General features: G+C 63.2%; 55 protein-coding genes, 1 tRNA gene and 2 pseudogenes (1 of these 58 only partly in view). 29 read left to right on the top strand and 29 right to left on the bottom strand.

Annotated features, from left to right (window positions below; all coding sequences use genetic code 11):
• Both mscL and dapA read right to left on the bottom strand, forming a co-directional pair.
• Positions 1–414 carry a large conductance mechanosensitive channel protein MscL gene (mscL, locus tag V1277_RS29065; protein WP_334419239.1) on the bottom strand — a complete coding sequence of 138 codons (414 nt, stop codon included), beginning with the start codon at positions 412–414 and terminating at the stop codon, positions 1–3.
• Positions 415–456: 42 nt separating this feature from the next.
• Positions 457–1347 (bottom strand): 4-hydroxy-tetrahydrodipicolinate synthase, encoded by an 891-nt coding sequence (dapA, locus tag V1277_RS29060; RefSeq protein WP_334419238.1) that lies wholly within the window; start codon positions 1345–1347, stop codon positions 457–459.
• A gap of 286 nt (positions 1348–1633) precedes the next feature.
• Between dapA and V1277_RS29055 the strand changes: the two genes are divergently transcribed.
• A complete protein-coding gene (locus V1277_RS29055; RefSeq protein ID WP_442894534.1) occupies positions 1634–3862 on the top strand; it encodes a lytic transglycosylase domain-containing protein in 2229 nt (742 codons plus the stop codon).
• 158 nt (positions 3863–4020) lie between these two features.
• Here the strand turns inward: V1277_RS29055 and V1277_RS29050 are convergent, their stop codons facing one another.
• Positions 4021–5559, bottom strand: coding sequence for a porin (locus V1277_RS29050; RefSeq protein WP_334419237.1), 1539 nt, complete (start codon positions 5557–5559; stop codon positions 4021–4023).
• An 867-nt stretch (positions 5560–6426) separates the two neighbouring features.
• Here V1277_RS29050 and V1277_RS29045 point away from each other — a divergent pair.
• The 3 genes from V1277_RS29045 to V1277_RS29035 all read left to right on the top strand — a co-directional run bounded on the left by V1277_RS29045 (position 6427) and on the right by V1277_RS29035 (position 7845).
• Positions 6427–6520 (top strand) — tRNA-Ser (locus V1277_RS29045).
• Between the two features lie 67 nt (positions 6521–6587).
• Positions 6588–6716: a GIY-YIG nuclease family protein gene (locus tag V1277_RS29040; protein ID WP_334419236.1), complete on the top strand. Its 129-nt coding sequence runs from the start codon at positions 6588–6590 to the stop codon at positions 6714–6716.
• Between the two features lie 166 nt (positions 6717–6882).
• On the top strand, positions 6883–7845 hold the full coding sequence (locus tag V1277_RS29035) for a DUF1186 domain-containing protein (protein WP_334419235.1): 963 nt from the start codon (positions 6883–6885) through the stop codon (positions 7843–7845).
• A 12-nt stretch (positions 7846–7857) separates the two neighbouring features.
• Here the strand turns inward: V1277_RS29035 and V1277_RS29030 are convergent, their stop codons facing one another.
• The 6 genes from V1277_RS29030 to gatC all read right to left on the bottom strand — a co-directional run bounded on the left by V1277_RS29030 (position 7858) and on the right by gatC (position 13405).
• Positions 7858–8124, bottom strand: coding sequence for a hypothetical protein (locus V1277_RS29030; protein ID WP_065747015.1), 267 nt, complete (start codon positions 8122–8124; stop codon positions 7858–7860).
• A 1498-nt stretch (positions 8125–9622) separates the two neighbouring features.
• The gene (gene gatB, locus V1277_RS29025) at positions 9623–11107 is read right to left on the bottom strand and encodes an Asp-tRNA(Asn)/Glu-tRNA(Gln) amidotransferase subunit GatB (RefSeq protein WP_334419234.1); all 1485 of its coding nucleotides are present in this window, start codon (positions 11105–11107) and stop codon (positions 9623–9625) included.
• On the bottom strand, positions 11104–11397 hold the full coding sequence (locus tag V1277_RS29020; RefSeq protein ID WP_334374932.1) for a hypothetical protein: 294 nt from the start codon (positions 11395–11397) through the stop codon (positions 11104–11106). The genes gatB and V1277_RS29020 overlap by 4 nt, the downstream gene beginning before the upstream one ends.
• Positions 11398–11399: 2 nt before the next feature.
• The gene (gene gatA / locus V1277_RS29015; protein WP_334419233.1) at positions 11400–12875 is read right to left on the bottom strand and encodes an Asp-tRNA(Asn)/Glu-tRNA(Gln) amidotransferase subunit GatA; all 1476 of its coding nucleotides are present in this window, start codon (positions 12873–12875) and stop codon (positions 11400–11402) included.
• Positions 12872–13087: a hypothetical protein gene (locus V1277_RS29010; protein WP_334419232.1), complete on the bottom strand. Its 216-nt coding sequence runs from the start codon at positions 13085–13087 to the stop codon at positions 12872–12874. Before V1277_RS29010 ends, gatA begins: the two co-directional genes overlap by 4 nt.
• A 30-nt stretch (positions 13088–13117) precedes the next feature.
• The gene (gene gatC, locus V1277_RS29005) at positions 13118–13405 is read right to left on the bottom strand and encodes an Asp-tRNA(Asn)/Glu-tRNA(Gln) amidotransferase subunit GatC (protein WP_334419231.1); all 288 of its coding nucleotides are present in this window, start codon (positions 13403–13405) and stop codon (positions 13118–13120) included.
• Positions 13406–13782: 377 nt separating this feature from the next.
• On the opposite strand from gatC, the gene V1277_RS29000 reads away from it, so the two are divergent.
• A complete protein-coding gene (locus tag V1277_RS29000) occupies positions 13783–13947 on the top strand; it encodes a hypothetical protein (protein ID WP_334374928.1) in 165 nt (54 codons plus the stop codon).
• 14 nt (positions 13948–13961) lie between these two features.
• Here V1277_RS29000 and V1277_RS28995 read toward each other — a convergent pair whose 3' ends face one another.
• Both V1277_RS28995 and V1277_RS28990 read right to left on the bottom strand, forming a co-directional pair.
• Positions 13962–15038 (bottom strand): NAD(P)H-dependent flavin oxidoreductase, encoded by a 1077-nt coding sequence (locus V1277_RS28995; protein ID WP_334419230.1) that lies wholly within the window; start codon positions 15036–15038, stop codon positions 13962–13964.
• Positions 15039–15160: 122 nt separating this feature from the next.
• Complete coding sequence (locus V1277_RS28990; protein ID WP_334419229.1) at positions 15161–16192, bottom strand: NAD(P)H-dependent flavin oxidoreductase; 1032 nt, start codon at positions 16190–16192, stop codon at positions 15161–15163.
• Positions 16193–16295: 103 nt separating this feature from the next.
• Here V1277_RS28990 and V1277_RS28985 point away from each other — a divergent pair, with 103 nt between their 5' ends.
• Complete coding sequence (locus tag V1277_RS28985) at positions 16296–17177, top strand: LysR family transcriptional regulator (protein WP_334419228.1); 882 nt, start codon at positions 16296–16298, stop codon at positions 17175–17177.
• Here V1277_RS28985 and V1277_RS28980 read toward each other — a convergent pair.
• Positions 17164–17379, bottom strand: coding sequence for a hypothetical protein (locus V1277_RS28980; protein ID WP_334419227.1), 216 nt, complete (start codon positions 17377–17379; stop codon positions 17164–17166). The two genes, V1277_RS28985 and V1277_RS28980, sit on opposite strands and share 14 nt — an antisense overlap.
• A 199-nt stretch (positions 17380–17578) precedes the next feature.
• Here V1277_RS28980 and V1277_RS28975 point away from each other — a divergent pair, with 199 nt between their 5' ends.
• The 3 genes from V1277_RS28975 (at position 17579) to V1277_RS28965 (ending at position 20021) form a co-directional block, all read left to right on the top strand.
• On the top strand, positions 17579–18514 hold the full coding sequence (locus tag V1277_RS28975) for a cyclase family protein (protein ID WP_334419226.1): 936 nt from the start codon (positions 17579–17581) through the stop codon (positions 18512–18514).
• 92 nt (positions 18515–18606) lie between these two features.
• Positions 18607–19089, top strand: coding sequence for a Holliday junction resolvase RuvX (gene ruvX, locus V1277_RS28970; protein WP_334374922.1), 483 nt, complete (start codon positions 18607–18609; stop codon positions 19087–19089).
• Positions 19090–19091: 2 nt separating this feature from the next.
• Complete coding sequence (locus V1277_RS28965; RefSeq protein ID WP_334419225.1) at positions 19092–20021, top strand: AEC family transporter; 930 nt, start codon at positions 19092–19094, stop codon at positions 20019–20021.
• Here the strand turns inward: V1277_RS28965 and V1277_RS28960 are convergent.
• Genes V1277_RS28960 through V1277_RS28950 form a run of 3 tightly spaced genes read right to left on the bottom strand, consistent with a single transcriptional unit; the run spans position 20018 to position 23269 of the window.
• On the bottom strand, positions 20018–20800 hold the full coding sequence (locus V1277_RS28960) for a CPBP family intramembrane glutamic endopeptidase (protein WP_334419224.1): 783 nt from the start codon (positions 20798–20800) through the stop codon (positions 20018–20020). The genes V1277_RS28965 and V1277_RS28960 overlap by 4 nt on opposite strands.
• Positions 20801–20856: 56 nt before the next feature.
• Entirely contained in the window at positions 20857–22500 is a 1644-nt protein-coding gene (locus V1277_RS28955; protein ID WP_334419223.1) for an acyl-CoA dehydrogenase family protein, read from the bottom strand.
• 22 nt (positions 22501–22522) lie between these two features.
• Entirely contained in the window at positions 22523–23269 is a 747-nt protein-coding gene (locus V1277_RS28950; protein WP_442894533.1) for a M15 family metallopeptidase, read from the bottom strand.
• 240 nt (positions 23270–23509) lie between these two features.
• Between V1277_RS28950 and V1277_RS28945 the strand changes: the two genes are divergently transcribed.
• The 3 genes from V1277_RS28945 to plsY are packed head-to-tail and all read left to right on the top strand — an operon-like array spanning position 23510 to position 26395.
• Positions 23510–24463, top strand: a complete 954-nt coding sequence (locus V1277_RS28945; RefSeq protein ID WP_334374918.1) for an aspartate carbamoyltransferase catalytic subunit — start codon at positions 23510–23512, stop codon at positions 24461–24463.
• A 3-nt stretch (positions 24464–24466) separates the two neighbouring features.
• Positions 24467–25768 (top strand): dihydroorotase, encoded by a 1302-nt coding sequence (locus V1277_RS28940; protein WP_334419222.1) that lies wholly within the window; start codon positions 24467–24469, stop codon positions 25766–25768.
• Positions 25769–25801: 33 nt separating this feature from the next.
• The gene (gene plsY / locus V1277_RS28935) at positions 25802–26395 is read left to right on the top strand and encodes a glycerol-3-phosphate 1-O-acyltransferase PlsY (RefSeq protein ID WP_334419221.1); all 594 of its coding nucleotides are present in this window, start codon (positions 25802–25804) and stop codon (positions 26393–26395) included.
• Between the two features lie 10 nt (positions 26396–26405).
• On the opposite strand, the pseudogene V1277_RS35105 reads toward plsY, so the two are convergent.
• Both V1277_RS35105 and V1277_RS28930 read right to left on the bottom strand, forming a co-directional pair.
• Positions 26406–26495 (bottom strand): annotated as a pseudogene (locus tag V1277_RS35105) (transcriptional regulator); the annotation flags it as partial.
• Positions 26496–27737 carry an amidase gene (locus V1277_RS28930; protein ID WP_334419220.1) on the bottom strand — a complete coding sequence of 414 codons (1242 nt, stop codon included), beginning with the start codon at positions 27735–27737 and terminating at the stop codon, positions 26496–26498. It lies immediately after the preceding pseudogene.
• 84 nt (positions 27738–27821) lie between these two features.
• Between V1277_RS28930 and V1277_RS28925 the strand changes: the two genes are divergently transcribed.
• Both V1277_RS28925 and dprA read left to right on the top strand, forming a co-directional pair.
• Positions 27822–28001: a GDCCVxC domain-containing (seleno)protein gene (locus V1277_RS28925; RefSeq protein ID WP_334419219.1), complete on the top strand. Its 180-nt coding sequence runs from the start codon at positions 27822–27824 to the stop codon at positions 27999–28001.
• A gap of 97 nt (positions 28002–28098) precedes the next feature.
• On the top strand, positions 28099–29223 hold the full coding sequence (gene dprA, locus V1277_RS28920; RefSeq protein ID WP_334419218.1) for a DNA-processing protein DprA: 1125 nt from the start codon (positions 28099–28101) through the stop codon (positions 29221–29223).
• Between the two features lie 132 nt (positions 29224–29355).
• Here dprA and V1277_RS28915 read toward each other — a convergent pair whose 3' ends face one another.
• Positions 29356–29757 (bottom strand): winged helix-turn-helix transcriptional regulator, encoded by a 402-nt coding sequence (locus V1277_RS28915; protein ID WP_334419217.1) that lies wholly within the window; start codon positions 29755–29757, stop codon positions 29356–29358.
• A gap of 101 nt (positions 29758–29858) precedes the next feature.
• Between V1277_RS28915 and V1277_RS28910 the strand changes: the two genes are divergently transcribed.
• Positions 29859–30464: an FMN-dependent NADH-azoreductase gene (locus tag V1277_RS28910; RefSeq protein ID WP_334419216.1), complete on the top strand. Its 606-nt coding sequence runs from the start codon at positions 29859–29861 to the stop codon at positions 30462–30464.
• 64 nt (positions 30465–30528) lie between these two features.
• Here the strand turns inward: V1277_RS28910 and V1277_RS28905 are convergent, their stop codons facing one another.
• Together V1277_RS28905 and V1277_RS28900 are read right to left on the bottom strand one after the other, a co-directional pair.
• The gene (locus V1277_RS28905; protein ID WP_176721964.1) at positions 30529–30669 is read right to left on the bottom strand and encodes a hypothetical protein; all 141 of its coding nucleotides are present in this window, start codon (positions 30667–30669) and stop codon (positions 30529–30531) included.
• Positions 30670–30831: 162 nt separating this feature from the next.
• Positions 30832–31074: a hypothetical protein gene (locus V1277_RS28900; protein ID WP_057845678.1), complete on the bottom strand. Its 243-nt coding sequence runs from the start codon at positions 31072–31074 to the stop codon at positions 30832–30834.
• A 230-nt stretch (positions 31075–31304) separates the two neighbouring features.
• On the opposite strand from V1277_RS28900, the gene topA reads away from it, so the two are divergent.
• The 6 genes and pseudogenes from topA (at position 31305) to rpmG (ending at position 39541) form a co-directional block, all read left to right on the top strand.
• Positions 31305–34067, top strand: a complete 2763-nt coding sequence (topA, locus tag V1277_RS28895; protein ID WP_334419215.1) for a type I DNA topoisomerase — start codon at positions 31305–31307, stop codon at positions 34065–34067.
• A pseudogene (rnr, locus tag V1277_RS28890) lies at positions 34068–36423 on the top strand (ribonuclease R).
• Positions 36411–36848 (top strand): DUF983 domain-containing protein, encoded by a 438-nt coding sequence (locus V1277_RS28885; RefSeq protein ID WP_334419214.1) that lies wholly within the window; start codon positions 36411–36413, stop codon positions 36846–36848. The pseudogene rnr and the gene V1277_RS28885 overlap by 13 nt, the downstream one beginning before the upstream one ends.
• A 40-nt stretch (positions 36849–36888) precedes the next feature.
• On the top strand, positions 36889–37626 hold the full coding sequence (locus tag V1277_RS28880) for an NUDIX hydrolase (protein WP_334419213.1): 738 nt from the start codon (positions 36889–36891) through the stop codon (positions 37624–37626).
• Positions 37627–37860: 234 nt separating this feature from the next.
• Positions 37861–39186: an LLM class flavin-dependent oxidoreductase gene (locus tag V1277_RS28875; protein ID WP_334419212.1), complete on the top strand. Its 1326-nt coding sequence runs from the start codon at positions 37861–37863 to the stop codon at positions 39184–39186.
• 187 nt (positions 39187–39373) lie between these two features.
• The gene (rpmG, locus tag V1277_RS28870; RefSeq protein WP_007603295.1) at positions 39374–39541 is read left to right on the top strand and encodes a 50S ribosomal protein L33; all 168 of its coding nucleotides are present in this window, start codon (positions 39374–39376) and stop codon (positions 39539–39541) included.
• Positions 39542–39744: 203 nt separating this feature from the next.
• On the opposite strand, the gene V1277_RS28865 is transcribed toward rpmG, so the two are convergent.
• The gene (locus tag V1277_RS28865) at positions 39745–40977 is read right to left on the bottom strand and encodes an MFS transporter (RefSeq protein ID WP_334374903.1); all 1233 of its coding nucleotides are present in this window, start codon (positions 40975–40977) and stop codon (positions 39745–39747) included.
• 133 nt (positions 40978–41110) lie between these two features.
• Here V1277_RS28865 and V1277_RS28860 point away from each other — a divergent pair, with 133 nt between their 5' ends.
• From V1277_RS28860 to V1277_RS28850, 3 genes are all read left to right on the top strand, one after another.
• Positions 41111–41719, top strand: a complete 609-nt coding sequence (locus tag V1277_RS28860; protein ID WP_442894532.1) for a TetR/AcrR family transcriptional regulator — start codon at positions 41111–41113, stop codon at positions 41717–41719.
• Positions 41720–41953: 234 nt separating this feature from the next.
• Entirely contained in the window at positions 41954–43237 is a 1284-nt protein-coding gene (locus V1277_RS28855) for an IS4 family transposase (RefSeq protein ID WP_334414870.1), read from the top strand.
• 148 nt (positions 43238–43385) lie between these two features.
• Positions 43386–44612 (top strand): serine hydrolase domain-containing protein, encoded by a 1227-nt coding sequence (locus tag V1277_RS28850; RefSeq protein WP_334419211.1) that lies wholly within the window; start codon positions 43386–43388, stop codon positions 44610–44612.
• Positions 44613–44758: 146 nt separating this feature from the next.
• On the opposite strand, the gene V1277_RS28845 is transcribed toward V1277_RS28850, so the two are convergent.
• Together V1277_RS28845 and V1277_RS28840 are read right to left on the bottom strand one after the other, a co-directional pair.
• Positions 44759–46132, bottom strand: coding sequence for a PleD family two-component system response regulator (locus V1277_RS28845; protein WP_334374901.1), 1374 nt, complete (start codon positions 46130–46132; stop codon positions 44759–44761).
• A 12-nt stretch (positions 46133–46144) separates the two neighbouring features.
• Positions 46145–46510, bottom strand: coding sequence for a response regulator (locus V1277_RS28840; protein WP_027538546.1), 366 nt, complete (start codon positions 46508–46510; stop codon positions 46145–46147).
• 228 nt (positions 46511–46738) lie between these two features.
• Between V1277_RS28840 and V1277_RS28835 the strand changes: the two genes are divergently transcribed.
• Complete coding sequence (locus tag V1277_RS28835) at positions 46739–47038, top strand: DUF3572 domain-containing protein (protein ID WP_334363175.1); 300 nt, start codon at positions 46739–46741, stop codon at positions 47036–47038.
• The gene (locus V1277_RS28830) at positions 47017–48342 is read left to right on the top strand and encodes a DNA polymerase IV (protein WP_442894531.1); all 1326 of its coding nucleotides are present in this window, start codon (positions 47017–47019) and stop codon (positions 48340–48342) included. The genes V1277_RS28835 and V1277_RS28830 overlap by 22 nt, the downstream gene beginning before the upstream one ends.
• A 136-nt stretch (positions 48343–48478) precedes the next feature.
• Here V1277_RS28830 and V1277_RS28825 read toward each other — a convergent pair whose 3' ends face one another.
• On the bottom strand, positions 48479–48880 hold the full coding sequence (locus V1277_RS28825; protein ID WP_334419209.1) for a RidA family protein: 402 nt from the start codon (positions 48878–48880) through the stop codon (positions 48479–48481).
• Between the two features lie 299 nt (positions 48881–49179).
• On the opposite strand from V1277_RS28825, the gene V1277_RS28820 reads away from it, so the two are divergent.
• A complete protein-coding gene (locus tag V1277_RS28820) occupies positions 49180–49527 on the top strand; it encodes a hypothetical protein (RefSeq protein WP_334374897.1) in 348 nt (115 codons plus the stop codon).
• 134 nt (positions 49528–49661) lie between these two features.
• On the opposite strand, the gene V1277_RS28815 is transcribed toward V1277_RS28820, so the two are convergent.
• The 5 genes from V1277_RS28815 to V1277_RS28795 all read right to left on the bottom strand — a co-directional run bounded on the left by V1277_RS28815 (position 49662) and on the right by V1277_RS28795 (position 54643).
• Positions 49662–49955 carry a GYD domain-containing protein gene (locus V1277_RS28815; protein ID WP_334419208.1) on the bottom strand — a complete coding sequence of 98 codons (294 nt, stop codon included), beginning with the start codon at positions 49953–49955 and terminating at the stop codon, positions 49662–49664.
• Between the two features lie 99 nt (positions 49956–50054).
• The gene (locus V1277_RS28810) at positions 50055–51167 is read right to left on the bottom strand and encodes a dihydrolipoamide acetyltransferase family protein (protein ID WP_334419207.1); all 1113 of its coding nucleotides are present in this window, start codon (positions 51165–51167) and stop codon (positions 50055–50057) included.
• 19 nt (positions 51168–51186) lie between these two features.
• Positions 51187–52167: an alpha-ketoacid dehydrogenase subunit beta gene (locus V1277_RS28805; protein WP_334419206.1), complete on the bottom strand. Its 981-nt coding sequence runs from the start codon at positions 52165–52167 to the stop codon at positions 51187–51189.
• A complete protein-coding gene (gene pdhA / locus V1277_RS28800) occupies positions 52160–53245 on the bottom strand; it encodes a pyruvate dehydrogenase (acetyl-transferring) E1 component subunit alpha (protein ID WP_442894606.1) in 1086 nt (361 codons plus the stop codon). The genes V1277_RS28805 and pdhA overlap by 8 nt, the downstream gene beginning before the upstream one ends.
• A gap of 531 nt (positions 53246–53776) precedes the next feature.
• A complete protein-coding gene (locus V1277_RS28795; protein WP_334419204.1) occupies positions 53777–54643 on the bottom strand; it encodes a cell envelope integrity EipB family protein in 867 nt (288 codons plus the stop codon).
• 253 nt (positions 54644–54896) lie between these two features.
• Between V1277_RS28795 and V1277_RS28790 the strand changes: the two genes are divergently transcribed.
• Entirely contained in the window at positions 54897–55364 is a 468-nt protein-coding gene (locus tag V1277_RS28790) for a RidA family protein (RefSeq protein WP_334419203.1), read from the top strand.
• A gap of 15 nt (positions 55365–55379) precedes the next feature.
• A protein-coding gene (locus tag V1277_RS28785) for a glycerophosphodiester phosphodiesterase (RefSeq protein WP_334419202.1) crosses the window boundary here: on the top strand, positions 55380–56060 show its 5' portion. 72 nt of this gene lie beyond the right edge of the window; the window shows 681 of its 753 coding nt (coding positions 1–681); it begins with the start codon at positions 55380–55382; the stop codon falls past the right edge of the window.

Below are 56060 nucleotides of genomic sequence, written 5' to 3'. Positions count from 1 at the left end.
TTAGCCCTTCTTGAGGAGATCGCGGATCTCGATCAGCAGTTCTTCCTGTCGGGTCAGCTTCGGCGGCGCGGGCGCAGCTTCGTCCTTGCGCTTCAGCTTGTTCATCGCGCGAATGACGACGAACAGCACAAAGGCGACGATGAGGAAGTTCAGCGTCAGAGTAAGGAAATTGCCCCAAGCCAGTACGGCGCCTTGCTTTTTGGCGTCCGCCAGGTTGCTGGCGTTTACCGCCTGCGACAATGGCGTGAAATAGTTGGAGAAATCGAGACCACCGGTGATCGCGCCGATCACGGGCATGATGACGTCACCGACCAGCGAGGTCACGATGGCGCCGAAGGCCGCACCGATGATCACGCCAACCGCTAGGTCGACGACGTTACCCTTCATCGCGAATTCGCGGAATTCCTTCAGCACGTTGAATTCCCCTCTTCGTTCTTCAGGCGAAGCGGAACCGACCTAGTTGATCAGGCCGGCATGGACCATTGCGCTGCGCACGGCGATGCGCGTCGGCTCGGTGACCGGCACCATCGGCAGCCGCAGCTTCTCGTCGATCTTGCCGAGCAGCGAGAGCGCGTATTTCACCGGCGCCGGATTGCTTTCGATGAAGAGGTTGTTGTGCAGCGGCATCAGCTTGTCGTGCAGCTTGAGCGCGGTGGCGTGATCGCCCTTCTGCCATGCCGCGTGGAATTCCGAGCACAGCCGCGGCGCGACGTTGGACGTGACCGAGATGCAGCCATGGCCGCCATGCGCCATGTAGCCGAGGATGGTGGCGTCCTCGCCCGACAATTGGTTGAAGTCCTCGCCCATCGCCGCGCGCTGCTGCGATACCCGCACCATGCTTGCGGTCGCATCCTTGACGCCGGCGATGTTCTTCAGCGCGAACAGCCGCGTCATGGTCTCGACCGACATGTCGATCACGGAACGGCCGGGAATGTTGTAGATGATGATCGGAATGCCGATGGCATCGTTGATCGCCTTGAAGTGCTGGTACATGCCTTCCTGGGTGGGCTTGTTGTAGTACGGCGTCACCACCAGCACCGCATCTGCTCCCGCCTTTTCCGCATGCTCGGCAAGCTCGACCGCTTCCTTGGTCGAGTTGGAACCCGCGCCGGCAATCACCGGCACCTTGCCCTTGGCCTCGTCGATACACCATTCGACCACGCGCTTGTGCTCGTCATGGCTCAGCGTCGGGCTTTCACCGGTCGTGCCCACCGGGACCAGGCCGTGGGTGCCTTCGGCGATCTGCCAGTTCACCAAGCCGCGGAAAGCGGCCTCGTCGACCGAGCCGTTCTTGAATGGCGTGACCAAGGCGGTAAACGACCCCCGGAATTTTGTCTTGGCTGCCATGGACTTCCTCCAAACGCTTAAGAAACGGCCCGACCGAAACTGGATTTCAATTCATATCGGGTCTGGCGACCAGGCGAAAGGGCCGTGCATAAGGCGCTAGCGCCTTGTTCCGACGCTCTTTCCTGCCGCGGGCCAATATCTGCCTTCCTCGAACGCCGATAGCCGCGATTTTGCCGCGGTGATGGCGCAAACAGGTCCAGCGCGACGTTTTTAGCATTTTGTCCACATATTCAATCAAAACCTAAGGCTGGAGCGATTGAATGATTCGCCGCCGCAGAGGAAAGCCGTGATCCCTTCCGCCCGCGCCGCCGCATTGCGATCGACCGCACTGGCCACAAGCCTGGCGCTGGCGGTCGGACTGACCTCCTTCCCTCTGGAAAGCTGGGCCAAGTCAAAAGTTCCCCTGCCGAAGCCGCGACCGATTGCCCGCAACGTCGTTCCCAAGTCCGCACCGACAGCGAATACCGGCACCCCGGCTGCACCGACTGAGCCGGCGCATGCAGCGCCGGCCCCGCCGCCGCCTGTTCTGGCGCCTGCGACCCGCCAGCATGCTGTCGCGCCGCCTCCGCGCAGACACGCCCCAGCCGCAGTGGCCGCGACCTCCTCGACGTCTCAGGCCGACAAGGACGCGCTGGAGAACATCATCGAATTGGTGCGCAAGCAGAAGCCCGGCGATGCAACGCAGGTGCAAGCCGCGATCTCGGACCCTGTCGCCCGCAAGCTCGCGGAATGGCTGATCCTGCGCAGCGATAACAACAACGCCTCGGTCGAGCGCTACCGTGCGTTTGTTTCAGCCAATCCGAGTTGGCCGTCGCAGACTTTCATGCGCCGGCGCATCGAGGCCGCGCTGTGGGACGACCGCCGCGACGATTCGACCGTCTGGTCGTGGTTCGAAAACGGATCGCCGATCTCGGGCAAGGGCAAGTTCGCGTTGGCGAAGGCGATGCTCGCACGCGGCGATCGCACCAATGCTGAACGGCTGGTCCGCGAGGCTTGGCGTCACGACGGCATGTCGGAAGACACCGAGAACGCCGCGCTCGACATGTTCGGCGCGCTGCTGACGGCGGGCGACCACAAGGCACGGATGGAGTCGCTGCTTTACGGTACTGAGCAGGAAGCCGGCGGCATGCGCGCCGCGAAACGGCTCGGCTCAGGCCATGTGGCGCTCGCGAAAGCGCGGATCGCGGCCAACAAAAAGTCTTCCAACCTCAGGGCGCTGCTTGAGGCGGTGCCGCGCGAATTGCACGGCGAAACCGGCTACATCTTCGCGAAAATCCAGCTACTTCGCCGCGAAGAGAAGTTCAATGAGGCCGCACAGCTCATGCTGAGCGCGCCGAAAGACCCAAACCGCCTGCACAATCTCAACGAATGGTGGATCGAGCGGCGCTTGTTGGCGCGCAAGATGCTTGATGTCGGCGAGCATCGCACCGCGTATCTCATCGCTCGGGATGCGGCGCTGCCGACGCGTGACATCTACAAGACCGAGCAGGAATTCACCGCTGGCTGGATTGCGCTGCGGTTCCTGAAAGATCCTGCGGTCGCAGCCCAGCACTTCGCGCGCATCGGCGTCGGCAGCGCGAATCCGACTGCTTTGGCGCGCGCCGGCTATTGGCAAGGCCGCGCCGCGGAAGCGGCGGGCCGCGCGCAAGAGGCCCGCGCGGCCTATGGGCGCGCGGCCGAACAATCAACCAGCTATTATGGTCAGCTCGCCCGCGCCAAGCTTGGCCTGCCGCAGCTTCAGTTGAATGGCGTCCCGAGCTCCCGCGGTCGTGGCGTCGAGCGATTCGAGATCGTTCGCGCGGTGCAGTTGCTGTATGAACTCGAAGAGCGCGAACTCGCGATCCCGATTTTCGCCGACATGGGCGAGAACGGCGATCCCGAAGCCCTGGTGGGTCTTGGCGAGCTCACCTCGCGCTACCGCGACGCCCGTGGCATGCTGCTGCTCGGCAAGGCCGCGCTCAATCGCGGCCTGCCGTTCGACGTCTACGCCTATCCCGTCACCGGCATCCCGTCGTTCAAGCAGATCGGCCCCGAGGTCGAGCCCAGCGTCGTCTATTCGATCGCGCGGCAGGAAAGCGCCTTCAATCCGGCCGTGGTCTCACCGGCCCAGGCCTACGGGTTGATGCAGGTGACGCCGGACGCCGGTCGCTATGTCTGCAAGCGGGCCGGCGTCAGCTTCGACCTTCAGCGGATGAAGACGGACTCCGTCTACAACGCCATGCTCGGCGCGGCCGAGCTCGGCGGGCTGCTCGAGGACTATCGCGGCTCCTACATTCTGACTTTCGCGGGCTACAATGCGGGTCGCGGCAGTGTGAAGAAATGGATCGAGCGATACGGTGATCCTCGCGATCCCAAGGTCGACGCGGTCGATTGGGTCGAGCAGATCCCCTTCTCCGAGACGCGGAACTACGTGCAGCGGATTATGGAGAACTTGCAGGTCTATCGCGCGCGGTTCGGCGGCGGGACCAAGCTTCAAATTGAAGCCGACCTGCATCGCGGCGCCAGCGTCGAATAGCAGCCTTCGAGCGAGTGGCGAATAGCGAATGGCGAGTTGACCTCACTCTGCCAATCTTCCCTATTCGCCACTCCCTATTCGCCATTCGCCAACACACAATGAAAAACCCCCGGCAGTTGCCTGCCGGGGGTTCTCCTAGTGTTTCAAGTCTTTCGGGATCAGAAGTTGCGCTGAACGCGAACGTTCAGGAACACAGTGCTCTGGTCCTTGAACTCGTAGACGGTGGTCGGCTTGGGAGCCGTGGCGGCCAAGGTAGCAGCACCGGTCATCTTCTGGTCGAGGAAGAACGCGCCGACTTCAGCCGAGAACGTCAGGTTCTTGACGGGAGTCCAGCGGGTGATCACACCAACCTGGGCAAAGTTGAAGTCCGGGTTGCAGGAGAAGTCTCCAGACACGGCCTTGCCAGTGACATAGACGGCGCACCAGGCGCCCTTCGCCGAGGTGATGTCCAAGGCGTTGCCGCCGTAACGGACCGAACCGTAGCTGCCCCAGAGGCTGGTCGACCAGTAGGGATCCCAGTTGTGGTTGAACGCACCACGGATACCCCAGGCGTCCACCAACTTGATGCCGTCGGTGAAGCCAGGCAGGTACACACCGTCAGTCGTCTGACCGAAGCCGACGCTCTGGTAGGCGCCCGCACGGCTGGTATCGCTGAACATCACGAAGCTCGGCGAGGTGCCGCTGGTGGAGACCACGGCCTTGGTGGCGCCATGGGAGTACGTCGCGTCGATCTTGATGTCGTCGCCGGCACCGGTCGGCAGGTTCTTGATCTGCAACGCTGCCGTCACAGCACCGCCCCACTTGCTCTCCGGGTGACCGGAGATTTCCGACAGAGCGTTCGGAACGCCGCCGGGGCCGAGGATGTTGTAGGAAGCGTTCACATAGTGCGCCATACCTGCAATCTGGAACAGACCCCAGGCTTGGTCGACACGGATGTTGCCGACGATGTCGGGAACCCATGTTCCGCCGTAGGCGTTGGAGCCGGCCGTGGCGAAGCCCGGGCCGGTGCTGAGGTTCAGCACCGAGGTGCGGCTGAACACGGTCGGATCATCGAGGCCGATGCTGGCCGACACGCCGTTGCCGAACTGAGCCTGGTACTGGATGTTATTGACGCCGGTGACGTAGTCCGGACCGCCCATCAAGAACGAGTTGTTGTTGCCCGGATAGCCGTTCCAGGGCGTCGCGTAGGCCGAAGCCGACTTACCGAAGGTGAAACCAGCGAACTGGATGAACACCATTTCAACCGCGACATAGCCGCCGCCAGGGGCAGAAAGCTGGGTCGAGTTGAACGGGAGCCCCGGTTGACGGGAACCGTTGTTGAAGTTGTCGAACTGGAAGTCGCCCTGACCGAAGGTGCGGACAACGCCATATTCGGTGGCGGTGCGGGTATCAACCGTCAGCGCCATACGCGAGCGGGAGACGAAGTAATCGCGGTAGCGATTGCCTTGGCCCAGATCACCCGACCAGGCCGGTCCACCGTAGGTGGTGCCGTTGAACGTGGTGTCGACGCGCAGATAACCACCCAGCTTGATGCAGGTGTCGGTGCCCGGGATATACCAGAAACCCGCGCCATACAGGGAGCAGATCCTCACGTACTCGACCGCTTTGGCCTTGACGGGAAGATCGGCCGCCTGAGCTCCGCTCATGGCGATCAGACCCGCCGCTGAGCCGAGAATAAGGCTCTTAACCATCTTCATGTGTAAACCTCCAAGTTGCTCTGTAGGGAAGGTTCCGGATCCGCTGGGTGAAACACCCTAAGGTTGGTTCCCTTGTCCCCTGAAACCCGCTTAGTCGCTTCGCGCCTTCGGACACTCCCGCATGAACGCGAGGGACTTAAGCGAACCACCTAAAACGGGACGACCTCGGGATGCCCCCCTCCGTCGCCCGATCACAATTACCGAGGACTTCTGCACACGCAACAAAGGAACCGCTTCGAATGGCCCGACTTCGCCCCTTTTCCGAAGGGTGTTGCACAAATAACACGCGTTTGTGATCGAGGTTTCTCTGCAAGCCATTGTTTCTAATAGATATTTTTGATTAGTTCTATTTGACACGTGAATTGTTGCGTGGGCGGCGCAGCAAGCCGCTCTCCCCTTCGAGCGATCTCATCGCGTCGAATCGAATGATGGGATTCGCCGAATCCGCATCGAACAAACACACAGGAAAAGGCGACGCCGGCAGCCGGTTTGGGCGCGAGTCACGACAAGTAATATAAGACTAGAGTCGGCGGCCCCCGCCGTCAGGCCAGTTTCGGCCGCCGGTTCCCAGGGAACCCACTCGCAGGAACCGCCAAAAAGCACCGGGACCGAAATGCATTTCGCTTCGAGCGAAGGTGACGCCTTTATATCTGGATTTGAAGCGCCTGCTTCCCGAGCCACCTAGTCGGCCGCATCCCGACGCCGAACCGAATGCGAAGCCTTGAAAAGAAGCGGTGTGGCCTGCCCCGCGAGATACGGGATCGACACGGCAGGAACGCCTGCGGCGGCACCGCCACCAAATAGCCCCGGCGTAACCTGAATCTGCCGCTTGCGGCTCGCCCTCGCGTCGGGCATATCCGCCCTCATGGAGCTGTGGCCGAGTGGCTGAAGGCGGCGGTTTGCTAAACCGTTATAGGGTTGTAAAGCCCTATCGAGGGTTCGAATCCCTCCGGCTCCGCCACCCTACGCCTGGCGGGCTTCGGGGTGTCTCCCGAAGCTCCGTAGGAGCGCAGGGAGACTGTTGCCACATGTGGTACGTCTACTTCCTTGAACTGAGCAACGGCGACATCTACGTCGGCTCGACGGACGATCTTCGACGTAGAGTAGCATCCATCAGCAAGGGCATGTCATTTCGACCAGTAGTTATTTGCCGTTGATTCTTCGCTCCTATGTCGCGGTGGGCGATGAAGCAACGGCTCGCAGCCTTGAACGGTATTTCAAATCGGGTTCTGGAAAGGCCTTTGCAAGGAAGCGCTTCTTGGCGACTTCCAACTAGCGGCTCTGATCGCGAAGCATCAGCATCGTCCGTGCAAGAGGCCTGGCATGAAGAAAGAAGAACGCGAAGCGATCCTCGGCGACGGTGAGAACACGCCTGATCTCGGTCCGATCGAAGATTACCTTCACGCCATCGCGACCGAATCGGAGCTTCCTGATTTCGCCATCGCAGTTTGTACGGCGAGAATCGAAGAATCCGCGCCGAAATTGCGCGCCATCCTCGTGAACGCAGCGGATGACGAGGGCTGGACGGACGATGAAAGCCTGCTGTTGTTCCGCGGGCTTCATATCCTGGGCGGAGCTCGTGACCGCGAATCTTGCCAGCCGCTACTGCGTCTGCTGCGCCGTCCCTATGAAGAGCTCGATTTCCTGCTCGGCGACGCCGTTACCGAGACCATGGCAAAAATCGTCGTTGGCGTATTCGATGGCGACACTGACGCGCTGTTGGCCTTGATCGCCGACAGCTCGATCGACGGATTCGTCCGTGAAGCGTTGTTTGGCGCGGCGACGTTTCTGGCGTGGGAGCGCCGCATCGAACGCGATCGGCTGCAGCGATTTCTTGTCCGGTTCTATGAAGATCGGCTGGCAGAAGACGGAGATCAGGCCTGGACCGGCTGGCAGCAGGCCATCGCCCTGCTCGGCCTGCGCGATCTGGTGCCGCTTGTCGACAACGCCTGGCGCGAAGGCCTCATTCCTGACGACTGGACCGATCGCGCTCAGTTCGACGACGACCTTGCCGCAGCCGAACACGCGCCCGATGACATCGACCGGTTCACGCAGGTCAATCTGGGATACATCGAGGACGTGCTGGTATCGTTGGACTGGGCGCGCGAGTCCGAAGGCGATGTGTTCGAAGAGGGCGGCGGGACATCATCTTGGGCGGATTTGGTGTATCCGAACGAGCCGGTCAGAAATCCCTGGCGCCACGTCGGACGTAACGATCCATGTCCCTGCGGGAGCGGCAAGAAAGCGAAGAAATGCTGCCTTGCCAACGGAGAGCCGTCGGCATGAGGCCGGCGACTTTCAATGCGCAGTCATCCACGCACGCGCCTCGCGCTGCGCGGTGGCGATTTCGGCATCCGACATCATGGCGGCGACCTCGCGGCGCATCGAGATTGCATCCGCGCGTCCCTTCAGCGCGGCGAGATTGAACCATTTGTGGGCCGCGACGAGATTGACCACGCCGGACCGGCCGCTCGCCCAGTAAAGGCCGCGCTCGAACAGCACGTCCGGAATCGCGGTCGCCTCCACCGGAATTGCGGTGTCGAGATCGATCTGCCCCTGAAACATCTGTAGCTCCCCTTCTTATCGTTGCCGCCCTCCCCCGAGCGCGGCCCCTGTCCACTGTCAAACGCCTGTTATCCCCAACGCCGTTTTCCGGTCTGTTGTTGGGATGATCATGGCCGAACAAATTTGAAGAGCAGTTTAAGGTTCGCGATGAACGGGGTGTAAACGCGCACTTGGCGCCGTTGAACACGGAATCGCAGAAGTATCTGCGGCACAAGGAGAAGTGGCCAATCGTGAAAGTCGGTTTACCCTGCGGTTTCGCGGAACGATAACCATTGCGGCCAATGTCGGCGTCATCATCACCCGTCACCCGATCGGAGTGTTGACGGTTCCAGCAGATGACCCGGCGTCGCGCAGCTCTGCCGCCATGCAGGGGTTCAAGGCGTGCCCGATACCGAAACGCGCCTGAACCGGCGCGACAGGCGGAACCGAACCGTCGGCATCTGCGGACGATGGAGTGAATTTGGAAAACTTCAGTGCCGGACGCCTGATGCGCGGGCCGTCGGAGCGCTCCAGCAAAAGCGGGCGTTCCCGGGGGGCGAGTTACGCCCCAGGGGACGAGTACGCCCTGAGGGAACGAGGGCGTCGGCGAACACGTCAGGACCAGATTTCAAGCCGGGCTTTTGGCCCCGGTGAAATTGCGGGCAGTTAAGGATGCCCGCACCGAACGAAGAAAACCTGTTTCTTCTGCCGGACCGGTTTGAAAGAGCAAGCTCTTCCGAAATACGATCCAGCCGTTTGACCTGATGTCTCGCCGACACCCTCTTTCGTCGACCAGAGCCTTCAGCGTTTCGTCTTGGGGCTCGGGTGACGTGCCGGCATCGAGCCGCCGGCAATTTTCAAAGAAGCGAACTTACTTCTTCTTCTTGGCGACCTTGCGGGTCTTCTTCGCAGTCTTCTTCACTGCGCTCTTCGCTTTCTTCGCCTTCTTAGCTTTCTTGGCCATGTTGCCCTCCTAATGTAGTGAGATGGCTAGTTAGTCGCTGCGTGCACTCGGGAATCGAGATGCACTACATCCCGAATACACCAACACATTCAAAAAAACAGCGTCCCGCTTAAGGAAGTGTTGACGCAGCAATGTGAGAGCGCGCGCAGCGCTGCAGTCGACGACGCGACGACATGCTCGCGCGTCGATGCAAAAAGTGCCGCAACGACCGACATCGGCATTTGTCAAGATTGCAAGAATCGCCTGTGCCGCAGCACTTTCTTGAATTCACGCAAACCACGTTCGATGCGTCATCGATGTCGTCGCGACTCACTGACACCGTGAGAAAGTCGTGTGCGCGGACTCTGAGTCGCAAATTTTGGCAATAAAAAAATTTTCGTGGACACAGCGTTGGCGTCTCATCGCCGCTCGCCAAAACCGAACTTTTTTGCGAATCGCGAACACCGATTCGCAACTGCGCTATCGGGCGCGCGGGTGAATTTCAGATCGCGATGGATGATCGAAACACGCTCGCGCACATCAATCAACGACGGAGTCGTCCCGTTACGGGACGCCTCAGATGCCGAGCTTCGTCTTCAGGAGATCGTTGACTGCTTGCGGATTGGCCTTGCCGCCGGACTGCTTCATCACCTGGCCGACGAACCAGCCGGCGAGCTGCGGCTTGGCCTTCGCCTGCGCGACCTTGTCCGGATTGGCGGCGATGATGTCATCGACGACCTTCTCGATCGCACCGAGATCGGTGACCTGCTTCATGCCGCGCGCTTCGACCAGCTCGCGCGGGTCGCCGCCTTCCTGCCAGACGATCTCGAACAGGTCCTTTGCGATCTTGCCGGAGATCGTGCCCTCGCCGATCAGGTCAACGATCGCGGCCAACTGCGCCGCCGATACCGGTGAAGCCGTAATGCCATGGCCTTCCTTGTTGAGGCGTCCGAACAGCTCGTTGATCACCCAATTGGCGGCGAGCTTGCCGTCGCGCGCCTTGTCCGCAAGTCCATCCAGCACGGTCTCATAGAAGACTGCGCTCTCGCGCTCGGCCACCAGCACGCCAGCATCATAGGGCGACAGGCCGAGGCTCTCGATGAATCGCGCCTTCTTCTGGTCCGGCAATTCCGGCAGCTTCGCCTTGAGCTCATCGACATAGCTTTGCGTGAACTCGAGCGGCAGCAGGTCGGGATCGGGGAAATAACGATAGTCGTGCGCCTCTTCCTTGGAGCGCATCGATCGCGTCTCGCCCTTGTTGGGGTCGAACAGGCGCGTCTCCTGGTCGATCGTGCCGCCATCCTCGATGATCTCGATCTGACGCCGGGCCTCGTACTCGATCGCCTGGCCGATGAAGTTGATCGAGTTCATGTTCTTGATTTCGCAGCGGGTGCCGAGCGGCCCGCCGGGCTTGCGTACGGAAACGTTCACATCGGCGCGCAACGAGCCCTTCTCCATGTCGCCGTCGCAGGTGCCGAGATAGCGCAGGATCGAGCGCAGCTTGGTCACATAGGCCTTGGCCTGCTCGGCGTCGCGGATGTCGGGTTTCGACACGATCTCCATCAGCGCCACGCCGCAGCGGTTGAGGTCGACACAGGACATGGTCGGCGACTGGTCGTGCAGCAACTTTGCGGCATCCTGCTCCAGATGCAGCCGCTCGATGCCGATGGTGGCGGTTCTGCCGCCGTCGAGTTCGACCACGATCTCGCCCTCGCCCACCACGGGCGACTTGTACTGGCTGATCTGGTAGCCCTGCGGCGAGTCCGGATAAAAATAGTTCTTGCGGTCGAACACCGAGCGCAGGTTGATCTGGGCATTGAGGCCGAGCCCGGTTCGGACAGCCTGCTTGACGCATTCCTCGTTGATGACCGGCAGCATGCCTGGCATCGCGGCATCGACCAGCGACACATGGCTGTTCGGCTCGCCACCGAATTCGGTCGAGGCGCCGGAGAACAGCTTTGACTTCGAGGTGACCTGGGCGTGCACCTCCATCCCGATCACGACTTCCCAGTCGCCGGTCTGGCCCTTGATCAATTTTCCCGGTTTGACTGACACGGTCATGCTTTTCCACCTCCGAGCAGCGCGGACACGATCCGCTCCCATTCGGCTTCCAGAGAATCCTTTGCCACCGGCTGGCCGGCCTGCCGATACCAATAGCCGGCGTTGCCGAGATCGCCTTCGACCCGGTGCAGATAGGCATGCACCCAGGCGGCGTTCGCATCGCTCTCGTCCTGAACGATCTTGTGCGCCCGGTCCCAATCGCCCTTGGCCGCCCACCATAGCGCGGCCAGCGGCGGCTCCAGGCCCGGTGCCGGCGCGGCATCCGTCAGGCTGGCGCGGAAATCCGCCATCGCTACCACCAGCGCGGCGGCGTGAAGCGGCCGGCCGCCTGCTCCACGACTTCGCCAAGCGAGAACAGCGTCTCCTCATCGAACGGACGGCCGATCAACTGCAGGCCAAGCGGCAGTCCCTGCGCATCCTTGCCGGCCGGCACGGCGATGCCCGGGAGCCCCGCCATGTTCACCGTCACGGTAAAGATGTCGTTGAGATACATCTCGACCGGATCGGCGCCGCCTTTTTCGCCGACGCCGAAGGCGGCCGAGGGCGTCGCCGGCGTCAGGATCGCGCTGATGCCCTTGGCGAAGCAATCTTCAAAATCCTTCTTGATCAGGGTGCGTACTTTTTGCGCGCGCAGATAATAGGCATCGTAATAGCCGGCCGAGAGCACATAAGTGCCGATCATGACGCGGCGGCGCACTTCATCGCCAAACCCTTCCGCGCGGGTGTTCTCGTACAACTCGCCTATGCTGCGGCCCGGCACGCGCAGGCCGTACCGCACGCCATCGTAACGCGCGAGGTTGGACGAGGCTTCCGCCGGCGCCACAATGTAATAGGCCGGCAGCGCGTATTTGGTGTGCGGCAGCGACACCTCGACCAGTTCGGCGCCGGCCGCTTTCAGCCATGCCGCGCCTTCGCTCCAGAGCTTTTCGATTTCCGCCGGCATGCCGTCGAGGCGATATTCTTTCGGGATGCCGATCTTCATGCCCTTCACGGACTTGCCGACGGCGGCTTCGTAGTCGGGCACGCCGATGTCGACCGAGGTCGTGTCCTTTGGGTCGTGGCCCGCCATCGAGCGCATCAGGATCGCGGAATCGCGCACCGTGCGCGCGATCGGACCGGCCTGGTCGAGCGAGGACGCGAACGCCACGATGCCCCAACGCGAGCAGCGGCCGTACGTCGGCTTGACGCCGACGGTTGCGGTGAAGGCGGCGGGCTGGCGGATCGAACCGCCGGTGTCGGTCGCAGTCGCACCCATGCAGAGCAGCGCTGCCACCGCGGATGCCGATCCGCCGGACGAGCCGCCCGGCACCAGCGTGGTGTTGGAACCCTCGCGCCGCCACGGATTGACCACCGGACCGAAACACGAGGTCTCGTTCGACGAGCCCATCGCGAATTCGTCATTGTTGAGCTTGCCGAGCATCACGGCGCCGTCGCGCCATAGCTGCGAGGTCACGGTCGATTCATACGGCGGCACGAAGTTGCCGAGGATCTTCGAGCACGCGGTGGTGCGCACATCTTTCGTTGCGAACAGGTCCTTGATGCCGAGCGGAATGCCGGCAAGCGGCCCGCCCTCGCCCTTGGCAATCTTCGCGTCGACCGTACGCGCCATGGCACGCGCCTGGTCCGGCGTTTCCAGCACGAAGGCATTGAGCGAACGCGCCGCTTCGATCGCGGCGAGATGCGCGTCCGTCAGTTCAAGCGAGGTGAAAGACTTGCTCGCGAGGCCCTCGCGGGCCTCCGCGATCGTCAGAGATGTCAGGTCGGTCATTTATTGATCGGGCTGCAGAAGAACGGAGAAAGCGTCTTGTCGTTGGCGGGACTATTCGATTCCTGGGTGCGCGCCTTGTCGGCTGCCTCGAGCTGATCGAGCACGGCATCCATCGCCTTGTCGGGATCGGCGGCCTTGCCCTGCCGCTCCATCGCGTCGAGATAGTTCATGTAGGCCTGATAGGCCTTTTCATCGTCGCAGAGCAGACACATCGGACTTCCGATCTCAAAACAGAGTAGATGTTATTCGACCACCTTTGGCACCAGGAAGAAATGGTTTTGCGTCTCCGGCGCATTCCCGACGATGTCGTCGGGAATCTCGCCGTCATTGACCGCATCCTGCCGCTTCTTCATTTCCATCGGGGTCACCGAGGTCATCGGCTCAACGCCGTCGATGTTCACTTCCGAAAGCTGCTCCACGAAAGCCAGCATGGTGTTCAGCTCGCCCTGCAGATGGGGAACCTCAGCCTCGGTAACCGCAATCCGCGCCAGATGCGCGATGCGGCGAACGGTGGCGGCATCAACGGACATAAATATAGGCCTCAAATGGGGAATTCGCACCCGCCGTATAGCAGAGGCCCCTTTTGCGCCGCAACCGCGGGAACAGGCGGCCGCAGGCCCTTTCGGTTGCCCTTGCCCTGACGGACAAGATTTCGTGTGCGAAGCGCAGATTTCTTGCGCAAAAGCGCCCCGACGCAACCATTTTTATCGATTGACGTAGTCGTCCTGAAACAGTCGGGGGATCAAAGTCGCGGCCGGAACATCGGGAGGCCGTGTGATGTCGACCATCGAAAATGACCGCGCCGGATCGGAAAGCTGGGATCCGGCCCTCTGGTCCATCGGGACCGTTCTCGGCGTCGCGATCGTCTACCTCGCCTGCTTAACCTGACCCAAACGGGAGGAGAGCCATGTCCCAGGCTAAAATCCTGCGGGAAAAGGCGGAAATGTTCGAACGCCGCGCCGAAAATGCGACCGACCCGATCTCCAGGCAGCACTACAAGGAGATGGCCGCGCACTACCGTTCGCTGGCCGCGGAGCATCTGGACGTCAGGCGCGACGAACCAGCGCACTGAGCGGCGAATAGGACTTATCCGCTTAGCGCACCGAACCGCGCCAGCGCAGCACCTGCGAGCGCACGGGTCAATTCCGCCGCCGGCATTTCGCGCCCCATCCGCACCGCCTGCCCGGCCCACAGATTGGTGAAATCGACCTTGCCGAGTTTTTCGGCTGCCGCCTTCAGTGGCCCGAGTGCGGTTGCGGCATGCGGAAACGCGGGCGCGTCCGGCGAGATCGGTCCGACCTCGCGCATGACACGGTTGGCGACGCCACGCGCAGGACGGCCGGTCATGACGTTGGTGATGACGGTGGAATCGTCATGCGACTGGGCCAGCGCCGTGCGAGCTGGTCCGATCACCTTGGATTCCGGGCAGCGCAGATAGGCGCTGCCGATCTGCACGCCGGATGCGCCGAGCGCGAACGCCGCCGCAATGCCGCGCCCGTCGGCGATGCCGCCGGCCGCGATAACAGGCACTTTCACTGCGTCGACCACTTGCGGCACCAGCGCAAACGTGCCGGGCTGCTGGGCGATATTGTCGGTCAGGAACATGCCGCGATGGCCGCCGGCTTCCGCGCCTTGCGCGATGATGATGTCGGCGCCGTTCTCCTCCAGCCAGATCGCTTCCTTCACGATGGTTGCCGAGGACATCAAGAGGCAGCCCGCCGCCTTGACGCGCTTGACCAGCACCGGATCCGGCAGGCCGAAGTGGAAGCTGACGATTTCCGGCTTCAGTTCTTCCACAACCGCACACATGGCTTCATCGAACGGTGCGCGGTTGGCGGCGTTGATGGGCGTGGCGGGATCGATACCCAATTCCTTGTAGTAAGTCGCCAGCCGCGCCTTCCAGCCGGCCTCGCGTGCGGGATCGGCATCGACCGCCTTGTGACAAAAGAAGTTCATGTTGACCGGCGCGGTGACGCGCTGGCGGATGATGTTGACCTGCTCACGCGCTTTCTCGGCCGAGATCATCGCGCAGGGCAGCGAGCCGAGCGCCCCGCCCTGCGCCGCCGCGATCACCAGCTCGGCGTCCACGACGCCGGCCATCGGCGCCAGCACGATCGGAAATTCGGTCTTGAAGAGGTCGATGATCCGGCGGTCTGGCCACATGGCTCTGCTCGCTTGTTAGATGCTCGGCTGCTGCCCCCTCTCCCCTTGTGGGAGAGGGTGGATCGAATGAGCGAAGCTCATTCGAGATGGGTGAGGGGTTTGTATCCGCGGAGACAGACCCCTCATCCGGCGCGGACTATGTCCGCGCCACCTTCTCCCACAAGGGGAGAAGGGAAGGAAACACCGGCGACGGAATTCCGCCATCCGCCCAATATCTGCTCTGCCTCGGTAACGATCCTGTCAACGATCTCGCCGGCCGGCGGGATATCATGAATCAGCCCGACGGCTTCGCCCGCGATGACGGCAGCGATATCGAAATTGCCCGCCGCTCTCGCCGCCGCATATTCGGCAGCGACCCCTTTGAGGTTCTGCATCAGTTCGACCTCGCGTCCCATCCAGCGCCGCGCATGATCGTTGATCAGGCAGCGGCCGGTAAACGGCGCCGGCCAGACATTGTTGCGCGAGAGATCGAAAATGATGCCGCGGACGCTGTTGCCGCTGGTTGCGGCACAGATGCGCCGCTTGGCTTCGTCCGCTCCGTCGCATTCCTGGCTGGCATAAAAGCGGGTGCCGAGCAGCACGCCGGAAGCGCCCAGCATCATCATCGCCGCAAGCCCGCGACCGTCGCCTATCCCGCCTGCTGCTGCGACTGGCACCCGGCCGGCCGCCAGATCAACAATCGCCGGCACGATGTCGATCGTGCTGCGCGAGGCGCCGTGGCCGCCGGCTTCCGTTCCCTGCGCGATCAAAATGTCGGCGCCTGCATCCAGCGCCTGTCGCGCCATGTCCTCGTCCTGAACCTGGCAGATCAACAACGCGCCCGATGATTTGACACGCGGTGCGAAAGGTGTGGGATCACCGAACGAGAGCATGATGGCGCGTGGACCGGCTTCAAGCGCGACATCCAGTAGCGCCGGCTGCTTGGCAAGGCTCCAGGTGATGAAGCCGATGCCGAAGGGATCGGATAGATCGGCAAGCTTGGCCGTCTCCTGCTCGAGCCACGCCCGGTCGCCATAGCCGCCGCCGAGGATGCCGAACCCTCCGGCAGCACTGACCGCGGAAGTGAGACGCGCGCCCGCAATCACATCCATCGGCGCCGACAGGATCGGATGCTGGATGCCCAGACGGGCGGTCAACGGCGTGGAGATCGGCATGTCCATTCCCTGCAAACTGGACAGGCAATCTAGGCCGAACTATCATTCTCCAAAAATGAATAATATTGAATTCTGCCATCTCTATAAAGAAACGGAGCTCACCATGGAGCTGAGCGATCTCGTCACCTTCTCGGCCGTTGCCCGGCTCGGCGGCATCACCCGCGCCGCCGACGAACTCAACACTGTGCAGTCCAACGTCACCCAGCGCGTGAAGGCGCTGGAAGCCGAGATCGGCACCGCGTTGTTCGAACGGCACAGCCGCGGAATGACGCTGACCGGCGCCGGCCGCCGCCTGCTTCCCTATGCCGACCGGATGGCGGCGCTGTCGCGCGAGGCGGTGCTGGCCGCGCGCGACGATGGCGAGCCGAAGGGGCCGCTGTCGATTGGCTCGATGGAAACGACGGCCGCGATACGCCTGCCCTCTTTGCTCGCGGAATTCCATCGCCGCTTCCCCGCCGTTCAATTGAGCCTGCGGACCTCGACAACGGCTGACCTCGTGGCCGGCGTGCTCAACGGCAAATTTGACGGCGCATTCGTTGCCGGTCCGATCGAGCATGCCGAACTCGACGCGACGCTCGCCTTCCGCGAAGAACTGGTGCTGGTCACGGCACGGCGCTGGCAGAGCCTCAGTGCTTTACGCGCGGGAACGCCCGGCTCGGGTCCGACCGCCCTGGTCTTCCGCATCGGCTGCACCTACCGGCAGCGGCTCGAACAGGTGTTTTCGGAATTCGGCTGGCCGTCGGCCACGCGCTTCGAGCTCGGCACGCTCGACGGTATGATCGGCTGCGTCGCCGCCGACATGGGCGTGACGCTGCTGCCGCGCGCCGTGGTCGGGCGGAACGACACCGTCAACGTCCACACGCTGAGCCCGGCGCAGGCACGCGTCGAGACGCTTTTCATCACCCGTCGCACGGCCCATCAATACAGCGCCCTGCAGGGCTTTGCCGCCTGCCTGGAAAATAACGGCGAGGTCATCGCCGCCTGACATTCCAGCGCCGCAGCGCGACGCCGGCCCAGATCGCCTCGACCAGCCCGAACGGCCAGGCGCCCTGCAGAAATCCGTACACCGAGCCGAGCGCGCATGCGCCTGCAAAGGCAAGGATGAACCAGTGGCTGCTGTCCTCCAGCGCGTAGGCCACGAGCATCGCGGTTACCGCGAACAAACCAAACAGGCTAAGCGCATCCACTGAACTGCCCCACGCGTTCCGTTGCGCGAAAATTCCGCTGCCTCAATTCTGCAACAAGTCGAATTGCGGCGCAGCACTCGCGGCCTTCCCATCGCAACACACGCATCGGCTCGAAAAATTTCTAGCCGCCGCGCACCGCTACGTTAGTATGAGGCGCTAGCACCAAAAACCATAACGTCAACATCTGGGAGGGACTGCGATGCGCAACGCATTCGTGTTGTGCTGTTCTGTCGCCCTGTTGGGTACCGTCGGAACGGCAAGCGCTCAAGACTGGACGAAATCGAAATGGGGACCGAACGACGAGATCGGCGCCGCCAACTACATGACGCCCGAACTCGTCGTGAAGGCTGCTGGCCTGGTCAAGACCGGCAAGACCTACGCACTCGGCATTCCCGTCGATTCCAAGACCCCCGCCTATCCGCCCCGCGCGTTCAAGGTCACCATCGTGCAGCCCGGCCAGGCTGGCATTCCCGGCCTCGGGCCGACCAAGACCACTTATAATGACGACATCATCGAGGGCTGGGCCGGCGTCGGCAGCCAGCTCGACGGCCTCGGCCACATCGGCGTCGAGCATGTCTATTACAACGGCAACAAGCTCGCCGATTTCGCCGATCCGACCGGGCTGAAGAAGCTCGGCGTCGAAAAGATCCCGCCGATGGTCACGCGCGGCGTGCTGCTCGACATGGCGGCCCATTACGGCACCGACGTGGTCAAGGAAGGCACCGCCTTCAACACCAAGGAAATCGAGGAAGTCGCCAAGAAACAGAACGTCGAAATCCGCCAGGGCGACGTCGTGATCTTCCATACCGGCTGGCTCAGCCTGATCGGCAAGGACGACAAGCGCTTTGGCGCCGGCGAACCCGGCCTCGGCGTCGAAGGCGCCAAGTACCTTGCCGGCAAGGGCGTCGTCGCGGTCGGGGCTGACACCTGGGGCGTCGAAGCCGTCCCGTTCGAGACCAAGAATGTCTTCGAGGTGCATCAGGTCCTGCTGCCGATGAACGGCACCTACATTCTGGAGAACATGGACACGGCTGAACTCGCCAAGGACAAGGCCTATGAGTTCCTGTTCGTGCTCGGCCAGCCGCGCTTCAAGGGCGGCGTGCAGAGCATGATCAACCCGGTCGCGATCCGGTAAGACCGAATCCGATAGCCGGCGTGGCCTTCTCGCATGGATGCCACGCCGCGATCGGCTTTGCGTGCACGACGCGGCGCGTGTTAAGCGGGGCAATGCCTGCCCCTATCCTCCCCTTGATCGACGCCGTCACCCATTGGCCCGAGCGCGGCGCCCTGATCGGCCTCGATCTCGGCACCAAGACCATCGGCGTCGCGGTGTCCGATCCCGACCGCCGGCTGGCGACCGGTGTCGCGACCATCCAGCGCAAGGCCTTCAAGGCCGATGCGGCGCGGCTGCTCGCGATATCAGGCGAGCGCAACGCGGTCGGCTTCGTGCTTGGGCTGCCCATCAACATGGACGGCAGCGAGGGGCCGCGCGCGCAATCGACCCGCGCCTTTGCCCGCAATTTTTCCAATCTCACCGGGCTTGCCATTGCCTTATGGGACGAGCGGCTTTCGACTGCGGCGGTCGAGCGCGAGCTGATCGGCATGGACGTTTCTCGCGCCCGCCGCGCCGAGGTGATCGACGAGCACGCCGCGATCTTCATCCTGCAGGGCGCGCTGGACCGGCTCGCAAAACTGCGCAGGGATCGCTGAGAATGGCGATCGTCATCGCGGCGCTGCTGCCGGTGTTTTTGCTGATCGTGCTCGGCTTCATCCTGAAGCGGACCCTGATCCGGCCCGAGACGCAATGGCATGGACTGGAACGGCTGACCTACTACGTGCTGTTTCCAGTCCTGCTGGTGCAGACCCTGGTCAAGGCCGACCTGAGCAAGGTGCCGGTAGCCGGTGTCGGCGGCGCGCTGCTACTCTCGGTGCTTTTGATGTCGCTGCTCTGCCTGGCGCTACGGCCCTTGCTCGCCCGCCTGTCGATCGACGGCCCCGCCTTCACCTCGATCTTCCAGGGCGCCACCCGCTGGCAGACCTATGTGGCGCTTGCCGTCTCGGGCAATCTGTTCGGCGACCTCGGGCTGGCGCTGGCTTCCGTCGCGATGGTCGCCATCATTCCGCTGGTCAACGTGTTCAGCGTTTCCGTGCTCGCTCACTACGCTTCGCCGGAAAAGCGCTCGGTTGGCACCATCGTCGCGACCGTGGCACTCAATCCGTTTATCTGGGCCTGCGTCATCGGGTTGACGCTCAACGTCACCCACATCCCGCTTCCCAAACTCTGGCACGAGGTGGCCGATGCGCTCGGACGTTCCTCGCTCGCCATCGGGTTGCTGGTGACCGGCGCCGGCCTGCACCTCGAAGGCATGTTCCGGCCGAGCCTCGCCGCCTCGGTCGCACTGGTGCTCAAGCTCGTGTTGATGCCCGTGATCGCGGTCACACTGGCACTCTGGTTCGGCGTTTCGGGTTCGAACCTTGCCATCGTCACGGCCTGCGCCGCGGTGCCCACCTCTTCCTCGGCCTATGTGCTGGCGCGCCAGATGGGCGGCGACGCACCGCTGCTGGCCCAGATCATCACGCTGCAGACCATATTGGCGGCGGTGACCATGCCAATTGCCATCGCGCTGGCGGCTTTGTGCTAGTGGGAGCCAGCCAGCCAGAAAGTCTGGATGGTCGCCGCCAGATTGTTGATGCCGTGCAGCGCGATGGTCAGCCAGGTCGAATTGGTGCGGTAGCGCAGATAGCCCAGCAACAAGCCGATCGAAAACACCTCGCCGAAAAAGAACCAGTCGTATTGCAGATGCAACGAAGTCCAGGCCAGCGACGACAGGAAGATGGCCCCGGCGACGCCGAGCCGCGACTCCGACCAGCCACGATAGAGAAACCCGCGCGCGAAGATCTCCTCCCACATGGGTGCTGCGACGGCAAACGCGATCACCAATAGCCACAGCGCGCCGTCGGCCTGCGCTGTTTTCAGGACCTCGCCCATAAAGCCCGGCGTCACCTCGCGCCCGAGCGCGCGCGACAGCAGGTCCCAGCCGCCGACGAGAATGGCCAGCGCGGCGAGGCCGATGAAGAAATCGCGCCATGAGGGCCAGCGCAGCGCCAGATAATCGGCAAAGGATATGCGCGTTGGACGGATCGCGACCCATGTCGCCAACAGCACGGCGGGCAATCCCAGGATGACCGAGAGCGAGATGGTCAGGCCGCCGCCGATGACACGGATCGCCTCAGCGATGTCGAACGATCCGCCCTGCCGCAGCACAAAATAGATGATGACCGAGAGTTGGCCGAGGAACATCGCGGCAAAGATGAACACGCCCCACAGCGTCGTGCCCCAGAATTTCCAGGCGCGTGGCGGCCGCTGATCAGGGATCGCGGGCGGTACTGCAGTGGGACTTGCGGTGGTGAGGGAATCCATCAATCACTTTCTCGATGTCGTCATGCCAAGCCCGGCCATGACGATGGGAGACATGTTCACGGCAGCGCGCGCTCCAGAAGGCCGCTTATGTCGCCACTGTCCAGATCGACCGCGCCATACATGCCGGCGTGGTTGCCGGCAAGGCGCGTGGTTGCGAACAACTCGGCATGCCGTGGCGACACGGCATTGAGCGCAGCAGCAGCCGCCAGCAGCGCCAGCTTTTCGACCGCCACCCGCGCCACGCGCTCGCTGTCCGGCCGGTGGAATGCCTTGCCGATGAACGCGGTTGCTTCACCCGCGCCCGGCAATCCGAGCGTCTCTCCGGTCAGTTCATGCACGATGCCGGAGGCTGCTTCGGGCTCGCGCGACAGCGCGCGCAGCACGTCGAGGCACATCACATTGCCGGAGCCTTCCCAGATCGCATTGACCGGCGACTCCCGGTAATGCCGCGCCAGAATGCCCTCCTCCACGTAGCCATTGCCGCCGAGGCACTCCATCGCCTCATAGAGAAAGCCCGGCGCGCTCTTGCAGACCCAGTATTTGATCGCGGGCGTCAGCAGCCGCATATAGGCGGCTTCCTTGGCGTCAACGGGGGCGCGATCGAACGAACGGCATAGCCGCATCACCAGCGCGACGGTCGCCTCGACATGCAGCGCCATGTCCGACAGCACCGCCTGCATCAGCGGCTGGTCGGCGAGATGTTTCTGGAACACGCTGCGGTGCCGTGCATGATGCAGCGCATGCGCCAGGCCGGATCGCATCAGCCCGGCGGAAGCAATCGCGCAATCCTGCCGCGTCAACTGCACCATCTGGATGATGGTGCGGATGCCCTTGCCCTCGGCGCCGACGCGCTCGGCGTAGGCGCTGTGAAACTCAACTTCCGAGGAGGCGTTCGAGCGGTTGCCGAGCTTGTCTTTCAGCCGCTGGAACCGGATCGCGTTGACCGAGCCGTCCGGGGCAAAGCGCGGCATGAAGAAGCAGGTCAATCCCTGATCCGCCTGCGCCAGCACCAGGAAGGCGTCGCACATCGGCGCCGACATGAACCATTTGTGTCCGGTGATGCGGTAGACGTCCCCGTCACGCTCCGCCCGGGTCATATTGGAGCGGACGTCGGTGCCACCCTGCTTCTCGGTCATGCCCATGCCGAGCGTCATGCCGCGTTTTGTCGGCCACGGCGCAAAGCTCGGGTCATAGGAACGCGTCGCGACGACCGGCATCACCTTCGCCAATAGGTCAGGCTGTTCCGCAAGCGCCGCCACCGACGCGCGCGTCATGGTGATCGGGCAGAGATGCCCGGTCTCGACTTGTGCTGCCATGTAGAATTTTGCCGCGCGCACCACTTCGCAGGCGCCGCCGGCCGGTTTGCCGTCGGCGGTCCATGTCGAATTATGCACGCCGGCATGCGCACTATGCGCCATCAGTTCGTGATAGGCGGGGTGAAACTCGACCTCGTCGCGGCGATTGCCGCGTGAATCGAAGGTGCGCAGCTTGGGCGTATTCTCGTTGGCAATCCGGCCGCGCTCCGCCATTGCCGCAGAACCCCAATGCTTGCCGAAGTCAGACAGCTCCCCCTCTGCCGCAGCGCCGCCGTTGGCGGCGACTGCATCGAGCAGCGGCCGGTCGGCCACGTATAGATCGACATCCCAAAATGGCGGCGACTGGTTGAAGACCTCGTGGGTCGAAAATGTTGCCTGGCTCATGGCTGATCCTGAAACGGTTAAATCACTTCCGCGGCGTGATCGGGAAATCATAGGCCCGCCCGCCCGCGCCCGGCAGCGAAAAGTGCCACCACTCCTTCGAATAGTTTACAAATCCTCGCCGCGCCATCACCTGAACCAGCTTCTCGCGCCAGCGGCGTTGCGCCGCGGTGATGGATTTCGCCGCCCTGTGAGACTTGGCGTCGGAACAATCGTAGCCGGTGCCCATGTCGACGCTCCCTTCCGGCGCACGCAGGTTCACGTTGGCGATGCAGTCGGCATAATCCTTGGCGGGATCGAAGGTTGCCGAATTGTCGGCCTTCAGATCAACCAATGTGAGATCGAGCGCAGCTCCGGTCGAATGCCCGGAACGTTCGGCAATATAGCCCAGGTGAAACAGGTCGGCCTTGCTGAACGATGGATTGTAGCGCTTCTGCGCCGGCGTTTCGCGGCCATCGCGCGACCAGGCCACCATGTCGGCCACCGCGCGCGTCGGGCGGTAGCAATCGAACATCTTCAGCGACAGGTTCTGCAGCGCGAGTTCTTCCTGAACGCTCTTCAAGAGCACGCCGACGTCGCGTTTCACCACGCATTCGGCGGCCGCATAGCCCCGCAGTGGACGGCCGACAAAATTGTTCGAGCCGGCGTAGCGGATATCCTGGATGATGGTCGGATCGATATCGCGCAGATAAACGAAACCGGCGGGCAGTTTTGGCGCCTGCGCGGCGGCGCTAGCGATGCAACCCGCCGCGAACATCGCCGCGAGTGTCATCCGCCTTCCCGCACCCCTGCGGACGATCACGCCAGCGCCCACATGATCCGAATGCATTGAGTGAAATGCCGCACGTTTTCCCCGATGTATCGCGTGCCAATCCCGGCCATTCTAGTGGAATCCCCCGGCGCGGAACACTGGGGGCCCATTTACCCTGTCGCGGAAGCGCTAGTGGATAAGTCGGCACCTCGGATTTGAAGCTTGCCCTGCATGGCATCTCTGCCTATAGCTCTCGCTTTAATGACCCCTGCATCGAAATCGACCTTTGTCCTCGGGCACCGGCACTTGCTGGGAATCGAGGGGCTTTCCGCTGACGATATTACCGGCCTGCTCGACCTTTCCGAGGAATATGTCGAGCTCAACCGCCAGGTGGACAAAAAGCGCACGTCCTTGCGCGGTCGCACCCAGGTGAACCTGTTTTTCGAGGCGTCCACCCGAACCCAATCCTCGTTCGAACTGGCGGGAAAACGGCTTGGCGCTGACGTCATGAACATGTCGGTGTCCTCGTCCTCGATCCGCAAGGGCGAGACGCTGATGGACACCGCGGTGACGCTGAACGCCATGCACCCGGATATCCTGGTGGTGCGGCACCACGCCTCCGGCGCGGTGGAACTGCTGGCGCGCAAGGTTGACGGTTCCGTGATCAATGCCGGCGACGGCGCGCACGAACATCCGACCCAGGCGCTGCTGGACGCGCTGACCATCCGCCGGAATAAAGGCCGGCTGGAAGGCCTCGTGATCGCGATCTGCGGCGACGTCATGCATTCCCGCGTGGCACGATCCAATATCCTTCTGCTCAACACCATGGGCGCGCGCGTCCGCGTCGTCGCGCCCTCCACGCTACTGCCGCGCGGCATCGAGCGGATGGGCGTCGAGGTCGCGCGCGACATGCGCGAAGGCCTCAACGGCGCCGATATCGTGATGATGCTGCGGCTGCAGCGCGAGCGCATGAACGGCTCCTTCGTGCCGTCGTCGGGCGAATACTTCCACTATTTCGGCCTCGACCAGAAGAAGCTCGCTTACGCCAAGCCGGACGCGCTGGTGATGCATCCGGGCCCGATGAACCGCGGCGTCGAGATCGACTCGATCGTGGCCGACGGCGCGCAATCGCTGATCCGTGAACAGGTGGAAATGGGAGTGGCAGTGCGGATGGCGGTGCTTGAAGCGCTCGCCCGCAACCTGCCGAACGCGTAAATCATGCTGACTGACCGCCGCCCGATCCTGCTTGCGAACGCCCGCGTCGTCGATCCCTCCAGGGACCTTGACGGCCCCGGCGACGTCCTGATTGCCGACGGAACGATCCGTGACTCCAGGCGCGGCATCGGCGCCGCCGGCGTGCCTGAAGGTACCGACATCATTAATTGCGCCGGCAAGATCGTCGCCCCCGGGCTGATCGACATGCGCGCCTTTGTCGGCGAGCCCGGCGCCAGCCATCGCGAAACCTTTGCCTCCGCGAGCCAGGCGGCGGCCGCCGGCGGCATCACCACCATCATCTGCCAGCCGGACACTTCGCCTGTCATCGACAATTCGGCCACCGTCGACTTCGTGCTGCGCCGCGCCCGCGACACCGCGATTGTCAACATCCACCCGATGGCGGCGCTGACCAAGGGGCTAGGCGGCCAGGAAATGACCGAGATCGGCCTCTTGAAGGCCGCCGGCGCGGTCGCCTTTACCGATGGCGACAAGAGCGTCACCAATGCGCAGGTGATGCGCCGGGCGCTGACCTATGCGCGCGATTTCGACGCGCTGATCGTGCACCACACCGAGGACCCTGATCTCGTCGGCGAAGGCGTGATGAACGAGGGCGAGTTCGCCGCCCGGCTTGGGCTCGCCGGCATTCCCAACGCCGCCGAGGCGGTGATGCTCGAACGCGACATGCGTCTGGTGGCGCTGACCGGCGGGCGCTATCACGCGGCCTCGCTGTCGTCGATCGAGTCGCTGGAAATCCTCAAGCGTGCGCGCGACGCCGGCCTCGACGTCAGCGCTTCCGTATCGATCAACCACGTCACCCTGAACGAAAACGACATCGGCCCCTACCGCACCTTCCTGAAGCTTTCGCCGCCGCTGCGCACCGAGGAGGACCGCCTCGCCCTTGTCGCAGCGGTCGCCTCCGGCCTGGTCGATGTCGTGATGTCCGATCACAATCCGCAGGACGTCGAGGTGAAGCGGCTGCCGTTCGCGGAAGCGGCTTCCGGCGCGGTCGGGCTGCAGACCATGCTGCCGGCGGCGCTGCGGTTGATCCACAACGGCGAAATGGATTTCAAGACGCTGATCCGGGCGATGTCGACCCGCCCTGCGGAGCTTCTCGGCCTGCCCGGCGGCACGCTGCGGGCGGGTTCCCCGGCCGACGTGATCGTCATCGACCCCGATACGCCCTGGGTGCTCGATCCCGCCGACCTCAAATCGCAGTGCAAGAACACGCCGTTCGACGAAGCCCGCTTCTCGGGACGCGTCGTGCGTACTATCGTGGGTGGGCGGACAGTTTATGAACACGTCTGATTCGTCCGAACCAGCCCGCGCGGAGTAACGGCGATGTCACCTGAAGTATGGCTGCCGTTGGCATTCGTTCTCGGCTATCTGCTGGGCTCGATTCCCTTCGGGGTGGTGCTGACCACAGCCGCGGGCACGCAGGACCTGCGCTCGATCGGCTCCGGCAACATCGGCGCCACCAACGTATTGCGCACGGGGCGCAAGGGCCTCGCCGCTGCGACGCTGATCGGCGATATGCTCAAGGGCACGGCTGCGGTAATGATCGCAGGCTATTTCGGCGGCGCAGATGCGGCGATGCTGGCTGCGCTCGGCGCATTCCTCGGTCACCTCTTCCCGGTCTGGCTCAAATTCAACGGCGGCAAAGGCGTCGCCACCTATATCGGCGTGCTGATCGGCCTGTTCTGGCCGGGGGCCGTGATGTTCTGCCTGATCTGGTTAGCCACCGCCTTGACCACGCGCTATTCGTCGCTGTCGGCGCTGGTCGCCGCGTTTGTCACCCCGCTGTTCCTGTGGTGGTTCGGCCACCCCGCGCTGGCGTCGCTGTTCGTCGTGCTGACGCTGCTGCTGTTCTGGAAACACAGCGAAAACATCAAGCGGCTGCAGGCCGGGACCGAAGGACGGATCGGGGCGAGGTAGCGGAGCGCGCCATCGCTTCGATCGGATCCGGCGGATCCATGGGATAGTGCTTCGCTTCGTAGGTGTCGATCAGTGTCGCCAGCACATCGAGCCGGTCACCCTATTTCCGGGCAAGCGCGTCTTCCACAAACCGCGCCGCCGCCAGTGCTTGCGCATCCGCGCCGTATCTCGCAATCACCTGCACGCCCACCGGCAAATTGACGCCCGCCACAAAAGCCGGAACGTTGACGCAGGGTACGCCCATCAGCGTCCATAGCCGATTGTAACGGGCGTCGCCGGTCGAAGCCAAACCCCGCGGGGCAGCACCTGGTGCGGAGAAGGTCAGCAGCACATCGACCTCATCGAACACTTTTTCCAGCGCCTGTCTGGCGCGGCTCGCTGTTCTAATCGCCGCGTCATAGGCGGCGGGCGTTGTGTCCCTGCTCCCGTCCAGCTTGGCCCGCAAGAGCGGCGCCATCTCCGCGTAATGTTCACGATACTCCCAGGCGAGCGCCCGATGCGCCTCGAATTCCTGCACGACCGGCTGCGCAGCCCATGCGCCGGCAAAAATCTGGGGCAGGTTCAGCGCACGCACGGACGCGCCGGCTTTCTCCACCGCCCGCGTCGCAATCCGCAACGCCGCCTCGCCTGACGCTTCCGGCGCGCCGGCGAAATCCTGGATCACGACGCCGATGCGTGGTGTTGAAATCGTGGGCGGCAGAAGCAATTCGGGCCGGCCGGTCATTGCCGATAACCCGCGCGCGACGTCATCGACGCCGGCCGCGAACAGCCCCACCGTATCAAGCGTCCACGAATAGCATTTCACCCCGACCGTCGGCAACACGTGGTAGGACGGCTTGATCGCGGCGACGCCACAGAACGAGGCCGGCCGGATCACCGAACCGCCGGTCTGCGTCCCCAGCGCCAGCGGGATCATGCCGGCCGCCACCGCTGCGGCCGAACCCGATGACGATCCGCCGGGTGTATGACCCTTGTTGTGCGGATTGAGCGTCGGCGTCGGATCCAGCGAGGCGAATGCCGTCGTTGTGGTCTTGCCGATGATGCTGGCGCCCGCCTGCTTCAGCATCATCACGACGGCAGCGTCGCCGCGCGATCGATATCCCCGGTAGATCGGCGAGCCCATCTCGGTCGGAAACTCCGCGGTATCCATGATGTCCTTGATGCCCACCGCGATGCCGCGCAGCGGCCCGGTGCTTGCCGCGCGCAGATTTTCGGCACGGCAGACGAAAGCGCCAATCGTCCTGTCCTGTGTGGTGATCGCTTCCATCGACTGCGCGACGGCGGCATCGGGTGAAAGCTCGCCTGCATCTATGCGGCGCTGGAGGCCGGCGAGCGAGATCATGGGCATGGTTCCTGCGGCTTTTGATCGTGGCGGCTGGATGGAATATGATTGATCCGCCGCTGTCAAAATTATCCGTGACTCCTGATGCAGCTTGAATCCATCCTGACCTGTCCGCGCTGCAACCATCAAGCCGATGAGCAAATGCCAACGGACGCCTGCCAGTTTTTCTATGTCTGTAAAGGCTGCGGCGAGAGGCTGAAACCGCTGGCGGGCGACTGCTGCGTGTTCTGCTCGTACGGCTCCGTGCCGTGTCCTGCCGTTTAGGAAAGCGGCAAAGGTGCCTGCTGCCGCTAACAAGCTCAGGACGTTTTTGCGTCAAACAGGTTGATCGCAATCTCAGGTTGGGCAAAGCTGCGTCCGCATGCATGACCGGACGCCACATACCATTCCCACCCTTCACCTCACCGACGCCGAGCGGATCGACCGGCTGCGCCTGATCCGCAGCGACAATGTCGGCCCGCGCACCTTCAACTCGCTCATCAGTCATTTTGGCAATGCGCGCGCGGCGCTGGAGCGACTGCCCGATCTGGCGCGGCGTGGCGGCGCTGCGCGTTCAGGGCGCATCTGCAGCGAGGAGGAGGCGCGGACCGAGATCGCTGCGGCCAACAAGATCGGCGTCTCGCTGGTGGCGCCGGGCGAAGCCGCCTACCCGCCGCGGCTGGCGACCCTCGACGATCCGCCGCCGCTACTCGGCGTGCGCGGTGCGCCCGACGCGCTGATGCGGCCGATGATCGCGATCGTCGGCTCGCGCAACGCTTCCGGCGCCGGATTGAAATTCGCCGGCCAGTTGGCGCGCGACCTCGGCGACGCTGGCTTCGTTGTCATCTCCGGGCTGGCGCGCGGCATCGATCAGGCCGCGCATCGCGCAACGATCGAAAGCGGCACGGTCGCGGCGCTGGCCGGCGGCCACGACCGGATCTATCCGCCGGAGCATCAAGATTTGCTGGCGATCTTGCTCAAACAAGGCGGAGCGATTTCCGAAATGCCGCTCGGCCACGTGCCACGCGCCCGCGACTTTCCACGCCGTAACCGCCTGATCTCCGGCGCCTCGCTCGGCGTCGTCGTGATCGAGGCCGCGCATAGGTCGGGATCGCTGATCACGGCGCGGATGGCCGCTGAACAGGGCCGCGAAGTGTTCGCAGTGCCCGGCTCGCCGCTCGATCCGCGCGCCGCCGGCACCAACGATCTGATCAAGCAGGGCGCGGCGCTGGTCACCGAAGCGAACGACGTCATCAACGCCATTCAGCCGATCCTCGAACGGCCGATCATGCTCGAGGCGCGCGAGGACGACGAGCCGCTCGACTTCAACACCGATCCAGGCGAACGCGAGCGCATCGTCGCACTGCTGGGACCGAGCCCGATCAGCCTTGACGATCTGATCCGGATGTCGGGCCTCTCGCCCACCATCGTCCGCACGGTGCTGCTCGAACTCGAACTCGCCGGACGGCTGGAGCGTCACGGCGGCGGGTTGGTGTCGCTGATCTAGAGAATGATGAGATCAGGTCCGGCCTGATGCTTCGTGAACCGCCCAAACAAAATATCGAAAACAACCCCATGCAAAGTAGCCGGCAACGGCCGGCGTAGCCATGCGATCGACTGAACCTAATTTCGTCAGACTCTAGTCCTTCGGATTGCGCGCATCGAAGCTGGTCCGCGCGCCCTGGATCTCCGGCAAGTGCTCGAACGCCCACTTGCCGAGCGCCTGCACCGGCTCTGCGAGTCCTCGGCCGAGATCGGTCAGCTCGTAATCGACGCGCGGCGGGATAGTCGGAAAGATGGTGCGCGTGACGAGGCCATCGCGCTCCAGTCCACGCAGCGTGAGCGTCAGCATCCGCTGTGAGATACCGCCGATCTTGCGCTTGAGCTCATTGAAGCGCTGCGGCCCATCGATCAGCATCATGATCACGAACACGCTCCATTTGTCGCCAACCCGCGCCAATACCGACGCTACGGCGCGGCAATTTTCCCCGTCGTGACTCCTGGGCGGTAAGGCAGGAACATTGATGTGCTCGGGTCTCATGGATGTGCTCGGGTGAAAGAAATGTGCGTTCTTGCGGGGTTATGTCACGGTCACTCATATAGCGCCAGTTACAAACCGATACCACAAGGGTGACCCCTACCATGAAACTCCTGCATCTCGATTCCAGCGTTCTCGGCCCCCACTCCGTCAGCCGCCAGGTTTCCGCCGCCATCGTCGACCGCCTGCGTCAATCCACCCCCGGCCTCGAAGTCAGCTACCGTGATCTCACGCTGACCCCGCTGGCGCATCTCACCGGCTCACACCTCGCTGCCGGTCAGGGAACGGCCGTCGAGGCTTCGCTGCAGGCGGACGTCGCCGCCGGCCAGGCCATGCTGGACGAATTTCTCGCCGCCGACATCGTCGTGATCGGCGCGCCCATGTACAATTTCACGATCCCGAGCCAGCTCAAAGCCTGGATCGACCGTATCCTGGTCGCGGGGAAGACCTTCAAATACGATGCCCAAGGTGTCCAGGGGCTGGCCGGCAACAAGCGCGTCATCGTCGCGATCTCGCGCGGTGGCTATTACGGCCCGGACACGCCGGCCGCGCTCGGTGAACATCTCGAAACCTATTTGCGCTGGGTATTCGGCTTCATCGGCATCAGGAATCCCGAATTCATTTCCGCCGATGGCATTCAGGTCGGCCCGGAGCATCGCGAAAAAGCCGTGGCCGGCGCGCTGAGGGCAGCGAGAGACTTGGCAGCCTAGGAGTTGGCAGCCTAGCTTGAGACGAGAGCGGTTGCCGCCGCCAGGCGCGACGGCAGCCGCTCAATCAGAAGACGCCGTTGATGCGGAGGATAACGACGACCAGCGAGATCAGCAGACCGACCCCGGAAAACAGGGCAACTGAAACAAGTTGAGCGGTATCCGAACTTTGCGACGCCGACGAGGAGATGCCAGCGGTTTTCGGCATGACGGCTCTCCGGTTCTTTGATTGGCAAGAACGCCTGCCTCAAAATGTCCTGCAGTTACACCCCGGGTTCAATGCGCGTTCTGGCTCAGCGCCAATCCGCCGCAGGGCGCCAGAGCCGGCCAGCGCGACGGTCACGCACTGTCAATTCCGGCCTTCATCTTTTCACGACAGCTTGCGTTTGCTGCGGGTGCGCAGCCGCTCTTCCGCCTCGAGCTGCGCCATGCCCAGCAAATGGCTGAGCACCTCGAGCCGATGGCGCTCCGCGAGCTTGACCAGTTCGGCAACGGTCTCCGCAATGAAGGCCACGGCCTCGTCGGGGCCGCCTTCCTCACCTCGTTCTTCGGTTGGCGATTCCGGTTTCTTGCCTGAAGCCTTCCGCTTCCGGCCGCCCGCAGCCTTGCTCAAAAAATTTGCATCCTAACGGCACAAAATATTGCCCAAAAATAACCCCTTTGGAGGCGCAACTCTAGGGCGCATTTCGCAACCCCTCAGATATAAGTGGACAGCGAAAGGTTCCCTGGCGGCATTTGCCGATTTGACAGGGGCCGCCTCACCACCCATGTTCGGGTCCAATCGGTGGGCCGCGAGTCTCGCGGAACCCGCCTTTATCTTTTCCCGTAAGCCATTGGAATGACATGAATATCGTCATCGTGGAGTCGCCGGCGAAAGCCAAGACGATCAATAAGTATTTGGGCGCCTCCTACGAGGTTCTGGCCTCGTTCGGCCATGTCCGCGACCTCCCCGCCAAGAACGGTTCCGTCGATCCGGACGCCAATTTTCAGATGATTTGGGAGGTCGATCCCAAGGCGGCCGGCCGGCTCAACGACATTGCCAAGGCCCTGAAGGGCGCCAGCCGGCTGATTCTCGCAACCGACCCTGATCGCGAGGGCGAAGCGATCTCCTGGCACGTGCTGGAGGTGATGAAGGAAAAACGCGCGCTGAAGGATCAGAAGATCGAGCGCGTGGTGTTCAACGCCATCACCAAGCAAGCGGTGACCGATGCCATGAAGGCGCCGCGCCAGATCGACGGTGCGCTGGTCGACGCCTATATGGCGCGTCGCGCGCTGGACTACCTGGTCGGCTTCACGCTCTCCCCCGTGCTCTGGCGCAAACTGCCGGGCGCGCGCTCGGCCGGCCGCGTGCAGTCGGTCGCGCTGCGGCTGGTCTGCGACCGCGAACTCGAAATCGAAAAATTCGTCCCGCGCGAATACTGGTCGCTGGTCGCGACCCTGACCACGCCGCGCGGCGACAGCTTTGAGGCGCGTCTCGTCGGCGCCGACGGCAAGAAGATCCAGCGGCTCGACATCGGCTCCGGCGCCGAAGCCGAAGATCTCAAGAAGGCCATTGAAGCGGCGAACTTCACGGTTTCGACCGTCGAAGCAAAACCCGCGCGCCGCAATCCGCAGGCCCCCTTCACCACCTCGACGCTGCAGCAGGAAGCCAGCCGCAAGCTCGGCTTTGCACCGGCGCACACCATGCGGATCGCGCAGCGCCTCTACGAAGGTATCGACATCGGCGGCGAGACCACCGGCCTCATCACCTATATGCGAACCGACGGCGTGCAGATCGACGGCTCCGCGATCACCCAAGCGCGCAAGGTGATCGGCGAGGATTACGGCAACGCCTATGTCCCCGACGCGCCGCGCCAGTACCAGACCAAGGCCAAGAACGCGCAGGAAGCGCACGAAGCGATCCGCCCGACCGATCTGTCGCGCCGGCCCGCCGAGATGCGCCGCCGCCTCGATCCCGATCAGGCCAAGCTTTATGAGCTGATCTGGATCCGCACCATTGCGAGCCAGATGGAATCGGCTGAACTCGAACGCACCACCGTGGATATCGCGGCGAAGGCCGGCTCGCGCGCGTTGGAGCTGCGCGCTTCGGGCCAGGTCATCAAGTTCGACGGTTTCCTCGCGCTCTACCAGGAAGGCCGCGACGACGAGGAAGACGAAGATTCACGCCGCCTCCCCGCCATGAGCGAAGGCGAAGCCCTGAAGCGGCAGGCGCTTGCCGTCACCCAGCATTTCACCGAGCCGCCGCCGCGCTTCTCCGAAGCCTCGCTGGTGAAGCGGATGGAAGAGCTCGGCATCGGCCGTCCCTCGACCTACGCCTCGATCCTGCAGGTCCTGAAAGACCGCGGTTACGTCAAGCTGGAGAAGAAGCGGCTGCATGGCGAGGACAAGGGCCGCGTCGTGGTCGCCTTCCTCGAAAACTTCTTCTCGCGCTATGTGGAGTATGACTTCACAGCCGCGCTGGAGGAACAACTCGACCGCATCTCGAACAACGAGATTTCCTGGCAGCAGGTGCTGCAGGATTTCTGGATTGGCTTCATCGGCGCGGTCAACGACATCAAGGATCTGCGCGTCGCCGAGGTGCTGGATGCGCTCGACGACATGCTGGGGCCGCACATCTACCCCGCCCGCGCCGATGGCGGCGACATCAGGCAGTGCCCGACCTGCGGTACCGGCCGGCTCAATCTGAAGGCCGGCAAGTTCGGCGCCTTCGTCGGCTGCTCGAACTATCCGGAATGCCGCTACACCCGTCCGCTGGCCGCCGACTCCGAGGCGAGCGCCGATCGCGTCCTCGGCAAGGACCCCGAAACCGACCTCGACGTGACGGTGAAGGCCGGCCGCTTCGGCCCCTACATCCAGCTCGGCGAGCAGAAGGATTACGAAGAGGGCGAAAAGCCCAAGCGCGCCGGCATTCCCAAGAACATGTCGCCAGGCGACATGGAGCTGGAACTGGCGCTCAAACTGCTGTCGCTGCCGCGCGAGATCGGCAAGCATCCGGAAACCGGCGAGCCGATCACTGCCGGCATCGGCCGCTTCGGCCCGTTTGTGCGTCACGAGAAGACCTATGCGAGCCTGGAGGCCGGCGACGAGGTGTTCGACATCGGCCTCAACCGCGCGGTGACGCTGATCGCGGAAAAGATCGCAAAAGGCCCGAGCGGCCGCCGCTTCGGCGCCGATCCCGGCAAGCCGCTCGGCGAGCATCCGAGCCTTGGCGGTGTCGCCGTCAAGAACGGTCGCTACGGCGCCTATGTCACCGCAGGCGGTGTCAACGCCACGATCCCGAGCGACAAGACGCCGGATACGATCACGCTGGCCGAAGCCATCGCGCTGATCGACGAACGCGCCGCCAAGGGCGGCGGCAAGCCAAAGCGCGGCGCCAAGAAGTCCGCGCCGAAGAAGGCCGCCGCCAAGACTGCCAGCAAGACTGCCGATCCCGATGCGCCGAAGCCCGCCAAGAAGGCGCCGGCGAAGAAGCCGGCCGCGAAGCCGAAATCGGAGGCCGTGAGCAAGGCGCGCGCGCCGGTCGCCTCCGCCGCCAAGACATCGGCGGCAAAGCCCACTGCACCCAAGACGCCCGCGAAAAAGCGCGCGGGCAAGGCGCGAGGATAAGTGAAGAGAAAACACGACCATGGCTTTCCGGCCCGGGACGCCATCGTCGCCTTTATTCGTGCCCATCCGGGCAAGATCGGCACCCGCGAGATCGCCCGCGAGTTCGGCCTGAAGAATGCCGACCGCGCCGAACTGAAACGTATCCTGCGCGAGCTCGCCGACGAAGGTGCCATCGCCAAACGGGGCCGGAAGATTCACGAGACGGCCCTCCTGCCCCCGACCGTGATCGCCGACATCACCGGACGCGACACCGACGGCGAACTGCTCGCCACTCCCACCGAATGGGACACAGAACAGAGCGGCCCCGCGCCGAAGATCCGCATCCACGTCCCGCGCCGTCTGCAACCCGGCACGGCAGCCGGCGTCGGCGACCGGGCCCTGCTGCGGATCGAGAAGGCTGATGATAGCGAAGGCGCCCCCTATCGCGGGCGCGTCATCAAGATCATCGATCAGGCCCGCGCGCGTGTGCTCGGCATCTTCCGCAAACTGCCTGGCGGCGGCGGCCTGCTCGTTCCCGTCGACAAGAAGCAGGCCGGGCGCGAATTGAACATCGCGCCATCGGACACCGCGGGCGCCGAGGATGGCGACCTCATTAGCGTCGATCTGGTGCGCTCGCGCGGCTATGGCCTCGCCTCCGGCAAAGTGAAGGAGCGGCTCGGCTCGTTGTCGAGCGAAAAGGCGATCAGCCTGATCGCGATCCACGCCCACGAAATCCCGCAAGCGTTTTCGCCATCCGCCTTGCGCGAAGCCGAGGCCGCGCAGCCTGCTGACTTGAAAGGCCGCGAGGACTGGCGCGATTTGCCGCTGGTGACCATCGATCCGCCTGATGCGAAGGACCATGACGACGCGGTGCACGCCGCGCCCGATTCCGATCCGAACAACAGGGGCGGCTATGTGGTCCATGTCGCGATTGCCGACGTCGCCTTCTACGTGCGGCCCGGGCTCGGCGCTAGACCGCGAAGCGGTGACGCGCGGCAACTCGGTGTATTTTCCGGACCGCGTGGTGCCGATGCTGCCGGAGCGCATCTCCAACGATCTCTGCTCGCTGGTGCCGGGCGAAGCGCGCGGCGCGCTCGCGGTGCGGCTCGTCATCGGCCCCGACGGCCGCAAACGCTCGCACAGCTTTCATCGCGTGCTGATGCGGTCGGCCGCGAAGCTGCACTACGCGCAGGCGCAGGCGGCGATCGACGGGCGGCCCGACGATATCACCGGCCCGCTGCTGGAGCCGATCCTGACGCCGCTCTACGCCGCCTACGCGCTGGTGAAGCTCGCGCGCGACGAACGCGATCCGCTCGATCTCGATCTGCCCGAGCGAAAAATCCTGCTCAAGCCCGACGGAACGGTCGATCGCGTCATCGTGCCGGAGCGTCTCGATGCGCACCGTTTGATCGAGGAATTCATGATCCTCGCCAACGTCGCCGCGGCCGAAATGCTTGAAAAGAAGGCGTTGCCGCTTATCTATCGGGTGCATGACGAACCGACCTTGGAGAAGGTTCATAATCTCCAGGAATTCCTGAAAACGCTCGACCTGTCGTTTGCGAAGACCGGCGCGCTACGACCTTCGCTGTTCAACCGGGTGCTGGGCCAGGTCCGCGGCGAGGATTACGAGCCGCTGGTCAACGAGGTGGTGCTGCGCTCGCAGGCGCAGGCGGAATACTCGGCGGAGAATTACGGCCATTTCGGCCTCAACCTGCGCCGCTACGCCCATTTCACCTCGCCGATCAGGCGATACGCTGATCTGATCGTGCATCGCGCGCTGATCCGCGCGCTTGGTCTCGGTGAAGGCGCGTTGCCGGAGATCGAGACGCTGGAGACACTGGGCGAGATCGCGGCGCAGATCTCGCTGACCGAGCGCCGCGCGATGAAGGCGGAGCGCGAAACCGCCGACCGGCTGATCGCGCATTTCCTCGCCGACCGTATAGGCGCAACGTTTCAGGGCCGTATCTCCGGCGTGACCCGCGCCGGGCTGTTCGTGAAGTTATCGGATACCGGCGCCGACGGGCTGATCCCGATCCGCACGCTCGGCACCGAGTACTACAATTATGACGAGACGCGTCACGCGCTCGTCGGCTCACGCAGCGGTGCCATGCACCGGTTGGGTGACGTTGTCGACGTGCGTCTGGTAGAAGCCGCACCGGTAGCCGGCGCGTTGCGGTTCGAGCTGTTGTCGGAAGGCCAAGTGGAAGGCAAGGTTATTCCGCGCGGCAGAAAACGCGACGGCTCGAAAGCGTCGGCAAAGCCGTCGAAATCGCATCCGGGCCGCAGCCCGCGCGACAAGGTTCGCAAGCCTCACAAGGGCAAGTCGGGCAAAGCCAGGCCCGGCAAATCGAAGAAAGGCAAGTCATGGAAACGGTGAACGCCGCGACGACATGGACCCGGGACACCGCGCAGGCCGAGAAGCGCGACCTCTGGACCGCTATGAAGCGTGGCTTCCGTTGCCGCTGTCCGCGTTGCGGCGAAGGCAAGATGTTTCGCGCTTTCCTGAAGACTGCCGATAATTGCTCGAAGTGCGGGCTCGATTTTACCCCGCACCGCGCCGACGATCTGCCGGCCTACCTCGTGATCGTCATCGTCGGCCACATCGTGGTGCCGGCGGCGCTGTGGATCGAAACCAACTACTCGCCCGCGGTGTGGCTGCAACTGGCGATGTATCTGCCGGCGACGCTCGTCTCCTCGCTCGTGCTGCTGCAGCCGATCAAGGGCGCGGTGGTCGGCATTCAATGGGCGCTGCGCATGCACGGCTTTGATGAAAATGCCCCTAGCGACATCCCGCCGGTCTAGCTAGACCGTAGTGACAAGAAGCACCAAAGACGGGGATGGAATGAACGACGCCGCGACCGCCGTAAAGGAAGAAAAGGAAGCCGATCATCATCCCTATTTCCGGCCCAAGGATGCAGCGACGCTGATCCTGATCGACCGCTCCGGCGACAAACCGAAAGTTTTGGTCGGCAAGCGCCACGACAAGGTGGTGTTCATGCCGGGCAAATATGTTTTTCCCGGCGGCCGCGTCGACAAGTCGGATAACCGCATTCCGGTGGCCGCGCCGATTTCCTCAGAGCTCGAAGCCAATCTGCTCAAAGGCAGTCCGAAGATCGCACCATCGCGGGCGCGCGCGCTGGCGGTTGCCGCGATCCGCGAGGCCTGCGAGGAAACCGGCCTCTGCCTCGGATGCAAGGTCGACAAACCCGTGAAACTCGACGGCGCCTGGAAGCCGTTTGCGGAAGCAGGCCTGCTGCCCGATCCGTCCGGCCTGTTCCTGATCGCGCGCGCGATCACTCCGCCTGGCCGCGTCCGCCGTTTTGATACGCGCTTCTTCACGGCCGACGCGTCAGCCATCGCCCACCGGGTCGAAGGCGTGATCCACGCCGATGCCGAACTGGTTGAACTGGTATGGGTCGAGATCGGCTCGCAGCCGCTCGCCGACGCGCACGCCATGACCAAGAACGTGCTCGCCGAACTCGACCGCCGCCTTGCGACCGGCCCGCTGCGCCACGACGCGCCGGTGCCGTTCTTTCATTTCTACGGCGGCAAGATGCAGAAGGACGTATTGGGGGCGTAGAGTCCCCCGCTCTCTCCCCGTCGTTGCGAGGAGCGTTAGCGACGAAGCAATCCATCTCGACGCTTGCGGTGCTATGGATTGCTTCGCTTCGCTCGCAATGACGGTATTGGCGGCACGCCGAATATCCTCTTCCAGTCCCTCAAATTGCAAAATTCTTCTCAGCGTGGCCCATTGGCGCCGCCCTAATCGCCTCCCTATCTCTTTTCCAACAATAACAGCTACGGAAACGGGGCAATGGCACAGCGGCAACTCAAGCTCGGCGCGTTCATGCGGCCGGTCTCCATCCACACCGGCGCATGGCGCTATCCCGGCGCCTGGCCCGATGCCAATTTCAATTTCTCGCGCATCAAACAACTGATCCAGAAGCTCGAAGCCGGCAAGTTCGACGCGTTCTTCATGGCCGACCATCTGGCCGTGCTGAACATGCCGATCAATGCGCTCAAACGCAGTCACACGGTCACTTCGTTCGAGCCGTTCACGCTGTTGTCGGCGCTATCAGCCGTGACGGAACATATCGGCCTGATCGCGACGGGATCGACGACCTTCGACGAGCCCTATCACGTGGCCCGGCGCTTCGCCTCGCTCGATCACATCTCAGGCGGACGCGCGGGCTGGAATATCGTCACCACCTCCAATCCGGATGCTGCGCTCAATTTCGGGCTCGACGATCACATGGAGCACGCCGAGCGCTACAAGCGGGCGCGCGAGTTCTACGACGTGGTGACGGGTCTGTGGGATTCCTTTGCCGATGACGCCTTCACACGCGACGTCGAACAAGGCCTCTATTTCGATCCCGCCAAAATGCACGTGCTAAATCACAAGGGCAAGCATCTGTCCGTGCGCGGCCCGCTCAACATCGCCCGCCCCGTGCAGGGCTGGCCGCTAATCGTGCAGGCCGGCGCGTCCGAGGACGGCAAGCAGCTCGCGGCGGAAACCGCGGAAGCCGTATTCACCGGCGGCGGCAGCCTTGCCGACGGACAGAAGCTTTATGCCGACATCAAGGGCCGCATGGAGAAGATCGGCCGCAACCCCGAGCACCTGAAGATCCTGCCCGGCGCCTTCGTCCTGGTCGGCGACAGTGTCGAGGAAGCCAAGGAGAAAAGGGCCAAGCTCGACAGCATGGTGCATTACGACAGCGCCATCGCCTCACTCTCGGTGCAGCTCGGCACCGATGCCTCCGGCTTCGATCCCGACGGCCAGTTGCCGCCGATTCCCGAAACCAACGCCAGCAAGAGCGGCCGCCAGCGCCTCGTCGATGCCGCTGCGCGCGACAAGCTGACGGTGCGCCAGCTCGCCCAGCGCGTCGGCGGCTATGGCGGACTGTCCTTTGTCGGCACGCCGCAAACCATCGCCGACCAGATGGAGGAATGGCTGATGAGCCGCGGCAGCGACGGCTTTAACATCATGTTCCCGTTTCTCCCGGCCGGACTGGACGATTTCGTCGACAAGGTGGTGTCGGAACTGCAGCGGCGCGGGATTTTCCGGAAAGAGTATGAGGGCAAGACGCTGCGGGAGAATTTGGGGCTGCCGAGGCCGAAAAACCGGTTCTTTGAGGGTTAACGCGCGCATTCCGCAAAAGTGGGCACCGGTTTTGCGATCAGAATACGCGCGAAACATGGATTCGACCTCGAATCAGGCCGGTTTTTGCCCCGAAAACCTTGACTTTGGGCGATCAGAAGCTAGGTTGCGCGGCAAATGCAGGCCGGTTTGGCCGGCGCCTGACACCCCCATTTTTGAGGTTCTGAACATGGCCAAAGCGGTCACCATCAAGGTCAAGCTCGTTTCCTCGGCGGATACCGGCTTCTATTACGTCGCCAAGAAGAATTCGCGCACCATGACCGACAAGCTGGTCAAGAAGAAGTACGACCCGGTCGCGCGCAAGCACGTCGAATTCCGCGAAGCGAAGATCAAGTAAGCGAGCCAATCGCTGACGGTTTTGAACGGGGCCTTGCGGCCCCGTTTTTGATTCCTGACTATCCGTGCCCCGGACGCGGTGCAGCGCTTCTTCAGCGGTACACCGCAGAGCCGGAACCTACGGTAGCCGCGGATGGACCCCGGATCAGCAGCGCACCACGCTGCAAGTGCGGCGCTGTGCAGCATCCTGGGAACGCTCCCCGACTACGCCGTCTGCATCTGCGGCGGTCCGCTCGGCCGGATCAGTGCGAACGCGACCTGGACAATGCCGCCGGCCAGGCCAAGCGCGACGCCGATCCGCCACGCCATGGTGTAGGAGCCGAGCGCGTCATACAGCACCCCGCCGCCGAACGCGCCGAGGAAGCTGCCGACCTGGTGGCTCATGAAGGCGAGCCCCTGGATCATCGCCTGCCATTTCAGGCCGAACATTTCCGCCACCGCGCCCGCGACCAGCGGGCCGACGCCCATCCACAGGAAGCCCATGATGGCGCCGAACAGCAGCGTAGTTGCCGGCGTCGGCGGCAGCGTGAAATACCAGGCGAGCGCGATCGAGCGGAAGATGTAGATGCCGCCGAGCAGCGCCAGCTTGTTCCAGCGCTGGCCGGCCCAGCCGAAGAAAATGCTGCCGAGCACGTTGAAGCCGCCGATCATGCCAAGCGTCTGCGCACTCAGCATCGGGTCCATGCCACAGATCGCCAGATACGACGGCAGGTGCGTGGTGAGAAAGACGAGCTGCATGCCGCAGACGAAATAGGCGCCGGTCATCACCACGAAAGACGCGTTGGCGAACGCCATCTTCGTTGCGGCGGTGGCCGAAGTGTCGCCGATCTCGTCTTCTGTCGGCTTGGGCAACGGGATCTTGTCCACCCTGCCCGCGTACCAGGCCGCGGGAATCATCAGGAGCGACAGCACCACGAAGCCGACCAGCCCGATCCGCCAGCCGTAATCTTCATTGAGCATCTGCCCGATCGGCGCCGACAATAGCGCGCCGAGGGAGCCGGCGCCCGACACCAGGCCGAGCACGGTGGAACGCACCGACGCAGGAACGGCGCGCGCCGCAACCGACATCGCAATCGCCGCCGCGGTGCATGCCAGCGACGTGCCGATCAACACACCGCCGCCGATCATGACGGCGAGAACGCCGTTCGCTCCCGCCATCAAGGCTAGGCCGGCGACATAGAGCAGCGCGCCGACCACCATGATGGCGCGAAAGCCGTAGCGCACGGTCAACGCCCCGGCGAGCGGCTGCAAAAATCCCCAAGCGAGGTTTTGCACCGCGATTGCCAGCGTGAAGTCGGAAATCGATATTTTGATATCCTGCGTCAGCGGCTGCATGAAAATGCCGAGCGACTGCCGCAACCCCATGCTCAGCGTCAGCATGATGGATGCGCCGATCAGGATGGGCAGCGTCGGACGCAGGATTTGCAGCAGGGCCATTGTTTTTATTCTCCCTAAGGGGCGCGATTCGAACGCCGCGTCCTGCAATTGGCATCTGAAATAGGTACACAGACCTGTGTACCTGGGCTATAAGGGGCGCTGCTGTCAAGCAAACGGTGACCCACGCATTCGCATGGCTACCCTGCCCGCCAAACCGGTGATGAAGGAACGGATTCTGGAAACCGCGGATAGGCTGTTCTATCTGCAGGGAATTCGCGCGGTCGGCGTCGACACCATCGCGGCCGAAATCGGCATCAGCAAGCGCACGCTCTACAATCATTTCCCGTCGAAGGATGCGCTGATTTCGGCCTATCTGGCCCGGCGCTTCGTGGCGCCGCGGCCTTCCGACAAGTCGCCGATCGAGCAAATTCTCGGCACTTTCGATTCGCTGGAGCGGCGCTTTTCGGCAAAAGATTTTCGCGGCTGTCCCTTCGTCAACGCGGTGGCCGAACTCGGCGAGGATCGGTCGGTCCGAAAGGTTGCGGTCGAGTTCAAGGAAAGCCGCCGCCTCTGGTTTCGCGACCTGCTGGTGCAACTCGGCATCCGCCAAGCGGATGCGCTGGCGACGCAGCTCGCTCTGCTCGTCGACGGCTCGATCGCGCAGGATCTCGTCCGCAACGATCCCGCGATGGCGCGCGCGGCAAAGGAAGCCGCAACGGTGCTGCTCAGGAATGCGGGGGTGAAGGTGGGTGGGGCTGCAGCCACGCACAAACGCACGGCGAAGAAACAGCAGTCAAAGTAGGCCTCTTGAGGCTCTCTCCACCGTCGTCCCTGCGAACGCACTAGGGTTTCTACACGTCTGGCGCGACAGATTGACTCGGTGCGTCATGATGTTATCCCGCTTTGCGGTTTGTATGATTCTGTTTCTGACGCTTTGATTCGAAGGAGCGTCGGAGATGCAGCGAGAGCCGGATTTATCACTTGGCGAGTTTGGCGACGTTCGCCTCGATAAAAGGGGGCGGCGTTTGTTCAGGCTATGCTTTGCACGCGCAGCGTCTGCTTGCGCCAGATGGCGCAGGGTGACTGGGCCGCGTACATGGCGTACTGGCGGTTCGTGAACAATCCGCAAGTCACGACCGATCAACTGATTGAAGGCTGGAGCAGGCAGACGGCGACCGTGGTCAGCGGGCGTCATGTGCTGGCGATCCAGGACACCAGCGAGGTCAAGTTTCAAACGCGGCAGGGACGTCGGCGTAGACTGGGCAAAGTCGGCAAAGGCAATGCCCGCGGCGTGTTGCTGCATGCCATGATGGCGGTCGATGCCGACAGCGGGGCCTGCCTCGGCCTCACCGGCGGCAAGGTGTGGACGCGCAGGGGCACGGTTAAGACCCCTCACGACGAGCGTGAGTTGGCCAACAAGGAATCGGCGCGCTGGGTGACGACGGCCGAGCAGGGCTGCGAGGTTTTGGCTGCAGCGCGCATGATCACTGTCATCAATGACCGTGAGGGGGAGTTCTTTGCGCACTGGGCGTTGACGCCCGGCGACAACGTCCACCTGCTGACGCGGGCCATGCATGATCATGCGCTGGCCGACGGCAGAACACTTTATCAAGCGGTGGAGCGAGCCCGCTTCTGCAACAAGGCGGTGATCGATCTGCCGCAGCGGATGGATCGTCGCGGTCGCCAAGCCCACCTCTCGCTGCGCTTCGGAACCATCGTGCTCAAGCGGCCGGCGCGCCCCGGCGTGAAGGACCTGCCGGAGCGTGTCGAAGTCAGCTTCGTGGAAGTCGTCGAGTTGCACCCCCCGAAGGGGGCTGAGCCCGTTCATTGGCTGCTCTTGACCACTCATTCGATCGCCAATGCGGCCGATGCCTGGCGGATCGTCTCCTGGTACAAGCAGCGCTGGATCATCGAACAGTTGTTTCGCTCGCTGAAGAACCAGGGTCTGCGTATCGAGGACAGTCAGCTCGAAAGCGCCGAAGCCCTGATCAAGCTCGTGGCGATCGCCACTAAAGCAGCATGTATCGTCATTCAGCTCGTTCAGGCCCGCAATGGTGGTGGACAATTGCCGGTCAAATGCGCCTTCACGCCAGAAGAAATCGAAACACTTGCCGCCATCAACAGAACCATGAAAGGCAGGACCGAGCTTCAGAAGAACCCGCATCACCCCTACACTCTTCAGTGGGCGGCATGGATCATCGCCAAGCTCGGCGGATGGACCGGCTACGCCTCGCATCGGCCACCCGGACCAATCACCTTCCACAACGGAATGGCTCGCTTCCAAATCATCGTCGCTGGCAGAGCCCTCGAAAATGCGTAGAAACCCTAGTGCGAACGCAGGGACCCATACGCCGTGGCTTTTCAATGGGCCGATGTGGTAGTCACCTTTGCTACAAGCAGCATCGGTGGTTATGGGTCCCTGCGTTCGCAGGGACGACGCCAGAGAAAGCGGCGATAAGGGAGCGACAATGGAAGACCTGAAAGTGACCGCAAACGGTTACGACTTCAAACCAGCACGCGCGGCCATGCAGCGCTATATCGACAACAACCTCCTGTCAGGCATTTCCTGGGCGGTCATGGTCGGGCGCGACCTCGTCGACGCGAATTGCGTCGGCTGGGCCGACAAGGAAGCGCAGACGCCGCTCCGCACCGATCACATCTTCCGCGTCTTCTCCAACACCAAACTGATCACCTCCTGCGCCGTGCTCTTGCTGTTCGAGGAAGGTAAACTCAGGCTCGACGACGCAATCGAAAAATTCATTCCGCAGCTCGGAAATCGCCAAGTACTGCGGCACGGCGCCAGCTCGCTGGATGACATCGAACCTGCGAAGAGCTCGATCACCATCCGTCAGTTGCTCAGCCACAGCTCCGGCCTGAGCTACGGCTTCTTCGATCCCGGCACCGCCATCTACCAGGCGCTTAACGAGCGCGGCGTCCACAATCCGATGACAACGCTGGCCGACATGGTGGACGTGCTGGCCGGCCTGCCGCTGATCTATCAGCCCGGCACGTCGTGGGAATATTCGCTGGCCACCGACGTGCTGGGGCGGCTGGTCGAAGTCATCAGCGGCCAGAGTTTCGACAAGTTCATCCAGGCGCGCATTCTCGACCCGCTCGGCATGGTCGATACCGGCTTCGTCGTGCCGGAAAAGGATCAGGGCCGGCTCGTCGCCTATTACGCCGGTGCGGACCTGATGGAGCCGATGAAGGCGGGATTGACCCGAACCGACAACTCGCCCTTCCCCGGCGCTTATCTGCGCCCGATCGCAAGACTGAGCGGCGGCGGCGGCCTGGTTTCAACCCTGCCCGACATGGTCGCGCTGATCCGAAGCCTGCTGCCCGGCGGGCCGACCCTGCTCAAGCCCGAAACGATTGCGCTGATGCTGACCAACCAATTGCCCGAGGGTCAGTGGATCCGCTTTGCGTTGATGGGAGAGCAGCCCGGCAAGGCGTTTAGCTTGGCCGGCGGATTGATCCTGAAGCCCTCAGCGTTCGATCACCCGGATGCCGCAGGTGAACTCTATTGGGGCGGCGTCGCCGGCACCCAATGGTGGATCTCGCCGAAGCTCAACATGGCCGGCGTGATGATGGCGCAGCGCCAGATGTCGTTCGTCCATCCGTTCTCGTTCGAGTTCAAGCGGCTGGCGTATGAGGCGGTGAAGCAAGGCCGCGAAGAAATGCGGGCGTCCGCGTAAGCATCCACACAACGGCTGTCGTCACCCGCGAAGGCGGGTGATCCAGTATTCCAGAGACGCTGGTTGTTGAGCGGAGAAGCCGCGGCGTACTGGATACCCCGCCTGCGCGGGGTATGACGACCGGTGGAGCAACTGAGCGCCATGGCCTACGCCGCCGCCGATACCACCCGGTTCCGTCCGTCGTGCTTGGCGCGATAGAGCGCGGTGTCGGCGCGCTTGAGCACGTCGGCGACCGGCTCGCCCTTGTGGTCCAGCGTCGCCAGGCCGATCGAGATCGTGACGTCGATCCGCTTGGTGCCCTTGTTGACGGCAAAGGTTTCGCTGGCGATCGAGCGGCGCAGGCGCTCGGCAACCATGCCGGCGACGGTCAGGTCGGTTTCCGGCATCACGATGACGAATTCCTCGCCGCCATAGCGGCAGGCGAGATCGATGCCGCGGATCGACTTGCGGATGCGCACGGCGAACTCGCGCAACACGTCGTCGCCGGCGTCGTGGCCATAGGTGTCGTTGATGGATTTGAAGAAGTCGATGTCGAGGATCATCAGAGCGAGCGGCTTGCCGCGGCTCGAGGCCTGTTCGACGAGCGTCGAGAGATGGCTTTCCATGTAGCGGCGGTTGTGCAGCCCGGTCAGCGCGTCGGTGATCGCCATTTCGATCGAGTTCTGCACGTTGTCGCGCAGGTGGTCGGTATAGCGTCGCTTGCGGATTTGGGTGCGCGCCCGCGCCAGCAGTTCGTTCTTGTCGACGGGACGCAGGAGATAATCGTTGACGCCGATTTCGAGCCCACGCAGCAGTCGCGCATTGTTGTCGGCGTCGGAGATGGCGAGAATGGGCAACTGTCGGGTGCGCTCCAGCGAGCGCGCCTGGCTGCACAGCCGCAGGCCGTCGTAATTCTCCAGGCTGAGAGAGACGATCAGCAAATCGTAATTGCCGTCAGCGGCGTGAAACAGCGCTTCCGCCGGATTGATTTCGACGTCGACGGTGTGCTCGGCGGCAAGGATCGGCGCCAGCCGCTCGTAGGACGACGGCCGGTCGTCGACAAGCAGGATCCGCCCGCCGACGCCCTTGTCGGCAATCGCGCTGCGCTCGGGCGCTTCCATGCCGATCTCGAGCGAGGTGATGGCGCGCATGCGCAGCTCATCGGTCATCATCTTCAGCCGCGTCAGTGACCGAACGCGCGCGATCAGAACGATGTCGGATACCGGCTTGGTGAGAAAATCGTCGGCCCCGGCTTCCAGCCCGCGGACGCGATCGGACGGGCTGTCAAGCGCGGTGACGATCACGACGGGAATGAAATGGGTGGCGGGGTTGGATTTCAGCCGGCGACAGACCTCGAACCCGTCCATGTCCGGCATCATGACGTCGAGCAGGATGATGTCGCATTCGGAGCGCGAACAGAGGTCGAGCGCCTCGGCGCCGTTGGAAGCGGTCAGCACGTCGAAATATTCGGCCGACAGCCGGGCTTCCAGCAGCTTGACGTTCGCGGGAACGTCATCGACGACAAGGATACGCGCAGACATCGAAACTCACCCCTACCCGATAAAACGCCGTACGGTTTCAATAAACTTGCCGACGGAAATTGGTTTGGACAGATACGCCTCGCAGCCGCCTTCGCGGATGCGCTCCTCGTCGCCCTTCATCGCAAACGCGGTGACGGCAACCACCGGAATGGCGCGCAACTCCGGATCGTCCTTGATCCAGCGTGTCACTTCGAGGCCCGACACCTGCGGAAGCTGGATATCCATCAGGATCAGATCAGGGCGCAGCTTGCGGACGAGATCGAGCGCCTCAAAACCATTGCTGGTGCCAGAGGTTTGATAGCCATGCGCTTCCAACAGATCGCGAAAGAGCTTCATATTGAGCTCGTTGTCCTCCACGATCAGGACGGTTTTCGCCATCCCGTCCCTCCCTCATCCCAGGAAACAAGTCCGGCCTTTCGGCACGTCTTGCACCGACGCCGCCCCCTGTCGAAAACTGAATTCAAACTAGCGCCAGATTCGCTCTAAGCCGTTAAATCGATGCGCCAACTTTTACGAAGCGGTCCGATTGTTGAACACACTCCGCAGACTCGGGCATGATGGTTCCCAAATTAGAGACCATAAGTTAACGGAAAGGCAAACGATCTATTGAAAAAGCCTGTTCACAACCCTCGCGAAGTGGCTGAAATCGTTGCGGTTCAGGCGCTGAGTTTCATCGCCGGCGATCCCGAGCGGCTCGGCCTGTTCCTGGCTGAAACCGGCATCGGTCCGGAGACGCTGCGCACGGCCGCTACCGACCCGCAATTTCTGGCTTCGGTGCTGGACTTTGTGATGCGGGACGACGCAACGGTGAAGGCATTTGCGAGCGCCTCGCAACTGCACCCGACCAATATCGCCGCCGCGCGCCAGGTGCTCGGCGATCCGCATTGGGAGCGCGACGTGCCGTGAGCGCGCAGGCGCCAGCCCTGGACGGTCCGCGCGCGTTTTGCCGGGATTGCCTCGGCGACCTCGATATCAAGGCAAGGCGATGCAATGAATGCGGTTCCCCGCGCCTGGTCCGCCACCACGCCCTGCCCTCGCTGACGCTGGCACATATCGATTGCGACGCGTTCTACGCCACGGTCGAGAAGCGCGACAATCCGGAACTTGCCGACAAGCCCGTGATCATCGGCGGCGGCAAGCGCGGCGTGGTGTCGGCTGCCTGTTATGTCGCGCGAACCTATGGCGTGCGCTCGGCGATGCCGATGTTCAAGGCGCTGGCGCTCTGCCCCCAGGCGGCCGTGATCCCGCCAAACATGGCCAAATATGTCCGCGTCGGCCGCGAGGTCCGGCATGCCATGCAGACGCTGACGCCGCTGGTGGAACCGCTCTCGATCGACGAGGCGTTTCTCGATCTTTCCGGCACGCAGCGTGTTCACGGCATGATCCCCGCAAAAGTGCTGGCGCGCTTTGCCCGCGAGGTCGAGCGCGACATCGGCATCACGGTTTCCGTCGGCCTGTCCTGCAACAAGTTCCTGGCCAAGATCGCCTCCGATCTCGACAAGCCGCGCGGCTTTGCCGCCCTCGACCAGATTGAGGCCCGCGAGATGCTCGCCGACAAGCCGGTCGGCTTCATCTACGGCGTCGGTCCCGCGACCCAGGAAAAGCTGCTGCAGCGGGGGTTTCGCATCATTGCGGACCTGCAGCGCGCCGACGAGGTCGAGCTGATGAAGCAGTTCGGCGGCGAAGGCCGCCGGCTGTGGCGGCTGGCGCGCGGCATCGACGACCGCAGCGTGGTCCCCGACCGCGGCGCCAAGACGATATCGAGCGAAACCACCTTCGAAAACGACATCCGCGATTTCGCCACGCTGGAACGGTTGTTGTGGCGGCTGTCGGAAAAGGTGTCGTCCCGACTGAAGAACGGCAATCTTGCAGGCCTCACCATCACGCTGAAGCTGAAGACCGCCGATTTCAGGCAGCGCACCCGCTCGCAATCGATTCAAGCGCCGACCCAGCTCGCCGCGAAGATCTTTGCGGTGTCGCGCGAAATGCTGGCCAAGGAGATCGACGGCACCGCCTTCCGCCTGATGGGCACAGGCGTCAGCGCGCTGCGCGAGGGATCGCGGGCCGATGACATCGACATGCTCGACCGCCGCTCGGCCCACGCCGAGCGCGCGATGGATGACTTGCGCAAGAAGTTCGGCAATGCCGCCGTGATCCGAGGCATTGCGTATCAGGGACCGGCGAAGGAGGAGGACGAGGAGGAAGAGTAGACCGCTCTCTCCCCGTCATTGCGAGGAGCAAAGCGACGAAGCAATCCATCTAGCCGTTATGCCGCGCCATGGATTGCTTCGCGGAGCCTGTCATCGGGCGCGCATTCGCGAGACCCGTTGGCTCGCAATGACGACCTCAATCGACGACGGCCACTGCCTCAATCTCGATCAACCATTCAGGGGCCGCGAGCGCCGTTACACCGACGAGCGTGCTCGCCGGCGGCTCCATGCCTTCAAAGAAGACCGAGCGCGCCTTGCCGATGATCGGACGGAGCTCCGGTTTATAGCCGACGACGAAGGTGGTGATCTTCACGATGTCAGCGTAACTCGCACCGGCCGCTTTCAGCGCCAGCCCAATATTCTGCATCACTTGGGTCGTCTGCGCGGCCAGGTCACCCTCGCCGACCACCCGCCCCTCCTCGTCGGTGGACACCTGGCCCGCGATGTAGATCGTGCGCGCGCCCGAAGCGACGACGACGTGGGAGTAGGCCGGATTGTGGTGAAGTCCGCTTGGCCGAAGTTTTTCGAGCTTGCTCATGTTTGCGCCTCCCTGACGTGCATGGTTCGTCCGAAGCGTATCCGGGTCGGGTGCTCTCGACCAGACTCGTTATCGCAGGATGCGCAGCACGCGTCCCAAGGCCTGCCCCGAGGACGAGCCCCCTTAATTGCAGGGCTTGGAATCCCTGACGCCGAATTTGCCCACCCTCAAAGCAAGATACTCAACTATGCGGTCTTGAACCGGCAAGGAATGATCAGATTTCTATTAGGTCTCCAACTTGCAGGGAGCCCCACAGGCCCGGATGCGTTCCACGAAACCCTACGCGGAAGGAACGGAACATGGCCATCTTAAAACGGGAGTTGCATCGGCTGGTCAAAGGCCCGGAAACCACCGAGCTGGATCTTTGGAACCTGGTCTTCGACACCGACACCAAGCGCTTGTACGTCGAACATGAGTGGACCTACATGGATCCGCGTATTCGCGGGGCGGCGGACTATAGAACGGACGTAATGGATATCGCGGAGTATCTGTCGCAAGGCGGTCAAACCGCGGGCCACCGTGAACTCTGGCGGTTGCTGCGAGCGATCTTCAAGGAACAGTTCGAACCTGAGGAGTATGACCGCCAAGCGGCACTTTCGGAGCAGCCCCCTGCTCAGGAAGTCGAGCAGAAGTCGCCAAGTCCCTGACGCAGATCGTGATGAGAGCCTCGCCGTCGTCACCCGCGCGGCGTCTTTCCGAGCGCGCAACAGGCCCATCCTCATGGCATGACGGCAAACGCCAGCCCTCGGCTTCAGAAGACGGTCGACTTGTGCAGCGGCTGTCAGAGCATCTTGCCGACGACCTTGGTCATGTCCTCCACCGAGAAGGCTCGCAACGACTCGGTGCGAACATTGCCCAAGGCGCCGAGGCTCAAGCTAAGCGTCATGGCGGAAAATTCATCCGGCGCATCGAGGATCGTCACAATGTCGTAGCGTCCCTGCGTCCAGAACAGCTCCTTTACCGTAATTCCGAATGTCTCGGCCATTTTCTTGAAAGCCTCTGCCCGTTTCGGCGAGTCCTTTGCGCTCCGGACTCCCTGATCGGTGAAGTTGGCGAGCACGACGTAAGTTACCATCCTGGCTCTCCCTGATTGTCGGGCTTAACCGAACCTCCTGGTCGCCTCTTCGCGGCCATCCATAGATCAGCGCTCGTGGATGCCCTGCGCACGGCTGTCTCACGAAAACTGCTCAAGGTCCGCTTTGAGCGCTACCAGGAAGCGAGCGGCTTCGCCGCCTGTCACGACGCGATGGTCGAAGGTAAGCGACAACGGCAGCACGCGCCTCACCGCCGGCTGACCTCGATAGGCGACCACCCCTTGGGTAATCCGGCCGGCGCCTATGATCGCCACTTGCGGCGGTACGACGATCAGGCTGGCGAAGCGGCCTCCGATCATTCCGAAATTCGACAGCGTAATCGTGGCGCCGCGCAACTCTCCCGGAGGTATCGAGCGCGCGACGGCGTCCGCCCGCATCCGGTCAAGCCCGGTTCGCAGGTCAGATACGTCCCGCTCGGCGACATTGCGCAACACAGGAACGATAAGACCACCCCCGGTATCGACGGCGATGCCGAGATCGATACGGTCGATCAGACGCCGTTCACCGGCGTCGGAATTGTACCAGGCATTGAGCGAAGGCTCCGTCTTGCAGGCGACAGCGATCGCGCGCACCAGTCGGATCGTCACGTCCTCGCCGGTTCGCCAATCGTCGATATCGGCCTCGTCGGTGACGCCGGCCGGAACGATCTCGGCATGAGCCGCTGTCATGCGCTGAGCCATCGCGCGCCGCAAACCGCGCAAGGGTTCGGCAGGTCCGGTATGGGACAAGCCCTTGGCAGCCCGTTCCACATCCGCGCGCGTGATGGTGCCGCCGGGTCCTGTGGCTTCGATCAGATCGAGGTCGACGTCGAGCTTGCGGGCGAGCGCGCGCACCGCGGGAAACACTTGCGCTTTCACCTGGGCTTTCTGTCCAGCCGCTGGCCCGGAAGGTGCCGCTGCCGCCGGCGGCGGCTCGCCAGCGCCAAGTTCGCCGACGATGGTGCCGGTGTCTTGCTCGGGGCCTTCGGCAAACTCGACAAGCGGTGCGCCGACCTTCACCACGTCTCCCTTGGCGCCAAACAGGTGCAGGATGCGTCCGCTCGACGGTGACGGCACCTCGACGACGGCTTTGTCGGTCTCGACCGAAACCAGTGGCTGATCGGTAACGACGTGATCGCCTTCGTTGACATACCAGTTCATGATCTCCGCCTCTTCGAGGCCCTCTCCCAGATCCGGCAATACGAACTGGCGCATGGGATAAACCCGCTGGCAATCAACTGAACTGGCACGCTTTGCGCGCGGCCGTGACGATACGACCGACCGACGGCATCATGTGTTGCTCAAGCCGCGCCATCGGAATGATCGTGTCGTAGCCGGTGACGCGGGCCACAGGTGCGAGCAGAGAGGTCAGAGCGCGCTCGGCGATCAGCGCCGCGATCTCGCCTCCGAATCCGCCGGTGCGCGTCGCCTCGTGCACGATGACACACCGCCCTGTTTTTGCGACCGAACCGAGCACCGTGGCTTCATCGTAAGGCTTGAGCGTGGCGAGATCGATCACCTCGGCGGCGATGCCGTCGGCAGCCAACGCGTCGGCCGCCGCCATGGTTTCCTTCAGCATCGCACCCCAGCTAATCAACGTGACGTCGCGGCCCTCCCGCTGGACAAAGGCAACATCCAGCGGAAAAGCCTCACCGTTATCTTCCACCTCACCTTTCGCCGCGCGGTAGATGCGGGTCGGCTCCAGAAACACCACCGGATCGGGATCGCGGATCGCGGCGAGCAGCAGCCCGTAAGCGCGTTCCGGCGACGAGGGAATGACGACGCGCAAGCCGGGGATATGGGCAAGCATCGCCTCGGTGCTTTCCGAATGATGCTCCGGCGCGCGAATGCCGGCGCCATGCGGCGTCCGCAGAACCATTGGGCAGGTGAGCCGCCCCTGGGTGCGGTTACGGAATCGGGAGGCGTGGTTCACCAGTTGATCGATGCAGGGATACAGAAACCCCATGAACTGGATCTCGCCGACGGGCTTCAACCCCTGCGCCGCCATGCCGACACAGAGCCCGCTGATCAGGAGTTCGGCAAGCGGTGTATCGATGACCCGCTCCGGGCCGAAGCGCGTTTGCAGGCCAACGGTTGCGCGGAAGACGCCGCCGTTGATGCCGACATCTTCGCCAAGCACGACGACATCAGGGTCATCCTCCATCGCGCGGGCGAGCGCCAGATTGACGGCCTCGACCAACGTCATTTCAGGCATCGCCCTCTCCCGCGAGTTGGCGGCGCTGCGCGGCGTACGTCTCGGGCAGCTCGGCATAGAGATGATCGAACATGGTTTCGGGTCGGCGCGGCTCCGTTGCCAGGTAGCGCTCAACCGCCGCCTCGACGTGCTCATGGCACTCCGCGGCGAGCTGCTCCTCCTGCGCCTTGCTCCACATTTTTTGACCGACGAGATAGCTCCTCAGGCGCGCAATCGGCTCTTCTTTCCAACGGGCCTGGACTTCGTCAGCCGAACGATAGCGTAATGCGTCATCGGAGGTCGTATGATCGCCGAGCCGGTAGGTGACCGCCTCGATGAAGCGCGGGCCCTGGCCCTCACGGGCCGCGGCAATGGCGTCTTCGGCCGCTGCGCGCATCGCCACAACATCGCTGCCGTCCACCTGCTCGCCGATGAAGCCGGCGGCGATGGCTTTCTGCGCCAGCGTTTCGCAACCGGTCTGCAGTCGTAACGGGACGGAAATAGCCCATTGATTGTTGGTGGCGACGAACACGACCGGCAATCTATGCACCCCGGCAAAATTCATCGCTTCGTAGACATCACCCTTCGAAGTGGCGCCATCGCCGAACATGCATACGGCGACACGCGGCTGCTTGCGCAGCTTGAAGGCATAGGCAACGCCGGCGGCATGCGGCGCCTGCGATCCCACGGGAACGCAAAACGGGAAATCCTCGACCGGTCCGGAGAATTGATTGCCCCGCTCGTCCCCTCCCCAGAACAGCAGGATCTCCTCCAGCTTGACGCCACGCCAGATCAGCGCGCCATTGTCGCGATAGGAGGGCAACAGGACGTCCTCTGCGCGCATCGCGCTGGCTATCCCGACCGACACCGCCTCCTGGCCGAGCGAAACGGCGTACGTCCCGAGCCGGCCGGTGCGCTGCAACGCGACAGCCTTTCGGTCAAAGTTGCGCAGCAGCAGCATCGCTCGATAGAGCGCGGTGATGAGGTTGGCATCGGAGGCGAATGCAGGGAGCGGTCGGTTAATCGAGCCGTCTGGCGCGAGGTAATTGCGGTGGCGCACCTCAAAGCGCGCGATGACGGGAAGTCCTCCGTCTGTCATTTTTTTGCTGGCCACGTCCTCGCTCCCAGAGCGATTCTGCATCCCACAATTCGTAATTGGTGCTGGGCGGGAACAATACAAGATGGGCGCGCCCATCTTGTATGGCCGTTGCTGCACCGCGGGCTCGCGGGGGCGGCCCATCGTGGAAATGACACCGCGTCAGTGGTATATCAAACCATGGCAGATGGTCAGGTTGTCCTCGTAACGACTGAACCGTTGGGAGGCGGTGCACCCGTTCGCTCGGTCTACTATGTGGCTGAACGGGATCCGGCAAAGGCCGAGGCAATCATCGCAGCAATGATGGCCCCGAATGAAAGGGTCGAGGCCTGGGGGCCGCTTCCGGCGCCGGCTGTCAAAGCGCTCGGATTGAAGCCCGGCGACTTCACGCGCGGGTGACATCAACTAAACGTTTTGAGGCGCGGGCGCGGTCTCTCGGGTACGATCCGGCAGGACGGTCCGAAGGACCAAGCCCAGAACCTCGAGATCCCGGGTTCGCGCTAAGCGCACCCCGGGATGACGGGCTTTCGCCTGTCACTTGCAGGGTTTGGGATCCCTGACGTCGAACCGCCCCATGGCGCCGGCAATCACGAAATCGTTGTAATCGAGCACCAGCGCGCGGGAGACGCCGTTCTCAAACAGCTCGAACGACATCGCGTAAACCGGCGTCTGCTCGCCGTCTTTCGCCTTGGCGTCGCGGTCGTAATAGCTCACGGTCACGGGCCAGCGGGTCAGCGCCTTCATCTGGTCGTTGGCGGTCGAGGGGTCGGGCGTGGCAATGCTTTGGGTGCCCGGGATCGGCTTCCCGATCACCGAAAGCGTGTTGTAGACCTTCTCGCCATTATCCGAGCCGTCATAGACCATCAGCTCCAGCACCGACTTGCCCGCGCGCGCGGCGGCGATGATGTGCTGGATCTGCTCGGTCGGGAACACGACTTTGCCGTCGAGCTCGAACGTCTTCGCAACCGGCTGTTTCAGCTTGACCGTGATGCGGTCGCCGACCCGTTCCGCCACGCCGTCGACCGGCGCGGAGTCGGTATCGTTCATGCGGGTGTCGATCTTGAAGCGATAGCTCTTGCCGGCGGCATCTTCCCAGGAATGCGAGCGAAGGTCGCTCAGCGTCAGCCTGCCCTCGCCGCTGTCAAGTTCGGACACCTGGCGGAATTCGGAGGTGTAGCCCTCGCAGGCGCTGCCTGAAAAATTGTAGAGAATGCGCCCGCGCGCACCCGATATCGCATTGGATCCGCGCGACTTGACCAGCTTCAATTCATACATCGCCTGGTGAGCGAGAAACGGCCCGCTGGCGCCAGCCAGTGCCGGACCGTTTGCCAAGCCTGAGAGCAAGGTGGCAGCAGCCGAAAATACCAAAGCACGAACCGGAATCGGGAACGAGCTAGCCATGTTTTATTTTTTCCTCGAGGGAGATTCGATTACATTAGTGACGGGCCCATTGCGCCGCAACTAGGGCGGTGCCACGAAAACGCAAGAATTCGAGGCCGAGGCGCGCCGTTTTTTGGCATTTTCGGGCACGATCCGCCTCGATCGCCATGCTGGACGGAAGCTCCACCGTCGCTTGCAAGACAAAGCGCGATGCGCGAAACAATGCGCGCCTGACCGCAGGTCAGGAACGGTCACATCAAGCGGGGATGCAAACATGGCGGGTACGGTCGAACAGAAGCTGGCGGCACAAGGCATCGTCCTTAACGAGCCGCGCACCCCCATGGCGAACTATGTCGGCTTCGTGCGCTCGGGAAACCTGCTGTTCGTCTCCGGCCAGGTCTGCGCCAACGCCGAAGGCAAGCTGATCGCCAAGGGCAAGCTCGGGGCCGGCGTCACGATCGAACAGGGCTACGCCGCGGCGGAGGGCTGTGGCGTCAACCTGCTGGCCCAGGTCAAGGCGGCGCTCGGCGATCTCGACAAGGTCGTCCGCGTGGTCAGGCTCGGCGGCTTCATCAATTCCGCGCCTGATTTTCTCGACGGACCCAAGGTGCTCAACGGCGCCTCCGACCTGATGGTCACTGCGTTTGGCGACAAGGGCCGGCACGCCCGCACCACGGTCGGCGTCGCGTCGCTCCCCTCGGATGCGGCCGTCGAGGTCGACGCGATCTTCGAAGTGTCCTGAAGCGGAGCGGCTCTCGTGCGCGCGCCGGACTGGCTGACGGCAAGGCCGGTCGCTCATCGCGGCCTGCATGATATTTCGCGTGGCATCGTCGAAAACATGCCGGCGGCCGCGCAGGCCGCCGTCGACGGCAATTTCGCCATCGAATGCGACATCCAGCTTTCGTCCGACGGCGAGGCGATGGTCCATCACGACAATGCGCTCGGCCGCCTCACCGACGGTTCCGGCGCGTTGCTCGGTATGACCGCGGCCGAACTCAAGGCCGTCAATTTCAAGGATACGCCGGAACAGATGATGACGCTCGGCGATCTCTGTTCGCTTGTCGGAGGCCGCGTGCCGCTGGTGATCGAGGTGAAAAGCCATTTCGACGGCGACCGCCGGCTGGTGAAACGGATGGCGGAGGTGCTCGCCTCCTATGACGGCCCCGCGGTCGGGATGTCGTTCGATCCGGATCAGGTGGTGGCGTTGCGCGAACTGATCCCTGGCCGCGCCCGCGGCATCGTAGCCGAGCACGACTATACCGCCGAGGAGTGGCCGGAAGCGTCAGCGGAGCAGCGCCGCGGCATGACGCATCTGCGCCACGCTTTTCGCACCCGGCCGCATTTCGTTGCCTATTGGGTGAATGAGCTGCCCGCGGCCGCGCCCTGGATCGCCCGCAACGTCTTAGGCCTGCCGTTGTTGGCCTGGACCGTGCGCACA

Source organism: Bradyrhizobium sp. AZCC 1588, from assembly GCF_036924735.1.
In the GTDB taxonomy this organism is placed as follows: Bacteria; Pseudomonadota; Alphaproteobacteria; order Rhizobiales; family Xanthobacteraceae; genus Bradyrhizobium.
Note: the sequence above shows the minus strand (reverse complement) of the source record. Positions and strands in the feature narration are given on the sequence as shown.

Coding starts and splice junctions, on each gene's coding strand:
- V1277_RS28990 (WP_334419229.1), bottom strand. CDS start 16,192: ATGCCGATCTCCACGCCGTTGACCGCCCGTCTGGGCATCCAGCATCCG.
- V1277_RS28985 (WP_334419228.1), top strand. CDS start 16,296: ATGGAGCTGAGCGATCTCGTCACCTTCTCGGCCGTTGCCCGGCTCGGC.
- V1277_RS28875 (WP_334419212.1), top strand. CDS start 37,861: ATGGCACAGCGGCAACTCAAGCTCGGCGCGTTCATGCGGCCGGTCTCC.
- V1277_RS29010 (WP_334419232.1), bottom strand. CDS start 13,087: ATGTGTCTGCTCTGCGACGATGAAAAGGCCTATCAGGCCTACATGAAC.
- V1277_RS28810 (WP_334419207.1), bottom strand. CDS start 51,167: ATGCGCCAGTTCGTATTGCCGGATCTGGGAGAGGGCCTCGAAGAGGCG.
- V1277_RS28940 (WP_334419222.1), top strand. CDS start 24,467: ATGCTGACTGACCGCCGCCCGATCCTGCTTGCGAACGCCCGCGTCGTC.
- V1277_RS28950 (WP_442894533.1), bottom strand. CDS start 23,269: ATGACACTCGCGGCGATGTTCGCGGCGGGTTGCATCGCTAGCGCCGCC.
- topA (WP_334419215.1), top strand. CDS start 31,305: ATGAATATCGTCATCGTGGAGTCGCCGGCGAAAGCCAAGACGATCAAT.
- V1277_RS29035 (WP_334419235.1), top strand. CDS start 6,883: ATGAAGAAAGAAGAACGCGAAGCGATCCTCGGCGACGGTGAGAACACG.
- V1277_RS28885 (WP_334419214.1), top strand. CDS start 36,411: ATGGAAACGGTGAACGCCGCGACGACATGGACCCGGGACACCGCGCAG.
- V1277_RS28820 (WP_334374897.1), top strand. CDS start 49,180: ATGGCCATCTTAAAACGGGAGTTGCATCGGCTGGTCAAAGGCCCGGAA.
- V1277_RS28855 (WP_334414870.1), top strand. CDS start 41,954: ATGCTTTGCACGCGCAGCGTCTGCTTGCGCCAGATGGCGCAGGGTGAC.
- gatB (WP_334419234.1), bottom strand. CDS start 11,107: ATGACCGTGTCAGTCAAACCGGGAAAATTGATCAAGGGCCAGACCGGC.
- V1277_RS29030 (WP_065747015.1), bottom strand. CDS start 8,124: ATGTTTCAGGGGCAGATCGATCTCGACACCGCAATTCCGGTGGAGGCG.
- V1277_RS28815 (WP_334419208.1), bottom strand. CDS start 49,955: ATGGTAACTTACGTCGTGCTCGCCAACTTCACCGATCAGGGAGTCCGG.
- V1277_RS28905 (WP_176721964.1), bottom strand. CDS start 30,669: ATGCCGAAAACCGCTGGCATCTCCTCGTCGGCGTCGCAAAGTTCGGAT.
- gatC (WP_334419231.1), bottom strand. CDS start 13,405: ATGTCCGTTGATGCCGCCACCGTTCGCCGCATCGCGCATCTGGCGCGG.
- V1277_RS28965 (WP_334419225.1), top strand. CDS start 19,092: ATGGCGATCGTCATCGCGGCGCTGCTGCCGGTGTTTTTGCTGATCGTG.
- V1277_RS28880 (WP_334419213.1), top strand. CDS start 36,889: ATGAACGACGCCGCGACCGCCGTAAAGGAAGAAAAGGAAGCCGATCAT.
- V1277_RS28925 (WP_334419219.1), top strand. CDS start 27,822: ATGCAGCTTGAATCCATCCTGACCTGTCCGCGCTGCAACCATCAAGCC.
- V1277_RS28845 (WP_334374901.1), bottom strand. CDS start 46,132: ATGTCTGCGCGTATCCTTGTCGTCGATGACGTTCCCGCGAACGTCAAG.
- V1277_RS28795 (WP_334419204.1), bottom strand. CDS start 54,643: ATGGCTAGCTCGTTCCCGATTCCGGTTCGTGCTTTGGTATTTTCGGCT.
- V1277_RS28860 (WP_442894532.1), top strand. CDS start 41,111: ATGGCTACCCTGCCCGCCAAACCGGTGATGAAGGAACGGATTCTGGAA.
- V1277_RS28850 (WP_334419211.1), top strand. CDS start 43,386: ATGGAAGACCTGAAAGTGACCGCAAACGGTTACGACTTCAAACCAGCA.
- V1277_RS28825 (WP_334419209.1), bottom strand. CDS start 48,880: ATGAGCAAGCTCGAAAAACTTCGGCCAAGCGGACTTCACCACAATCCG.
- V1277_RS28955 (WP_334419223.1), bottom strand. CDS start 22,500: ATGAGCCAGGCAACATTTTCGACCCACGAGGTCTTCAACCAGTCGCCG.
- V1277_RS28790 (WP_334419203.1), top strand. CDS start 54,897: ATGGCGGGTACGGTCGAACAGAAGCTGGCGGCACAAGGCATCGTCCTT.
- V1277_RS29050 (WP_334419237.1), bottom strand. CDS start 5,559: ATGAAGATGGTTAAGAGCCTTATTCTCGGCTCAGCGGCGGGTCTGATC.
- pdhA (WP_442894606.1), bottom strand. CDS start 53,245: ATGACAGACGGAGGACTTCCCGTCATCGCGCGCTTTGAGGTGCGCCAC.
- V1277_RS28930 (WP_334419220.1), bottom strand. CDS start 27,737: ATGATCTCGCTCGCCGGCCTCCAGCGCCGCATAGATGCAGGCGAGCTT.
- V1277_RS28910 (WP_334419216.1), top strand. CDS start 29,859: ATGAAACTCCTGCATCTCGATTCCAGCGTTCTCGGCCCCCACTCCGTC.
- dapA (WP_334419238.1), bottom strand. CDS start 1,347: ATGGCAGCCAAGACAAAATTCCGGGGGTCGTTTACCGCCTTGGTCACG.
- rpmG (WP_007603295.1), top strand. CDS start 39,374: ATGGCCAAAGCGGTCACCATCAAGGTCAAGCTCGTTTCCTCGGCGGAT.
- V1277_RS28995 (WP_334419230.1), bottom strand. CDS start 15,038: ATGTGGCCAGACCGCCGGATCATCGACCTCTTCAAGACCGAATTTCCG.
- ruvX (WP_334374922.1), top strand. CDS start 18,607: ATGCCTGCCCCTATCCTCCCCTTGATCGACGCCGTCACCCATTGGCCC.
- V1277_RS28915 (WP_334419217.1), bottom strand. CDS start 29,757: ATGAGACCCGAGCACATCAATGTTCCTGCCTTACCGCCCAGGAGTCAC.
- V1277_RS29020 (WP_334374932.1), bottom strand. CDS start 11,397: ATGGCGGATTTCCGCGCCAGCCTGACGGATGCCGCGCCGGCACCGGGC.
- V1277_RS28945 (WP_334374918.1), top strand. CDS start 23,510: ATGACCCCTGCATCGAAATCGACCTTTGTCCTCGGGCACCGGCACTTG.
- V1277_RS29000 (WP_334374928.1), top strand. CDS start 13,783: ATGTCCCAGGCTAAAATCCTGCGGGAAAAGGCGGAAATGTTCGAACGC.
- dprA (WP_334419218.1), top strand. CDS start 28,099: ATGCATGACCGGACGCCACATACCATTCCCACCCTTCACCTCACCGAC.
- V1277_RS29040 (WP_334419236.1), top strand. CDS start 6,588: ATGTGGTACGTCTACTTCCTTGAACTGAGCAACGGCGACATCTACGTC.
- gatA (WP_334419233.1), bottom strand. CDS start 12,875: ATGACCGACCTGACATCTCTGACGATCGCGGAGGCCCGCGAGGGCCTC.
- V1277_RS28865 (WP_334374903.1), bottom strand. CDS start 40,977: ATGGCCCTGCTGCAAATCCTGCGTCCGACGCTGCCCATCCTGATCGGC.
- plsY (WP_334419221.1), top strand. CDS start 25,802: ATGTCACCTGAAGTATGGCTGCCGTTGGCATTCGTTCTCGGCTATCTG.
- V1277_RS28975 (WP_334419226.1), top strand. CDS start 17,579: ATGCGCAACGCATTCGTGTTGTGCTGTTCTGTCGCCCTGTTGGGTACC.
- V1277_RS28960 (WP_334419224.1), bottom strand. CDS start 20,800: ATGGATTCCCTCACCACCGCAAGTCCCACTGCAGTACCGCCCGCGATC.
- V1277_RS28840 (WP_027538546.1), bottom strand. CDS start 46,510: ATGGCGAAAACCGTCCTGATCGTGGAGGACAACGAGCTCAATATGAAG.
- V1277_RS28805 (WP_334419206.1), bottom strand. CDS start 52,167: ATGCCTGAAATGACGTTGGTCGAGGCCGTCAATCTGGCGCTCGCCCGC.